Genomic DNA, 56,998 nt, shown 5'->3' with positions numbered 1-56,998 from the left:
CGGAAGCGCGTGAACGTTCGGCGGAAGCGGAGGCCCGCGCCACCCAAATGGTCTCTTCCGCTATCGCCTCCGGGGATATTCAGGCGATTAACTACTTCGTTGCGCAGAAATATACCGACGCGCTGCAGCAGATTGGCGCATCAAATAACAGCAAAGTCGTGCTGATGCCGCTCGACGCGACCAGCCTGATGGGCTCTATCGCCGGAATTAGCGAACTGCTTAAAGAAGGCGCCGGCGAACGGAAAAAACTATGATTGCGATGATACTGGTTCATCCGCACCTCTTCTGGCTGAGCCTCGGCGGGCTGCTGCTGGCGGCGGAGATGCTAGGCGGCAACGGTTATCTGCTGTGGAGCGGCGTTGCCGGGGTGATCACCGGCGCCCTGACCTGGATGCTGCCGCTGGACTGGGAGTGGCAGGGCGCGCTGTTTGCCGCGCTGACCCTGCTGGCGGCCTGGCTATGGTCGCGCTGGCTGCGCGGCCAGCTGAAGCGGCAGAAGCCGGCCGACGCCCGGCTTAACCAGCGCGGAAATCAGCTGATCGGCCGCGTCTTCTCGCTGGAAACGGCGCTGGTCAACGGCCGCGGCCACGTGCGCGTTGGCGATAGCTCATGGCCGGTAGTCGCCGACGAGGACCTCGCCGCCGGCAGTAAGGTCGAAGTGCTGGCCGTTGAGGGCATCACGCTGCGGATCAGGCTCGCCCCTCCCCACCGCTAAACCTGCGCCTTGCGATGGCAGCAGCCGGAGAGATTGTCGATAATCGGGCAGTCCGCGCCGTCATCGCCGGGACAGGACTCCGCCAGCGCCAGCAGGTGGCTACGCATGCTCTGCAGCTCGCTGATATGGCGCTCAATATCAGCGACTTTATCCAGCGTTCTGCGTTTTACGTCGGCGCTATGCCGCGACGGGTCGTTAAACAGACCGACCAGTTCGCGGCACTCCTCCAGATTAAAACCGACCTGGCGCGCCTGGCGCAGCAGGGTCAGCTCGTCCAGATGCCGCTGGCTGTAGCTGCGGTAGCCATTTTCACTACGCAGCGGCGGCGTCACCAACCCCTTCTCTTCGTAGAAGCGAATCGCTTTACTGGTTAAGCCGGTCCTTTTTGCCACATCGCTGATATTCATCGCCTCTGCACCTCGCTGCCTCTCGCACTGCTCCTATTGTAGGACCATTCGCGCAATAACCAACCCTATGTGGAGAGGAAAAATATAAGCCATATTTTTTCTCAGGTTAACCGCGCCTGTGCTTTCCCATAATGTGATGAATCTCACAAAAAAGTATTTACGCACCGTTCGAAATTGACCCACATCAAAGGTGCATTCCATTTACCCCTTAGCGTCTGGACGTTCACTTTAGAAACAAATATAAATGCGAATGATATTAGTTATCATTATAATAAAGGTTACTCTAATGGTGAAAAGGACAAACCGGGGGAGCATGCTACTCTCCAGCCTGTCGTTGTTTGTTGCCGCTAACGTTTCTGCGGCAACCCCGGCCAGCACAGCCAAAACGGCCGACGAAGAGACGCTGATCGTCACGGCTAATCGTACCGAATCGAGCCTCTGGGAAAGCCCGGCGACCGTTCAGGTTATCGACCGGGAAACGCTAAATAACTCAACCAGCGTCTCTATCGCCGACGATCTGCGGGATATCCCCGGCGTTGAAGTGACCGATAACTCTCTGGCCGGACGTAAGCAAATCCGCATCCGCGGCGAGGCCTCCTCGCGCGTGCTGATTTTGATTGACGGTCAGGTAGTCAGCTATCAGCGCGCCGGGCAGAACTACGGCGTCGGGCTGCTGATCGATGAATCCGCGCTGGAGCGGATCGAGGTGGTAAAAGGCCCCTACTCGGTACTGTACGGATCGCAGGCCATCGGGGGCGTGGTTAACTTTATCACTAAAAAAGGCGGGGATAAGCCCGTCGCCGGGACGGTGAAGGCCGTTTATAACTCGGCGACCGCGGGCTGGGAAGAGTCCGCTGCGGCCTGGGGCAGCATCGGCCAGTTCGACTATCGGATCAACGGCAGCTACTCCGACCAGGGCAACCGCGATACGCCGGACGGCAGATTGCAGAACACCAACTTCCGCAACAACAGCCAGGGCGTCTGGCTTGGCTACAATCTCGATCGCCATAAATTCGGCCTGTCGCTCGACCGCTACAAAACCTCCACGCAAACCTGGTTTGACGATCCGGACGGCCAATATGAAGACTTCAGCGTTCGTATTCCGAAGCTGGAACGCGAAAAAGTCGGCGTGTTCTATGATTACGACGCCGACGGCGATTACCTGAAAAAAATTCACTTCGACGCCTACAGCCAGACCATTGAGCGTAAATTTGAAAACCGGATTAAGACCACCCAGCCGATCCCCAGCCCGGCGATCCAGGCGCTGACGGTCAGTAACCAGACCAATACCAACGATAAGCAATATACCCAGGGCGTAACGCTGCAGGGCAACTTCTCCCTGCCGGCAAACAATGAGCTGGTTATCGGCACCCAGTATCAGCATGACAAAGTGAAGCAGGATACCAGCAGCAGCACGCGCCAGACGGCGGCGACCGGCGCATTCGATATCCAGACCCATACGCTGTCGCATACTGAAGCGGAACAAAGCAACGCCTCGGTGTTTGCCCAAAACGACTGGCGCTTCGCCGATGACTGGACCTGGACCGTTGGCGCGCGTCAGTACTGGCTCTCCTCTGAGCTTAACCGCAACGACAGCCAGAGCGGCACGGTCAGCCAGTCAATGGGCGGAAAATCAGCGCATGACGATAAGCTGGTCACCTCGACCAGCCTGCGCTATTCCGGCTTTAAAGACATTGAACTGCGCGCGGCGTACGCCCAGGGCTACGTCTTCCCGACGCTGACCCAGCTGTTTATGCAGACCTCGGCCGGCGGCGGCATCACCTATGGCAACACCGGCCTGAAAGCGGAACACTCCAACAACTATGAGCTGGGCGCCCGTTACAAAGGCAATATGTGGCTGGTTGACGGCGCGATTTACTACTCCGAAGCCAAAGACTATATCGCCAGCCTCGCCTGTTCGGGTCAGACGATTTGCAACGGCAACAGCACCTCTTCACGCGGCGAGTACTTCTATTACGACAATATCGATCGCGCCAAAACCTGGGGGATGGAGCTGACGGCGGAGTACAACGGCTGGGCCGTTTCGCCCTATCTGAGCGGCAATCTTATCCGCCGGCAGTATGAAGGCGAAGCCATTAAAACCTGGGATACCGGCGAACCTACCGTGACGGGAAGGGCTGGCCTTAAGCACACGCTGCTTCTGAATAGCGCCAACGTGACCTCCGATCTCTTCGTGCGCGCCGCCTCCAGCGCCAACGATAAAACCGGCACCAGGGAGATTCGCTATCCGGGCTGGGCAACGCTTAACCTCGCGTTCAATACCGAGTTTGGCCCGCAGGAGCAGTATCAGGTCAACCTGGCGCTCAATAACCTGACCAACAAACGCTATCAAACCGCCCATGAAACCATTCCGGCGGCCGGATTTAACGCAGCGGTCGGTTTTGCGTGGAACTTCTGATGATGAAAAAACTGTTGTTCGCCCTGCTGACGCTTTGTGCCGCCTGCGCAACCTATGCCAGCGAACGTATCGTCGTTGCCGGAGGCTCGCTTAGCGAACTGATCTACGCGCTTGAAGCCGGAAATCAGGTGGTCGGCGTCGATGAAACCACCTCCTGGCCGCCGGAAACGGCCAGGCTGCCGCATATCGGCTACTGGAAGCAGCTCAGCAGCGAAGGCATTTTATCCCTCAGGCCGGACGTTTTTATCACCTGGCGGGATGCCGGGCCGCAGATCGTTCTGGATCAGCTGCGGACGCAAAAAGTTAACGTTGTCACCCTGCCGCGCGTGCCGGCCACGGTTGAACAGATGTACGCCAACATTCGCCAGCTGGCGAAGACGCTGCGGGTTCCCGAACGAGGAGATGCGCTGGTAAACCAGATTCATCAGCGTCTGGAGCGCGTTCAGCACAGCGTTGCGGCGCAAAAGGCGCCGGTCAGGGCGATGTTTATTCTCTCCGCGGGCAGCAGCGCGCCGCAGGTGGCCGGTAAGGGCAGCGTTGCCGACGCCATTCTGACCCTCGCGGGCGCACGGAATGTGGCTTCGCACGAGCAATATAAAAGCTACAGCGCGGAATCGCTGATTGCGGCAAACCCGGAGGTTATTGTCGTGACCTCGCAAATGGTGGACGGCGATATTAACCGGCTGCGCGCCGTCGCCGGCATAACCCACACCGCCGCATGGAAAAATCAGCGCATTGTTACCGTCGATCAGGCGCTGATCCTCGGTATGGGCCCCCGGGTTGCCGACGCGGTTGAGTCCCTGCACCAGCAGTTTTGGCCCCAATAACTGGATTTGATGTTGACGCTATGAAGACTAACAACGCCCTGGATCTCTCTGCGCATTTCGCGCTGGAGGGAAACCAGCCATTTAAAGATCGTCGGGCCACCATGCCGTGGCGCGGCGCGATCCCGGTGGCAAAAGAGCAGCTGGAGCAAACCTGGCAGGAGGTCATCAGCCGCAGCGCGCCGCCGCGTAAAAGACTGCTGTACCTGCATATTCCCTTTTGCGCAACCCACTGTACTTTTTGCGGTTTTTATCAGAACCGTTACGAAGATGACCACTGCGCCCGCTATACCGACGCGCTGCTGCGCGAAATCGAGATGGAGGCCGATAGCGTCCTGCACCAGTCGGCGCCGATCCACGCGGTTTACTTTGGCGGCGGTACGCCTTCCGCGCTGGCGGCGCAGGATCTGGCGCGAATTATCACCACCCTGCGGGAAAAGCTGCCCCTCGCGCCGGACTGCGAAATCACCATCGAAGGACGGGTGCTTAACTTTGATGACAACCGCATCGACGCCTGCCTGGATGCCGGAGCCAATCGCTTCTCCATCGGCATTCAGTCCTTCAACAGCAAGGTGCGCAAGAAAATGGCCCGCACCTCTGACGGCCCCACCGCCGCCGCCTTTATGCAGGGGCTGGTGCGGCGGGATCGCGCGGCCGTGGTGTGCGATCTGCTGTTCGGCCTCCCCGGCCAGGACGCAAAGCTGTGGGAGGAAGATCTCAAAATCGCCCGCGATATCGGGCTCGACGGCGTCGATCTCTACGCGCTTAATCTGCTCCCCAACACGCCGCTGGGTAAAGCCGTGGAAAACGGTCGCACCGCCGTCCCCACTCCGGCAGAGCGACGCGATCTCTACCTTCAGGGCTGCGACTTCATGGACGACGCGGGCTGGCGCTGTATCAGCAACAGCCACTGGGCCCGCACAACCCGCGAACGCAACCTCTACAACCTGCTGATTAAACAGGGGGCCGACTGCCTGGCCCTGGGCTCCGGCGCGGGCGGCTCGGTCAACGGCTATTCGTGGATGGTGGAACGTAACCTGACGACCTGGCACGAATCGATCGCCGCCGGGAAAAAGCCGATGATGATGATGATGCGCGCCGCCGAGCGCGGTTTTCAGTGGCGGCATACGCTGCAGGCGGGCGTGGAAACAGCGCGCGTGCCGCTGGATGAACTGACCCCGCGCGCCGGGGAGCTGACCCCTCTACTGACCCAGTGGCATCGCGCGGGGCTCACCCGCGACGCCTCAACCTGTCTGCGCCTGACCAATGAAGGACGCTTCTGGGCCAGCAACATTTTGCAGTCTCTTGATGAGCTGATTCAACAACTTAACGCGCCGCACATTGCGGTAGAGCAACCCTAACAGGAGTGATTTATGAGCCATGTTTCTTTAGCGGATTTTTTGCTAACCGAGCCGGACGGCACCCTGGAAGCGATCGCCGATCGCTACCAAACTTCCCTTCTGGAGGTGGTGCAAAACCTTCCCTCGCCGACGGTCGTGTCGGGTGAAAGGTTTGACGCCATCTGGGAAACCGTCAGCGAATGGGGCAAAGTCACGACGCTGGTCCATACCGCCGACGTTATCCTCGAGTTTACCGGCGAGCTTCCTTCCGGATTCCATCGCCACGGCTATTTCAATCTGCGTGGTAAAAAGGGCATGACGGGCCATATCAAAGCGGAAAACTGCAGCCATATCGCGCTGATTGAACGTAAATTTATGGGCATGGACACCGCGTCGATTATCTTCTTTAACAAAGCAGGTAGCGCGATGTTTAAGATTTTCCTCGGTCGCGATGAGCATCGCCAGCTGCTCGCTGAGCAGGTTAGCGCCTTCCAGGCCCTGGCCGCTTCCCTCAAGGAAACCGCCTGATGACGCCGTGGTTAATCTTTGGCGCCGGCGGCAGCGGCACGGGCGCAAAGGTGCTTGAACTGGCGCTGGCGGAGCAGCGTCCGGTGCTGGCGGTGGTGCGCAACCCGCAATCCGTAGCCGCCCTTGAGGCTAAAGGCGTGCGGGTTTTCGCCGGCGACGCCTGCGATGCCGCCGCGGTGGCTGACGCCTGTCATGCTGCCGGTCCGGATGCGCTGATCGTCTCCTCTATGGGCGGCTCCCAGGACTACCTGGCGCACAGGACCGTTATTGATGCGGCAGAAAAAGCGGGCATCGGGCGGATGATTCTGGTGACCTCGCTGGGCTGCGGCGATAGCTGGCCCTTTTTATCCCCCCGAGCCAAAGCCGCGTTTGGTCAGGCCGTGCGCGAAAAAACGCTGGCGGAAAGCTGGCTGCAAACCAGCGGCCTCGATTATGCCATCCTGCGCCCCGGCGGCCTGCTCAACGGTGAGGCCACCGGTAAAGCGCAACGGTTGCAGAATCAGGAGTGCCACGGTTTCGTGAGGCGTGCGGACGTCGCCGCGCACATTCACGATCTGGCCGCTGCGCCGGCGCTCAACAATCAGGTCTACAGCCTGATTGAGCCGGATCTGAAGCCGGCGTAATCCCCTGCAGCGCGGCATATCCGCGCCGCAAAGACGTTATGGAGTTTTGCGTGCTCAAGGATTCACTCTCTTCCGTCAGCGTACTGACGGGCCTTTCACTGCTGCTGGCCGCGCTGGTGCTGGTTGGCGCCAGCCAGGGTGCGCTGAACATCAGCTTCAGCGCGCTGTTTGACGAGGAATACCGTGATATCTGGCTGAACATTCGCCTGCCCCGCGTTCTGCTGGCGGTACTGGTGGGCTCGGCGCTGGCGACGGCGGGGGTCATTATGCAGGGCCTGTTTCGTAACCCGATGGCCGACCCCGGCCTGCTTGGCGTCAGCAGCGGCTCCGCGCTGATGGTGGGGGTGGCGATTGTTCTGCCCTTCTCATTTCCGGTGGTACTGGCGCTGTACGAGCAGATGATTTTTGCCGTCGCGGGCAGTATGGCGGTCTGCGCGGTGATTTTTCTCATCAGCCGGCGCCACGCTCACGGCGGCATGATGCAGCTCCTGTTAGCCGGAATCGCCATCAACGCGCTGTGCGGAGCGGCGATCGGCGTGCTGAGCTACGTCGGCGACGAGCAGCAGCTGCGCCAGCTCACGCTGTGGATGATGGGCAATCTTGGCCAGGCGCAGTGGCCTACGCTGCTGGTCGCCAGCTCGTTTGTCCTGCCGGCGATTGTCGCCACGCTGTTTCTTGCCGGGACGCTCAACCTGCTGCAGCTGGGAGATGAAGAGGCGCACTATCTCGGCGTTAACGTTAAGCGTAAACGTCAGCAGCTGCTGTTGCTCAGCTCGCTGCTGGTCGGCGCGGCCGTTTCGGTGAGCGGCGTTATCGGCTTTATTGGCCTGGTGATCCCGCACCTGATCCGCATGACCACCGGGGCCGATCATCGCTGGCTTATCCCCTGCTCGACGCTGGCCGGAGCCTGCCTGCTGCTGGTGGCCGATACCCTGGCCCGCACGCTGGTGCAGCCGGCAGAAATGCCCGTCGGCCTGCTGACCAGCCTGATCGGCGGCCCCTATTTTCTGTGGCTGATCCTGCGCAGCCGGAGGTCAGCATGATTCTGGCCGAAAATCTGGTTTATACCCTGCAGGGACGTCGCCTGACCGATAATGTCTCCCTGGCGCTGCCCGGCGGGGAGATCGTCGCCATTCTGGGTCCGAACGGCGCCGGGAAATCCACGCTGCTGCGCCAGCTCACGGGCTATCTGCGGCCGCACGGCGGGCGATGTTCCCTGCTGGGTACGCCGCTGGAGGAGTGGTCGATAGCCGAGCTGGCGAAAACCCGCGCCGTGATGCGGCAGAACGGCCATATGGCGTTTCCGTTCAGCGTACAGGAAGTGATCCGCATGGGAAGACATCCCTGGCGGACATGCAGCTCGCGTGATGAAACGGATCGCATCATGGCGCTGTGCGACTGCCGCGAGCTGACCGCCCGCGACTACCGGCAGCTCTCCGGCGGCGAACAGCAGCGGGTACAGCTGGCGCGCCTGCTGGTGCAGCTCTGGGAGCCCATCCCCTCCCCCAAATGGCTGTTTCTGGATGAGCCCACTTCCGCCCTCGATATTCACCACCAGCAGCATCTTTTTCGCCTGCTGCGCCGGCTGGTGCGCGAGCGGCAGTTCAACGTCTGCTGCGTCCTGCACGACCTTAATCTTGCCGCGCGCTATGCCGATCGCGTGGTGCTGATGGATAAAGGGCGCGTCGTCGATAGCGGCAGCCCGCAGGATGTTCTGCAGCAGCGGGCGCTAAAGACGCTCTATCGGGCCGACATTACGGTCATTAAAGAGTCTGAAAATCAAACGCCGCTGATCGTTCTTGATTATTAAGCTCAGGGTTCCCCGGTCGAAGCGCCCCCGTAGCCGGCGTCTTTTTGCCGCATTGACGAAAACCGCCTTGACCTTCCCCTTGCTGGAAGGTTTAACCTTTATCACAGTCAGCTCATCCACGTAATAAAGGAGTTTGTTATGTCACAAACCATCGACCTGACGCTCGATGGCCTCACCTGCGGCCACTGCGTCAAACGCGTAAAAGAGAGCCTGGAGCAGCGTCCTGACGTTGAACTGGCGGACGTCACCACTACCGAAGCGCATGTCACCGGTAGCGCCAGCGCCGAAGCGCTAATCGATACGATTCAGAAAGCCGGATACGGTGCGGAGCTCAGCCACCCAAAGGCTAAACCGCTGGCGGAATCAATACTCCCGTCGGAAGCACTGACAGCGGCCCCTCCTGAGCTTCCGGCAGCCCATGACACCGATGACAGTCAACAGCTACTGATCAACGGCATGAGCTGTGCCAGCTGCGTTTCCCGGGTACAGAAGGCGCTTGCCGCGGTACCGGGCGTCGCGCAGGCGCGGGTGAATCTGGCGGAACGCACTGCGCTGGTCATGGGCAGCGCGTCCGCCGCAGAATTAGTGCAGGCGGTGGAAAAAGCGGGCTATGGCGCAGAAGCTATCGAAGACGATCTGAAACGCCGCGAGCGCCAGCAGGAAACCGCCATCGCCACCATGAAACGCTTCCGCTGGCAGGCGATCGTCGCCCTGCTGGTGGGCGTTCCGGTGATGGTGTGGGGAATGTTCGGTGACAACATGATGGTCACCGACGACAACCGCTCGCTGTGGCTGGCTATCGGGCTTGTCACCCTGGCGGTAATGGTCTTTGCCGGCGGCCACTTCTATCGCAGCGCCTGGAAAAGCCTGAGAAACGGCACCGCCACTATGGATACGCTGGTGGCGCTGGGCACCGGGGTCGCCTGGCTCTACTCAATGAGCGTCAACCTGTGGCCGCAGTGGTTCCCGATGGAAGCCCGCCACCTCTATTATGAAGCCAGCGCCATGATTATCGGTCTGATTAACCTCGGCCATATGCTGGAAGCCCGCGCCCGGCAGCGATCTTCGCGGGCGCTGGAAAAACTGCTCGATTTGACGCCGCCGTCGGCACGCGTGGTCACTCCTGAGGGTGAAAAAAGCGTACCGCTGGCGCAAGTTCTGCCTGGCATGACCCTGCGTCTGACCACCGGCGACCGGGTGCCGGTTGACGGCACCATCACCCAGGGCGAGGCCTGGCTTGATGAAGCCATGCTGACCGGCGAACCGATCCCGCAGCAGAAAAGCGGCGGAGATCCCCTGCATGCCGGTACGGTGGTGCAGGATGGCAGCGTCCTGTTTACCGCCAGCGCCGTGGGGAGTCAGACGACGCTGGCGCGAATTATCCGCATGGTGCGCCAGGCGCAGAGCAGTAAACCAGAAATCGGCCAGCTGGCGGATAAAATTTCCGCCGTCTTCGTCCCGACGGTCGTGGTCATTGCGCTGTTCAGCGCGGCAATCTGGTACTTCTTCGGCCCGGCGCCGCAAATCGTCTATACCCTGATCATCGCCACCACGGTGCTGATTATCGCCTGCCCATGTGCGCTGGGCCTGGCAACGCCGATGTCGATTATTTCCGGCGTCGGCCGGGCGGCGGAGTACGGCGTGCTGGTTCGCGACGCCGATGCGCTGCAGCGCGCCAACCAGCTGGATACCGTCGTATTCGATAAAACCGGTACCCTGACCGAAGGGAAACCACAGGTTGTGGCGGTGAAAACCTTTACAGCTATCGATGAGGCGACCGCTTTACGCCTGGCCGCCGCGCTGGAACAGGGCTCCAGCCACCCTCTGGCGCGGGCGATCCTCGACAAAGCGGCGGATAGCGCGCTGCCGGAGGTTGGGAACTTCCGTACCCTTCGCGGGCTGGGCGTGAGCGGTGAAGCCGACGGCCATCGTCTCCTGCTCGGTAATCAGGCGCTGCTCAACGAGCAGAATATTGCCACCGACGCGGCGGAAAGTGACCTCAACGCTCAGGCCTCGCAGGGCGCCACGCCGGTGCTGCTGGCGGTAGACGGCGAGGTTGCCGCGCTGATCGCCATTCGCGATCCGCTGCGCAGCGACAGCGTGGCGGCGCTGGCCCGCCTGCATCGCCAGGGCTACCGTCTGGTGATGCTCACCGGGGATAACCCGGTTACGGCCAACGCTATCGCCAAAGAAGCGGGTATCGACGAGGTGATTGCCGGCGTCCTGCCGGACGGTAAAGCCGATGCCATCAAGCGCCTGCAAAGCCAGGGGCATCAGGTCGCGATGGTCGGCGATGGCATTAACGACGCCCCGGCGCTGGCGCAGGCCGATGTCGGCATTGCGATGGGCGGCGGCAGCGACGTAGCCATTGAAACGGCGGCGATTACCCTGATGCGCCATAGCCTGAACGGCGTGGCCGACGCGCTGGCCATTGCAAAAGCCACGCTGCGTAATATGAAGCAGAACCTGCTGGGCGCCTTTGTCTATAACTCGCTGGGCATTCCGATTGCCGCCGGGATCCTCTGGCCGCTCACCGGTACGCTGCTCAACCCGGTGGTTGCCGGGGCGGCGATGGCGCTCTCCTCGATAACCGTGGTGAGCAACGCCAACCGGCTGCTGCGTTTTAAACCAAAAGAGTAGACTCTCACGCGGGCCCGAACCTGGAGCCTTCCCGGATAGCGGCATCACGCCCTGTCCGGGCTACCGCACGCTTATCCCCCGCCCACGCTTGCGCCTCCCGGCCGCGCGCGCTAGCATGAGTTCTTCACATTGCGGAGCGCGTATGGGCCTGTTAAACCGAATAAAAATGCTGTGGCGAGCCGCCTTTGGCTCGTCTTATTCCTGGCCGGCGCTGGATATTACCCTTCCCGGCGGACGCTACCTGCACCTCGTCGGCAGCATTCACATGGGCACCCGGGATATGTCGCCGCCGCCGGCCAGGCTGCTGAAAAAAATTCGCCAGGCCGATGCGCTGATTGTCGAAGCCGACATTACCGGTAACGAGACGCCCTTCAGCAACCTCCCCTCTTATCCGCCGCTGGCCGAGCGCCTGAGCGCTGAACAGATCCTTGAGCTGGAAGCCCGCGCCGCGGAGCTGGGGCTGGCAACCGCCATTTTCGACAGCCAGCCGCTATGGCAGGTTGCCATGGCGCTGCAGGCTACTCAGGCGCAAAAGCTGGGGCTTCGTCCGGATTACGGGATAGATTATCAGCTGCTGATGGCGGCACGCGAAAGCCGCGTGCGGGTGATGGAGCTGGAGGGAACCGATAGCCAGATAGCGCTGCTGCGCGATTTGCCCGATGGCGGGCTGGCGCTGCTGGAAGACACACTGACCCACTGGCGAACCAACGCCCGTCTTCTGCAGGTGATGATCGGCTGGTGGCTGGAGCAGCCGCCGGCAAAAGGGGCCACCTCGCTACCCACGACCTTTAGCCAGTCGCTGTACGATGTTTTGATGCATCAACGCAACCTCGCCTGGCGCGAGGTACTGCTGGCTCTGCCTCCGGGGCGCTATGTTGTCGCCGTGGGCGCGCTGCATTTATACGGTGAAGGGAACCTGCCTGATATGCTGACGTAAAAAAATGGCCAATATTTCTATTGGCCCGTCAAAGAGGAATTTCATCATTATTATTATCCCGAGATTCGCACCTCGGATCGTTCGATTGTCGCTCAAAGTGACCATCACTGCCAATACTATTGCGCAAGATGGTACTATTTTTTACACAATCATCAGGCGTATGCTTAACGTACATTAGATCGGTTGGTAAGAAGGATAACGATGACTCCCGCCGTTAAGTTACTCGAAAAAAACAAAATTGCTTTTACGATCCACAGCTACGATCACGATCCTGGCGAAACCAATTTCGGCGACGAAGTGGTGCGCAAACTCGGCCTGAACGCCGATCGGGTTTATAAAACGCTGCTGGTGGCGCTCAACGGGGATATGAAGCATCTGGCCGTGGCGGTCACCCCGGTTGCTGGTCAGCTGGATTTGAAAAAAGTGGCCAAAGCGCTGGGCGCGAAGAAAGTGGATATGGCCGACCCGATGGTGGCGCAGCGGGTAACCGGCTATCTGGTCGGCGGCATCAGCCCGCTTGGACAGAAAAAACGCCTGCCGACGGTGATTGACGCCCCGGCACAGGAGTTTGCCACCATGTATATCTCAGGCGGCAAGCGCGGGCTGGATATCGAGCTGGCGGCCAGCGACCTGGCGAAAATCCTGGATGCGAAGTTCGCCGATATCGCCCGCCGCGATTAATCCTCGCAGCCGGATCGCGCTGCGCTTCGCCGGGCTAAACTGACGACCCGGCGAGCGGCGCGGCTCCGTTACTGCCAGCTCACCTCGCCTTTCGGTTCAAACGCCGCCGCGTCCAGCGGGGAGTTCTTCTGGATATACTCCTTCAGCACTTCGGCGTCGATGAAGCCGGTATTGACGTAGCCTGGCTTAGCGTCGATATGCGGATAACCGTCGCCGCCGGTGCCGTTAAAGCTCAGGGTCGCCATGCGGTAGGTTTTCGTCGGATCGACCGGCTGGCCTTTGATTTTCAAATCATTCAGCTTGCCGTCTTTCGCCACAAAGCTGACGTTGGCGAACTGCGGATAGGCCCCGGAATCCGGTTTCATCTGCGCCACGGCGGTGAGATATTCCGTCACCTCCTGGCCGTTCATATCGACGTACACCAGCACGTTGCCGAACGGCTGCACCTTCATCACGTCTTTATAGGTAATATCTCCGGCTTCGATGGAGTCGCGAATACCGCCGCCGCTCATCACCGCAAAGTCGGCGCCGCTGCGCGCCATCTGCGCCGCCAGCAGAAGCTGCCCCATGTTGGTCTGCACGAAGCGCACCTTGCTGCGATCGCCCTCAAGATGAGCGTTGACGCTGCCGATTTTCACCTGCAGCTGCGCTTTGCCCTTATTCTGGAACGGCGTCAGCAGCGATAGCATCTGCGCGTTTTCCGCGATCTGCGGCGTATAGAGCACGCGTTCGCTCTGGCCGTTGTCGTAGGTCACTTTTTTCTTCAGGTTGACCGGGATCAGCTGATAGTGCACCAGCTTCATTTCGCCGTTGCGGAATTCAAAATCCGCGCGGCCCACGTATTTACCCCATTCATGCGCCTGGACGATCCAGATGCCGTTTTGCTTGTCCGGCGCGCACGGCGTACCGGGAACATAATCCACCTGCTTTTTATTCTCCGCCGCCATGCATACCGGGTCCTGCGAATGACCGCCGACAATCATCGCCAGCGCTCCGGCAGGCAGGCTGCGCGCCATCTCCACGTCGCCCGGCGCATTCGAACCGTGCTCGCCGTTGTCATAATGGCCCATATGGGTCGTGGCCAGAATCACGTCCGGCTTTTCATTCTGCTGCAGCTCCTGAATAACCAGCTTCGCTTCTTCCGCCGGCTTGCGGAATTCAATATCGGTGAAGTACTCCGGGTTACCAATTTTGGCGGTGTCGTCCGTCGTCAGGCCAATCACCGCGATATTCAGTCCGCCGCGCTTAAATAAGGCCCAGGGCTTAAACAGGCGCTCACCGGTGCTTTTCTGGTAAATATTGGCCGAAAGGAACGGGAATTTAGCCCACTTCTCCTGCTGGCGCAGCACGCTGAGGGGATTATCAAACTCATGATTGCCCACCGCCATAGCGTCGTAGCCAACCAGGTTCATGCCGCGAAAATCGGGTTCCGCATCCTGCAAGTCAGACTCCGGAACCCCGGTATTAATATCGCCGCCGGATAGCAGCAGTACGCTGCCGCCCTCGGCGGCAACCTCTTTACGAATACCGTCCACCAGCGTTTTTTGCGCCGAGAGACCATATTCGCCGTAATCGCTACGCCAGAAATGCCCGTGATGATCGTTGGTATGCAGGATGGTGATTTTGTAGGTTTTATCCTGCTCATAGGCCTGCGCTGACAGACTTCCCAGCGATAGCGCCGCGAATAGCGCCAGCGCCACCCCGCGTTTCACAAATTGCATGCTTCTCTCCCTGATTTAATAACAAGTGCCGAAAGTATAGCGAGTTACGCGATTAGACAAATATGTTTTCAGAATTGCGACTTCCTTCAAACCTTAGGCGCAGGTATGTTAGTCAGATAATAATTCCACCTGCATCCTCTAATAAGAACCTTTAAGTGAATCTATGGCAATGAATCAGACCGCTCAACCCTTATCCGGCTCCGCTGCGCCGCCGCAAAAAGCCCGCACCTCGTTTCGCATTCTGGGGGCCATCAGCCTTTCCCACCTGCTGAACGATATGATCCAGTCGCTGATCCTCGCGATCTACCCGCTGCTACAGTCGGAGTTCTCCCTCTCCTTTGTGCAGATCGGCATGATCACCCTCACTTTCCAGCTCGCCTCTTCGCTCCTGCAGCCGGTGGTGGGCTATATAACCGACAAGCACCCGATGCCGTGGTCGCTGCCCGTCGGAATGTGCTTTACCCTCTGCGGGCTGGTGCTGCTGGCGCTGGCGGGAAGCTTTGGCACAGTGCTGCTGGCCGCCGCGCTGGTCGGTACCGGCTCTTCGGTCTTCCATCCGGAATCCTCTCGCGTGGCGCGCATGGCCTCCGGCGGGCGCCACGGCCTGGCCCAGTCGCTGTTCCAGGTTGGCGGAAACTTTGGCAGCTCTCTGGGCCCGCTGCTGGCGGCAGTCATCATTGCCCCTTACGGTAAAGGCAACGTCGCCTGGTTCGTGCTGGCCGCGCTGCTGGCGATCGTCGTGCTGTCGCAAATTAGCCGCTGGTACGCGGCGCAGCATCGGATGAACAAAGGTAAACCTAAGGCTGTCATCGCCAATCCGCTGCCCAAAAATAAAGTTATTCTGGCGGTAAGCATCCTGCTGATGCTTATTTTCTCGAAATACTTCTATATGGCGAGCATTAGCAGCTATTACACCTTTTATCTGATGGATAAGTTTGGCTTATCGGTGCAAAACGCGCAGATACACCTGTTTATCTTCCTGTTCGCGGTTGCCGCAGGAACGGTGATTGGTGGGCCTGTAGGCGATAAAATTGGGCGGAAATACGTGATTTGGGGCTCAATCCTCGGCGTAGCGCCGTTTACCCTTATTTTACCGTATGCAACCCTCGAATGGACGGGGATTTTGACCATGATAATTGGTTTTATCCTCGCATCGGCGTTTTCTGCCATTCTGGTTTACGCTCAGGAGCTATTACCGGGTCGAATTGGCATGGTTTCCGGCCTGTTCTTCGGTTTTGCATTCGGGATGGGTGGCCTGGGAGCCGCGGTGCTGGGGCTGTTGGCCGATCATACCAGCATCGAACTGGTCTATAAAATCTGTGCTTTCCTGCCTCTGCTGGGTATATTGACGATATTCCTCCCTAACAATCACCAAAAAGCGTGATTATACGGCAGCCAAAGTGAAACTTTGGCTGCCGTAATCCCTTACCCCATCAGGATCGCTCCTGCATTACCTGCCCCTGTTTTCCGATCTGTGCTTTTTTGCGGGCTAATTCCAGTTTTCGGAAGAATTCAATAATTATTCATAAACAAAACAGCTAAAAGTGTCATAAACTATTACTCGGTTTTTTAGGTTTATGCACAATATCATTCGGGTTGCATCAAGCCGGCGAGTGGACGACACCCCTGGAGCATAGATAACTATGTGGTCGGGGCGAACGCGCGAAGCTAACGCAGAGGCAGCCTGAAGAAGGACGTGTTTAATACCGAAAATGGATTGGCTCACCACATGCAAGGAGACGGAATGCACCACGCAACACCGCTTATCACCACCATTGTCGGCGGGCTGGTCCTCGCTTTTATTTTTGGCATGATTGCCAATAAGTTACGTATTTCTCCACTGGTGGGCTATTTATTAGCGGGCGTACTCTCTGGCCCCTTTACCCCGGGTTTTGTTGCTGATACCAAACTGGCGCCAGAGCTGGCCGAGCTTGGGGTCATTTTGCTGATGTTCGGCGTCGGTCTGCATTTCTCTTTAAAAGATTTAATGGCGGTAAAGTCGATCGCCATTCCCGGCGCGATTGCCCAGATAGGCGTGGCAACGCTGCTAGGTATGGCGCTTTCAGCGATGTTGGGCTGGTCGCTGATGACCGGTATCGTTTTTGGTCTGTGTCTTTCTACCGCCAGTACCGTGGTGCTGCTGCGCGCGTTAGAAGAACGCCAGCTTATTGATAGTCAGCGAGGGCAAATCGCCATCGGCTGGCTAATCGTCGAAGATTTAGTGATGGTGCTGACGCTGGTCCTGCTGCCCGCCGTCGCCGGAATGACGGAAAAAGGCAACGTCGGCCTGGCGTCGCTGGCCGTTGATATGGGCATCACTATCGGTAAAGTCGTCGCCTTTATCGCCATTATGATGCTGGTTGGCCGCCGCCTGGTGCCGTGGATTATGTCGCGCAGCGCCGCGACCGGCTCACGGGAACTGTTTACGCTTTCGGTGCTGGCGCTGGCGCTCGGGATTGCCTTCGGCGCGGTTGAGCTGTTCGACGTCTCCTTTGCCCTCGGCGCATTTTTCGCCGGCATGGTGCTGAACGAATCCGAACTCAGCCACCGCGCCGCCCACGATACGCTGCCGCTTCGCGACGCGTTCGCGGTGCTGTTCTTTGTTTCCGTCGGCATGCTGTTCGACCCGATGATCCTGCTGGAGCAGCCGCTGGCGGTACTGGCAACCCTGGCGATTATCATCTTCGGTAAGTCGGTGGTGGCCTTCTTCCTCGTGCGGATGTTCGGCCACTCCCCGCGTACCGCGCTGACCATCGCCGCCAGCCTGGCGCAGATCGGTGAGTTCGCCTTTATCCTCGCCGGCCTCGGTATGGCGCTGGATCTGCTGCCGCAGGCCGGGCAAAACCTGGTGCTTGCCGGGGCGATCATCTCCATTATGCTCAACCCTGTGCTGTTCGCGCTGCTGGAAAAATACCTCGATAAAACCGAAACCCTCGACGAGCAAACCCTCGAAGAGGTGCTGGAAGAAGAGAAGCAAATTCCGGTCGATATCTGCAATCACGCGCTGCTGGTTGGCTTTGGCCGCGTCGGCAGCCTGCTCGGCGAGAAGCTGATGGCGCAGGGTATTCCGCTGGTGGTTATCGAAACGTCGCGCACCCGCGTGGACGAGCTGCGCGAGCGCGGCATCCGCGCGGTGCTGGGCAATGCGGCAAACGAAGAGATTATGAATCTGGCGCATCTGGACTGCGCCCGCTGGCTGCTTCTGACCATCCCTAACGGCTACGAGGCGGGAGAAATCGTTGCCTCTGCGCGTGAGAAATGCCCGAATATCGAGATTATCGCCCGCGCGCACTATGATGACGAAGTGGACTATATTGTCGAACGCGGCGCGAATCAGGTGGTGATGGGCGAGCGGGAAATCGCCCGCGCTATGCTGCTGCTGCTGGAAACGCCGCCGGCGGGTGAAGTGGTCACCGGCTAAGCTCTGCCGCCCTCTCGCATCGGCAGAGGGCGCGATCCGGTCAAACGTCTCCCTCCCCCTGCGGCGAGGGAAACGCGCTTAGCGCTCCCAGTACGCCTCTTCCAGGCTATCTTCACGCTCCGGCAGCCCACGGGTTAAACGCGGCGAGTGCTGATTCAGTACCTGATAGCTGACGCGGTTAGCGTATTTGCACACCTGCGCCAGCGATGAGTAGGTCAGCCACTTGCACTTGTGCTTGCTGGAGTTGGGGACGTTATGACGGTGGTAGTTATTCGCCGTAATATCGTGCAGCAGCGCCGCCAGCGCGCCGTCGCCGGCACCGTTGGTATTCATGATTTTCTCAGGCCCGCCCATGTACGGGGCGATATGCGAGTAGATACGCAGCGGGTTTTGACAATCCTGATGGCGCATCGCGCGGCTGAACTCGTACTGATTAAATTCGGCAATGGCCCCCGGCAGCAGCGGGTGCTGGGTTTTGCGCTTAACTTCGTCTTCGGTGAAGCTGGCCATATACAGGCCCGCAGGTCCGGCGGTACATAGCACCAGATCCACCCACTCCAGCGCCTTATCTGAGGCCAGCAGCGGATCGGCAAGCCCGGTCAGCGCCTCGGCCTCTTCTTCATTCATGGCCAGAATCGAAACATTTTCCTTCAGGAAGGTCTGCCACCACTGCGGGTTGTCGGCAATGACGTATTTGGTTCCCAGCGTCAGCACTACCGGCACGTCGTGTTTTTTCGCGTACTCTATCGCTTTCATCGTGGCGTCCGGCATCGGTTCGCCGGGCTTGCAGCGCACCAGATAAGAGGTCAGTACCAGCGCTGAAGCGCCGGCAATCACCTCTTCCGGAATACTTTCCGGACGCAGCTTGTTCATGTGCCCTGGGCTGATGGCGAAGGTACGTTCGCCGGAGTCGCCGATCAGGGTGAAGCAGCGGCCGATCGCCCCGTCCACGCCCTGAAGATAGTTAAGATCGGTACGGCTGGAGGTATTACAAAGATAACGATAGGCGTAGCCGCCGATTTCGATATTGCTGCACATCACGCCGAGCAGCACCGACCGGTCATCCGCCAGCACCGAATAGTTGTGCATGGTATTGCCGATGGTCCCACCGGCAAACTGGTGGGTGATCAGATTGTTGCGCAGCAGATCCTGATAAAGCGCCTCGGCGATATCATCTTCAATCACCAGCGAATGTCCGGCGCTCAGGCCGTAGCGCACAATAAACGCCTCATCCACTTTCGCTTCGATATCCACCAGAGTCTGATCGATGCCGACCACCCAGGAAATATTAGATTCATTTTCCGGCTGAATTTGTTGCAGCAGCGGATCGCGGGCATTTACGGGAAAGTAGTGTTTAGATTTGCGTTTACCGGGAAATTTCATAGTGGTGATTTAGTGGCAGTGGACAGGCGGGGAATAGTAGCATATTCCCCGCGCCGCACGCGATTAGCGATACGCTGCCGTCAGGTTAACCATCATCTCAATATGCGCCGCGTCCGCGTTGAGAGCAGGAATATATTCATATTTCTGCCCGCCGGCCTCGAGGAAGAACTCGCGGTTCTGCACGGCAATTTCCTCCAGCGTCTCCAGGCAATCGGCGGAAAATCCAGGACAGAGAACCTGGACGTGCTTCACGCCCTGTTCGCCCAGCATTTTCAGCGTCTCGTCGGTATACGGAGTCAGCCACGGTTCGCGGCCAAAGCGCGACTGATAGGTCATCATCACCCGATCGGGAGAGAGATCCAGCGCGGAGACCAGCTCCCGGGTGGTGTCGCGGCAGCGCTGCGGGTAGTCGTCCCCTTCGCGGGCGTAGCGCTGCGGAATACCGTGATAAGAGAGCAGCAGCACGTCCGGCTCGCCGTGTTCGGCAAACGAAGCGCGAACGCTGGCGGCGAGCGCCGCAATATAGCCCGCGTCGTCGGCGTAATCACGGATAAAGGAGATCCCGGGGATCGCCCGCTTTTTGCCGAGGATCCGCGCCAGCTCGTCCCATACCGCCGCAACGGTGGAGCAGGAGTACTGGGGATACAGCGGCAGCACGATGATATGGTCAACGCCCTGGCCCAGCAGTTCATCCACCGCGCTTTCAAGCGCAGGCGAACCGTAGCTCATCCCCAGCGCCACCGGCGTGTCGGGCAGTCGGGCGGCCAGCGCCTGCTGCTGCTGACGGCTGTATACCATCAGCGGCGAGCCCTCTTCCATCCATACCGACTGGTAAAGCTTCGCCACCCTCGGGGAACGCAGAGGGAGGATCACGCCGCGCAGCAGCGGCCACCACAGCAGACGAGGCGTATCAACGACCCGTTTGTCGCTCAGAAATTGTCGCAGATAGCGCTTCACCGCGTCGGGCGTGGGCGCATCGGGAGTGCCTAAATTGGCTAGCAAGATACCTGTTTTCGTCTGATGCATTACCGCCTCTTAACCATTTGAATCGCAGACAATTGTAGCTTAAATGGCGCTAAACGGAACCAATCATAGAAAAAGGTAGAATGAGAGGTGTTCTCATCCCGTCACCACGGGATGAGAACGGACTGGATTAACCGAGGATTTTTTCCAGTTCAACGCGAACTTCAGCCACGGCTTTGGTGCCGTCGACTTTGGCGTATTGGGTGTTGCCCGCCTGCGCTTCTTTCTGGTAGTAGCCGATCAGCGGAGCCGTCATCTGATGGTATTCCACCAGACGTTTACGCACGGTCTCTTCCTGATCGTCTTTACGGGTGCTCAGCTCTTCGCCGGTCACGTCGTCTTTGCCTTCAACCTTCGGCGGGTTGAATTTGATGTGGTAAACGCGGCCGGAAGCGGCGTGTACGCGACGACCGATGATACGATCGACGATCAGTTCGTCCGGCACGTCAAACTCAAGAACGTAATCAACGACGATGCCCGCTTCTTTCATGGCGTCAGCCTGCGGAATGGTGCGCGGGAAGCCGTCCAGCAGGAAACCGTTGCGGCAATCTTCCTGAGTAATACGCTCTTTAACCAGCGCAATAACCAGCTCATCGGTCACCAGCTTGCCGGCGTCCATAATGTCTTTAGCTTGCTTACCCAGCTCAGAGCCAGATTTCACAGCCGCGCGCAGCATATCACCGGTAGAGATTTGCGGAATACCGTATTTCTCCATGATGAACTGAGCCTGAGTTCCTTTACCCGCGCCCGGAGCGCCAAGCAGAATAATACGCATTACGAAAATCCCCTCAAAAGTCGATTCTATTTTTCAAAAACGCTAAACCATACCACCAGAACGCAGATGGCTCAAGGAAGGCAGAGCGGCTGAAACGGTTAATGGTCAGTTTATTTTGGCTGAAGAGGGTATTTCAGAAGGTCTGGGGTAAATCCCCTCCCCCGTTTCGGGAGAGGAGATTAGGGGCAGGAATTACGATGCCAGCAGCTGGTTCATGCGACGGATAAACTGGTTAGGATCTTCCAGCGTACCGCGCTCGGCCAGCAGCGCCTGATCGAGCAGCAGCTCAACCCATTCGCCAAACTGAGCATCATCCAGGGTATCCGCAGCGCGTTTAACCAGCTGATGAGCCGGGTTCAGCTCAAAAATGTACTTCACTTCCGGCGCCGCCTGGCCCGCAGCGGCGAACAATTTCGCCATCTGGGTGCTCATTTCATCCGCATCGGTGGTGACGATGGCCGGCGTATCGGTCAGACGATGGGTCAGGCGGACCTCTTTCACCCGCTCGCCCAGCAGCGTTTTCACGCGGTCAACGAACGGCTCCAGCGCCTTTTCGGCCTCTTTGGTGCTTTCATCGACTTCATCCGCCAGCTTATCCAGCGACTCGTCGGTTTTGGCCACCGACTGGAACGCCTTGCCGTCGAACTCGGTCAGATAGCTCATCATCCACTCGTCGATGCGGTCAGAGAGCAGCAGCACTTCGATGCCTTTCTTACGCAGCAGCTCGAGGTGCGGGCTGCTCTTCGCGGCGGCATAGCTGTCGGCGGTGATGTAGTAAATCTTCTCCTGCCCTTCTTTCATACGGGAGACGTACTCTTCCAGCGACACGGTCTGCGCCGCGGAGTCGGTATGCGTACTGGCGAAGCGCAGCAGCTTAGCGATGGTCTGCTGGTTCGCGGCGTCTTCCGCCGGGCCCTCTTTCAGCGCCAGGCCGAACTGCTGCCAGAAGGTCTGATATTTTTCGCCATCGTCTTTCGCCAGTTTTTCCAGCATCTGCAGCACGCGCTTGCTCAGCGCGCTGCGCAGGTTGCGGGTGACGCTGCTGTCCTGCAGGATTTCGCGCGATACGTTCAGCGGCAGGTCGTTGGAATCAACGAGGCCGCGGACGAAGCGCAGATAGTTAGGCATGAACTGCTCGGCGTCGTCCATGATGAAGACGCGCTGAACGTACAGCTTCAGGCCATGTTTATGATCGCGGTTCCACATGTCCCACGGCGCCTGGGACGGGATGTACAGCAGGCTGGTGTACTCCTGCTTGCCTTCAACCCGGTTGTGGCTCCAGGTCAGCGGATCGCTATAGTCGTGGGCAATATGCTTATAGAATTCGTGGTATTCGTCGTCTTTAATTTCCGACTTATTGCGGGTCCACAGCGCCTGCGCCTTGTTGATTTTCTCCCAGGAGATAACGGTTTCGCCGTCAACTTCTTCCTGTTTTTCAATCTCTACCGGCAGCGCGATATGGTCAGAGTATTTGCTGATGATTGAGCGCACGCGCCAGTCGTTGAGGAAATCATCCTCGCCTTCGCGCAGATGCAGGGTAATCTCCGTCCCGCGATCGGCTTTGGTGATATCGGCAACGGTGTAATCGCCTTCGCCGGCAGACTCCCAGAACACGCCGTTGTCAGCGCTATCGCCCGCGGCGCGCGTCCGTACCGTCACCTTATCGGCAACGATAAACGCGGAGTAGAAGCCGACGCCAAACTGACCAATCAGCTGGCTATCTTTGGCCTGATCGGAGCCCATCGATTCGAGGAACGATTTGGTGCCGGATTTAGCAATCGTCCCAAGATGATCGATAACCTCGTCACGATTCATCCCGATGCCGTTATCGGCGATGGTCAGGGTGCGGTTGTCTTTGTTAAAAGAGACCCGCACGCGCAGCTCACCGTCGCCCTCGTACAGATCCGGCTGCGACAGCGCGCGAAAGCGCAGCTTGTCGGCCGCATCGGAGGCGTTGGAAATAAGCTCGCGCAGGAAGATTTCTTTATTGGAATAGAGAGAATGGATCATCAGGTGCAGAAGCTGTTTTACTTCTGACTGAAAACCGCGAGTTTCTTGTCCTTTCATCTAGCTTAACCTCAACAATGCCATGTTTAATGGTAAAAAAACCGTTGAGTGTGAGATGGGGACGACGGGAAAATTTTTCAAGCAACAGCCGCGAAAAATGCCCTGATACTCTAAATAATTCAGGCTGCAGGCGGCTCGCGCGCCCGCAGCCTGAATGTCGGGCTAAAGCCGAATCTTATGCCGCCCGGCGAGGGAGTGCGACAGCGTGGTGCCGTCAACCATTTCCAGCTCGCCGCCGACCGGCACGCCGTGGGCGATGCGGCTGGCTTCCACGCCGTACTGCGCGCAGAGTTCGGCAATGTAGTTCGCGGTCGCCTCGCCTTCCACCGTTGGGTTGGTGGCGAGGATCACTTCCTGCATCGATTCGTCACGCAGCCGCTGCTCCAGGCGATCAAGCCCGATGTCATCCGGTCCGATGCCGTCAAGCGGCGACAGGTGGCCCATCAGGACGAAGTAGCGGCCGGAAAATTGCCCGGTCTGCTCAATGGCGTAGATGTCCGCTGGACTCTCCACCACGCAGATCTGCCCGTTTTCCCGGCGGCGCGGATTGCTGCAAATATTGCACACCTCCTGCTCGGTGAAGGTGCGGCAATCGGCACAGTGGCCGATTTCCGACATGGCGCGCGTCAATGACTGCGCCAGACGCATCCCGCCGCTACGATCGCGCTGAAGTAGCGTAAACGCCATACGCTGCGCCGACTTCGGGCCCACGCCCGGCAGGCAGCGCAGTGCTTCCATAAGCTGAGTTAACAGCGGGCTGGTTTGCATCAGAACGGCATCTTAAAGCCAGGCGGCAGCTGCATACCGGAAGAGACGGAAGCCATCTTCTCTTTCTGGGTCTCTTCAATGCGGCGCGCCGCGTCGTTGAAGGCCGCAGCCACGAGGTCTTCCAGCATATCTTTGTCATCTTCCAGCAGGCTTGGGTCAATCTCCACGCGACGGCAGTTGTGCGCACCGTTGATGGTGACTTTAACCAGCCCTGCGCCGGATTCACCGGTCACTTCCAGCCTGGCAATTTCTTCCTGCATCTGCTGCATTTTGTCCTGCATCTGCTGGGCCTGCTTCATCAGGTTACCCAGGCCGCCTTTTCCACCAAACATAGGCTTCTCTCTCAGTAAGTCATCGTTAAGGATGATGATGGCAAGTCGAACTTGTCATCAAATGGGGCGAATACTCTCTTCATCCAGGTCTGCATCAAAGAACCGGCGCAGCGTCTGAATGTTGTTATCCGCAATAATCGCTTCACGCGCTTGCGCGAGCTTCTCTTCATAAATTGCCTGCCGCCACTCCAGCGGCGTGCGCATTGCAGGATTATCGTCTTCCACGATGGTCAGTTCAACCGGCGCGCCGTATAAAACACCGAGCGCTTCCGCCAGCTTTTGCTGCGCGCCAGCGGAATTGAGATGCCGCTGGCTCGGACGCAGATGCAGGCAGATACGGTTACCGTCCTGCTCTTTCCACGCGTTAAGCGCCACCTGTTCAACCAGTTTCGGCACCGCAAGCTGATTAACCTCCGACGCCCAGCTATCGCGTTCGACCGCTTCAACGGCGAGTTTCGCCGCCAGCTCCGGGGTTTTTTCATGCTCCAGCGCTTTCTTCAGCGCCTTCGGCGTGGCGACTTCTTCTTTCACCGTTTCGACGACGTTCGTCGATTTCCAGCGATAGGCTTCTTTCTTCGCCGGGGCCTGCTCCAGCGCCGCTGCAGCAGGACGTGCCTGCACGCGCTCGGTAATCGAACTCAGACGCTCCAGCGCAGAGTTATTCACCGGCCGCGCGCGGGATGCGGCTGCCGGCTCACTCTTTTTTGGGCTGGGTGCTCCCTGATTACGCTGCAGATGGCTCCGCGCCGCCAGTACCTGACTGGTGTTCTGCGGCAAATTCTGCGGCGGCGGCGGCGGCGGCTGAACCGGCGGCACCGCTGCGGCCTGCGCCGGAGCGGCGGCTATCGCCTGCACGGGCTGGACCTCCGGCTCGGGCAGCGGCTTACGCGGATGGAAAGCCAGCGCGCGCAGCAGGGTCATCTCGACGCCCATGCGCCTGTCCGGGGCATAGGGCAGCTCTTTACGACCAATCAGCAGCGTCTGATAGTATAGCTGTACATCGGCAGGCGGGACGGTGCGCGCAAGCTCGCGCATCCGCTGCTCTATCGCGGCCATATCGGCACCGAGCGCCGAGGGCGACAGCTGCACCATCGCTATACGGTGCAGCAGGCTCTGCATCTCGACCAGCAGCGCCTCCCACTCAACGCCGCGCGACGCGGCCTCGTTAACGCCGGCCATCACCCGCTCGCCGTCGGCCGCCACCAGCGCCTCAATTAAAGAGAGCGCCTGGTCGTCATCCAGAGTGCCAAGCATCGCGCTGACCGACTCCGTCGTCAGACGACCGTCGCCGCTGGCAATGGCCTGATCGGTCAGGCTCAGGGCATCACGCAGGCTACCGTCCGCCGCACGCGACAGCAGCTGCAGCGCGCGGGATTCAAAGGCAATCTGCTCTTCGCCGAGGATATGCTCAAGCTGATGGCGGATTTGCTCGACGTCCAGCGCCTTCAGATGGAACTGAAGGCAGCGCGACAGGATCGTCACCGGCAGCTTTTGCGGATCGGTGGTGGCCAGCAGGAATTTGACGTGCGCGGGCGGCTCCTCCAGCGTTTTTAACAACGCGTTGAAGCTGTGGCGCGACAGCATGTGGACTTCATCAATCAGGTAGACTTTGAAGCGGCCACGGGCCGGCGCGTACTGAACGTTGTCCAGTAGATCGCGGGTATCTTCGACTTTCGTCCGCGAGGCGGCATCGATCTCTATCAGATCGACGAAGCGCCCCTGCTCTATTTCACGGCAGTTGTCGCACACGCCGCACGGCGTTGCGGTAATGCCGGTTTCACAGTTCAACCCTTTTGCCAGCAGGCGCGCGATGGAGGTTTTACCTACCCCGCGGGTGCCGGAAAAGAGATAAGCGTGATGGATGCGCCCTAACGACAAGCCGTTCGCCAGTGCGGTCAGCACATGTTCCTGGCCGACGACGTCAGCAAAGGTTTGTGGGCGCCATTTACGGGCTAAGACCTGATAACTCATGGGCTGGCTCTGAAACGCTGGAAGGTGAAATCACGAAGGGGCCATGCTATCACAGCCCCGCCGGATCGGCGAGGCTATGTATCGGGAAATGCTTAGTGACCCGGGAACGGAACCAGGCTATAGCTGTTGATGCCCAGCTTATCCAGGCGCTGCTCGCCGCCCAGGTCGAACAGGTTGATGACAAAAGCGGCATCCTGTACTTCGCCACCCAGACGACGGATCAGCTTCACGGTCGCATCGATGGTGCCGCCGGTCGCCAGCAGATCGTCAACCACCAGCACCTTGTCGCCTTCTTTGATGGCGTCAACGTGGATTTCTAAGCTGTCGGTGCCGTACTCAAGCTCGTAGCTCTCCGAGATGGTTTCACGCGGCAACTTACCCGGTTTGCGCACCGGAACAAAGCCAACACCCAGCGCCAGCGCAACCGGTGCGCCAAACAGGAAACCGCGCGCTTCGGTACCCACCACCTTGGTGATGCCGGCATTTTTATAACGCTCGGTCAGCAGCTCGATGCTCAGAGCATAGGCCTGCGGGTCTTCCAGCAAGCTGGTGACATCACGGAAAAGAATACCCGGTTTCGGATAGTCCTGAATGCTTTGGATGCTGTTCTTCAGATATTCAAGCTGCTGTGCAGTTGCGGTCATAAGTTTATGCCTGATCAAAACGGTGTTACTCACGGACACGCCAAACGGGCCAAGGAAACATTTGATTAACCTTTGACCAGGCGTATCCGCGCTCGAAAACGCTCGAATTTACTGGCTGTCAGCGACAATTGCAACAGGCATTATGGTGCATCAGTGCTTTTGTTGCTTTGCATCAACCACCGGAATACGCCACATAAATAGCAGCAGGCAGGCCAGAATCACCAGCAGCATGATGCGTACCCACGTAAGCTTAACCAGCCACAGGGAAATGGCAAAGGTCAGTATAATCATCCCTATCGCCCGCGGCTTTGCGCAGGGCGGCATGGCGCGATACTGCTGCCAATGGCGCAAATAGCCGCCAAACCACGAGCGATACAGCAGCCAGCGGTGAAAACGCGGCGACGAGCGGGCAAAGCACCAGGCTGCCAGCAGAATAAACGGCGTCGTCGGCAATAAAGGCAGGACGACGCCGAGCGTTCCCAGAACTACGGCCAGCCAGCCAATGATGATTAAAATAATACGTGGCATAATGCGAATCGTTATCAAGCAGAGATGGCTACTGTAGCACAGTTGCTTATCAGGGTATGGAGGAGTTATTTGAAAACAACCCGGCTTTTACACTCGCTGGAAGAGCAGCTGGCCCGGCTGGCCGAACAGGTCGCGCCGCTGGCCAACCATGCGACGCTGAGCGCCCGTTTCGATCGCCAGCTGTTCCGTACCCGCAGCACGCTGATGCAGGCCTACCTGGATGAAGCACAGGGTAATTTCGCCAAATTACAGCAGGCCGTCGCGCACCAGCAGCTGCCGCAGGTTGCCTGGCTGGCGGAACGCCTGACCGCGCAAATTGCCGCCATCAGCCGCGAGACGGCAACCTGGTCGCTGCGCAGCTGGGACAGCGCGTCATCGGGGCCTGGCCGCTGGCAGCGGCGTCGGCTGAAGCACCAGGAATATGAGCGCCGCCTGCTGGCCATGCGCAACGATCGCCAGCGGCAATGGCTGCAGGCGACGACGCTGGATGAACAGCAGCGCCTGGCAAAAGAGGTTGATGCCTATGCCGGACGGCTGGCCCGCTGCCGCGATGCGCTGGAAAAAATAGAAAGCGTGCTGGCACGCCTGACGCGCTAACAGAGGAATGAGAATGTCGTTAGAAAACGCCCCGGATGAAGTCAAACTGGCCGTTGATTTAATCATGCTGCTTGAAGAAAACCAGGTCTCAGCGCAAACCGTGCTCGGCGCGCTGGAAATCATTCGCCGTGATTATGAAAACAAGCTAAAGAACGCGCCGGGATCGGCGCAAAACGAGGAACGGTAGCGCGCTGCGGGGCGGCACATCGGCCGCCCCGACCGGCTGTCAGCCGAGCGCCGGGGAAGGATCGTCCCCTTTGACCTCACGCTTCAGCTCCGTCACTTCATCACCCTTTTCATTACGCAGATGAACTTCCAGCTGGTTGAAGGCGATGTTGATATTGTTCTCCCGGCACAGGCGATCGATGGTGCGGTTCAGCTCGTCCACCGTGTAGCTGCGATCGCGCAGTTCGCGAACGTAGAGACGCAGTTCGTGATCCAGCGTGCTGGCGCCAAAGGTCGTGAAGAATACCGACGGCGCAGGTTCAGGCATCACCTTCGGATGCTCATGCGCGGCCTGCAGCAGGACCTCCTTCACCTTATCCAGATCCGAGCCGTACGCCACGCCGAGGCGGATGACGACGCGGGTAACGGTGTCGGACAGCGACCAGTTGATCAAACGCTCCGTTACGAACGCTTTGTTCGGAATGATCACCTCTTTGCGGTCAAAGTCGGTAATCGTGGTCGCGCGGATGCGGATCTTGCTGACGGTGCCGGAGAAGGTCCCGATGGTGACCGTATCGCCGATGCGTACCGGGCGTTCAAACAGGATAATCAGGCCGGAAACGAAGTTACCGAAAATTTCCTGCAGGCCAAAGCCCAGACCCACCGACAGCGCGGCCGCCAGCCACTGCAGTTTGTCCCACGATACGCCCAGCGAGCCGAACACCGTCATCGCGCCAATCGCGATAATGGCGTAGTTCAGAATCGAGGTGATCGCATACGACGTCCCCTGGCGCATGTTGAGCCGTGAAAGGATCAGCACTTCCAGCAGACCCGGCAGGTTGCGGATTAGCGCCCAGGCCACCATCGAGGCAACTATCGCAAACAGCAGGCTGCCCATCGTGACGCTTTTTACCACGTTGACGCCCGCTTCGGTGCCGTTGTAGTGCCACAGGGTGATGCTGTCGAGATAGGCAAATACGGTGATCAGATCCGACCAAATCGCCCAGAACAGGATGCCGAACAGCGCGATCATCACCAGCATGGTGATGCGCAGCGTTTGCTGGTTGACCTGCTCCAGCGCAATCGTCGGCTCCTCCTGCGGCTCAGCGCCCTCGGCGCCCTCTTTGACCAGGTGCTGGCGGCGAGCCAGCGCGCGACGCCAGGCGATACGGCGGGCCGCCACGCTCAGGCCGCGCAGAACGGTCTGATACAGCAGATTCCACAGCATCACCAGATAGACGGTTTCAATCCAGCGGCCGGCCAGGCGCAGCGTGGTATAGAAGTAGCCGGTCGCCGTGAGCGCCATCAGCGCAATGGGGACGATCGACAGCACGGTGACGGTCACCAGGCGCAGGCTGTGCGACTCCTTATCACGCCAGCTTTCGCGGCACATCGGCCACACCAGCACCGCGATAAGCAGCAGGTTCATAAAGATCACGAACTGCCCCAGCACATCGTCCATCAGATGCAGCGGAGAGAGTTCGGAGATAACCGACCACAAATTCAGCGGCAGCAGCGCCAGGCTGACGCGGACAATCTGCCGACGCCAGTGGCTGGTCAGCTGCGGCGGCATATTAAAGTGGCTCACCGCCACGCCGTCTTTTTCCAGTACCTTCCAGCACAGGCCAAACACCAGCCAGAACAGCGCCAGTTTCTTGCTGTACGCCCACAGCAGATCGCTGATATTGAGCTGCATCGTCAGCAGAATCAGGCCTACGGCCAGAATCAGCAAAACCACCGGCAGAGCTCTTATCAGATCGATCAAAATCGCTTTAGGCGTATGCAGCTGGGTATCGTTACGCAGCTGCCCGACCTGCGACGCCAGCTTTGCCTGGTAGCTGCGCAGCCACTGCAGGCGCCAGCGGATAAGGCCGGCAATAAGCAGCAGCGGCAGGCCGGCGAGGAACGCCACGAACACGGCGGGCCAGGCTTTTTCCCAGTTTACGGTGATTTTCATCGCCTTAAACTGCCCTTTCAGCGCTTCAGGGAAGGATTTTATCCACTCCCAGTCCATAGGCTTGTTGCTGTTAACCCAGAAAATTTGCTGCGTCAGGATGGCTTTCAGGGTGCTGGAGACGCTCATCAGCTGCTGCTGGTTAATCTGCAGGTTAATCGCCATCATCAGCTGATTACCCAGCTGTTTGTTGAACTGATCGAGCAGCTCGCGGCGCATATCCACGACGTCCAGCAGGGCGTCGTGCACTTCCGGATTCACGTCGCTGCTGTGCCCTTCCTCCAGTTTTGCGACGTAGGCATCGCTCTGGAACAGGGCGTCGCGCTGCTGGTTCACCTCAAATTGTTCGAGGCGCAGGTCGGCGATGCGGTTGGTCATATCCTCCAGCTCGTCGGCAGACGGCAGCGTCTGCTGCTGCTGGTAGAGGATACGCGACAGCAGCAGGCTGCCCTTCAGGACCGATATCTGTTCTTTAATATCGCGTTCCGACTGCAGCGCGCGATCGAGCCAGTTTTTGACCTTAATATTGCGCTGCACCAGCTGGTTGCCGTTTTCAGTCGCCGAAATCAGCCTCTGGCTAAGCTGGTGGTTAATCTCCAGTTCCTGCTGCACCAGCGGATTGGCCTGAATGCGCGCGGTTTCATCGGGAGTCACCGCTTCCTGCGCGGTTTTTTCCGTCAGCGTCAGCCGCTTGCTGTTAACGGCTTCCTGCAGCAGCTGCAGCTGATGCTCCAGGCGGTTGCTGTTGGCGCTGACGTAATCCCGCTGCTTCTGCAGCGTATCCTGCAGGACGGTATTACCTTCCAGGCTTTTACGCTGCTGGTCGATCTGCGCGTTCAGCAGCGACTGCTGCGTTAGCAGGAGCCCCTGCTGAGTTGGCCGCAGGGTCTCTTCACTCACCGAGGTGCCGTTCAGGCGGTTACGGATCTGCTGCAGCTGCTGGGACGCCGTGTACATGGCGTTCTGCACGCGCTCCGGCTGCGTTTGCAAAGCAACCAGCTGGCTGTTGTACGTCGCCAGGTCGTTCTGGGCATTTTGCAATTCGTCGAGGGTCTGGGTGACGCGGGCTTCCAGCTGACGGAGCGACAGCGAGCCTAGCGTTTTACGCGTGGCCTCATCATCCGGCACATCGCCGAGCGCATTCAGGCCATCGACCGCCTGGCGCATTTTCGCCGGGGCCTGATCGACCTGCTGACGCAGCTGAGCCGCCTCCGACTTGATGCGCTCAATTTTATCGAGCGTTTCGAGAGTTTGCGTCAGGTCCTGCTGAACCAGCTTGTCCTGGGGGGTGAGTTCCTTCTGCTTATTCAGCGTATTGAGCTGGCTCTGAACTTCAGAGCGTTCGGGCAAATCAGCCGCAAAGGCCTGAGTCGCGCAAAGGCTGCCAACGAAAAACATCAGTACAATTACAAAAGCGGAAATGGCGTTTCGCCAACGAATAGTATGCAGCATAGTGTTAACATGAATGATTGCAAAAGCCGGAGAATACCGGGGGTCGTCGCAGCGCGCAGAATAGCACTTCTACCTGCGCGCGAATAGCGGCGGATCGCGGCATTTTTTCGCGCTGATCCGGGCCGGAAATTTGGGCCAGGCGCTAAAGCGCGGCCTCGGATGGAGCCCGCAGCGAAGGGCAAAACTGATACATTTCCAGAAGCGTCTCGACAAATTCGCGCGCGTCTTTTTGCAGATCGAAAGAATCCGGCGCAAACAGCCAGTTTTCCATCAGGCCGGAAAGATAGCTGCGCATTAAAATCGCCGCCCGCCGGGTTAATAAATTGGCCGGCAGCATCTTCGCCGCAATACATTCGTTGAGGGTGTGCTCAATGCGATCGTAGCTCTCGAGACAGAGGCTGCGCTGCGCTTCCTGGACCACCGCCATCTCGCCAACAAACTCACATTTATGGAAGATGATTTCCATCATCAGCCGCCGACGCTCTTCTGTCACCGTTGCTTCAAGAATATAGACTAAGATCTCACGGACAACTGACAGTGGATCGTTGGGGAATTTTGCCCGATACTCAACTTCGAGGTCACTAATACTGGCCTCCGAAAGCACCCATATTTCATTAAATAAATCTGATTTATTCTTGAAATGCCAGTAGATAGCCCCCCTCGTCACCCCTGCAGCTTTTGCAATTGCTGCCAACGAGGTAGATGATACGCCTTGCTGCGAAAACAAACGCAGAGCAACGTCCAGAATGTGTTGCCGGGTTTCAAGTGCCTGTTGTTTGGTTTTTCGTGCCATAGGTCGATGAGTTTACAGAGGTTACGTTTACATACATTTGTGAATGTATGTACCATAGCATGACCATAATAGAAACACAGTAGTGGGTTTGTGGTCGTTTGAGCCACTGAACAATTTGAAATTGGACACTCGAGGTTTACATATGAACAAAAACAGAGGGTTAACGCCTCTGGCGGTCGTTCTGATGCTCTCAGGCAGCTTAGCGCTAACAGGATGTGACGACAAACCGGCTCAACAAGGGGCCCAGCAAATGCCGGAAGTCGGCGTTGTGACGCTCAAATCCGCACCTCTACAAATCACCACCGAGCTGCCTGGCCGCACCAGTGCATACCGCGTTGCTGAAGTCCGCCCTCAGGTTAGTGGCATTATTCTGAAACGTAACTTCACTGAAGGTAGCGATATCCAGGCAGGCGTGTCCCTTTATCAGATCGATCCGGCAACCTATCAGGCCAGCTACGAAAGCGCGAAAGGCGACTTAGCCAAAGCGCAGGCGGCGGCAAACATCGCTCAGCTGACGGTCAAGCGCTACCAGAAACTGTTAGGCACCAAATACATCAGTCAACAAGACTACGACACCGCAGTTGCTGACGCTCAGCAGAACAACGCTGCCGTCGTGGCGGCAAAAGCTGCCGTGGAAACCGCGCGAATTAACCTCGCGTACACCAAAGTGACTTCGCCTATCAGCGGTCGTATTGGTAAATCAGCAGTGACGGAAGGTGCGCTGGTGCAGAATGCCCAGACCACCGCGCTGGCAACCGTTCAGCAGCTGGATCCGATCTATGTTGACGTTACCCAGTCGAGCAACGATTTCCTGCGTCTGAAACAGGAGCTGGCAAACGGTAAGCTGAAACAGGAAAACGGCAAAGCCAAGGTCGAGCTGGTCACCAGCGATGGTCTGAAGTATCCGCAGGGCGGGACGCTGGAGTTTTCCGACGTGACCGTTGATCAGACCACCGGTTCTATCACTTTGCGCGCTATCTTCCCGAACCCGGATAACTCCCTGCTGCCAGGTATGTTCGTCCGCGCGCGTCTGGAAGAAGGCACCAACCCTGACGCACTGCTGGTTCCACAGCAGGGTGTAACCCGCACTCCGCGCGGTGATGCCAGCGTAATGGTGGTGGGCGAAGGCGATAAAGTCGAAGTTCGTCAGGTCACTGCAACGCAGGCGATTGGCGATAAATGGCTGGTCACTACCGGGGTGAAATCGGGCGATCGCGTCATCGTCACCGGACTGCAAAAAGTAAAACCAGGCGTGCAGGTGAAAGCGCAGGAAGTAGCCTCTGACGACAAGCAGCAAGCTGCAAGCAACGCTCAGTCAGAGTAAACCAGGTCTTAACTTAAACAGGAGCCGTTAAGACATGCCTAATTTCTTTATCGATCGCCCAATATTCGCATGGGTGATCGCCATAATAATCATGCTAGCTGGGGGACTTGCGATCCTGAAGCTGCCTGTCGCGCAATATCCAACGATTGCGCCGCCGGCAGTGTCGATCTCCGCAACCTACCCTGGTGCTGATGCGAAAACGGTGCAGGATACCGTCACGCAGGTTATCGAACAGAACATGAACGGTATCGATAACCTGATGTACATGTCCTCCAACAGTGACTCAACCGGTACGGTACAGATCACCCTGACCTTCCAGTCCGGTACCGACGCGGATATCGCGCAGGTGCAGGTGCAGAACAAACTGCAGCTCGCTATGCCGCTGCTGCCGCAGGAAGTACAGCAACAGGGCGTGAGCGTGGAGAAATCCTCCAGCAGCTTCCTGATGGTTGTCGGCGTTATCAACACCAACGGCACCATGACGCAGGAGGATATTTCCGACTACGTTGGCGCCAACATGAAAGATGCGATCAGCCGTACGTCAGGCGTGGGCGACGTTCAGCTGTTTGGTTCCCAGTACGCGATGCGTATCTGGATGGATCCGAACAAACTGAACAACTTCCAGCTGACGCCGGTGGATGTCATTAGCGCCATTAAAGCGCAGAACGCCCAGGTTGCAGCCGGTCAGCTAGGCGGTACGCCGCCGGTGAAAGGCCAGCAGCTGAACGCCTCGATCATTGCGCAAACGCGTCTGAAATCTGCGGACGAATTTAGCAATATCCTGCTGAAAGTGAACCAGGACGGTTCGCAGGTTCGCCTGCGCGATGTGGCGAAAGTAGAGCTCGGTGGCGAAAACTACGACATCATCGCTAAGTTTAACAACCAGCCGGCTTCCGGTCTGGGCATCAAACTGGCGACCGGCGCTAACGCGCTGGATACCGCAAACGCCATTCGCGCTGAACTGGCGAAAATGGAGCCGTACTTCCCGTCGGGCCTGAAAATTGTTTACCCGTATGACACCACGCCGTTCGTGAAAATCTCAATTCATGAAGTGGTCAAAACGCTGGCTGAAGCAATTATCCTGGTCTTCCTGGTCATGTACCTGTTCCTGCAGAACTTCCGCGCCACGCTGATCCCAACCATCGCGGTTCCGGTGGTCCTGCTAGGGACATTCGCCATCCTTGCCATCTTTGGCTTCTCGATAAACACCTTAACCATGTTTGGTATGGTGCTGGCGATAGGCCTGTTGGTGGATGACGCCATCGTGGTGGTAGAAAACGTCGAGCGCGTCATGGCCGAGGAGGGGCTCCCGCCGAAGGAAGCAACCCGTAAATCAATGGGCCAGATTCAGGGCGCGCTGGTCGGTATCGCGATGGTGCTGTCGGCGGTATTCATCCCGATGGCCTTCTTCGGCGGCTCAACCGGCGCAATTTATCGTCAGTTCTCCATCACTATCGTTTCGGCGATGGCGCTGTCGGTACTGGTTGCGTTGATTCTGACTCCGGCGCTGTGCGCCACGATGCTGAAACCTATCGCTAAAGGCGGTCACGGCGAGCACAAAGGCTTCTTTGGCTGGTTTAACCGCATGTTCGATAAGAGCACCCACCACTACACCGATAGCGTAGGCAACATCCTGCGCAGTACCGGTCGTTATCTGGTGCTGTATCTGATCATCGTCGTCGGAATGGCATTCCTGTTCGTTCGTCTGCCGAGCTCGTTCCTGCCGGATGAAGACCAGGGCGTGTTCCTGAGCATGGCGCAGCTACCTGCTGGCGCCACCCAGGAACGCACGCAGAAAGTGCTGGATGAGATGACGGACTACTACCTCACGAAAGAGAAAGACAACGTAGAATCCGTGTTCGCCGTTAACGGCTTTGGCTTCGCGGGTCGTGGTCAGAACACCGGTATTGCGTTCGTTTCTCTGAAAGACTGGAGCGAACGTCCGGGCAGCGAGAACAAGGTTGAAGCGATTACCGGTCGTGCGATGGCGCGTTTCTCGCAGATTAAAGATGCGATGGTCTTCGCCTTTAACCTGCCGGCTATCGTTGAGCTGGGTACCGCAACCGGCTTTGACTTCCAGCTGATCGACCAGGGCGGCTTAGGTCACGAAAAACTGACCCAGGCGCGTAACCAGCTGTTTGGCGAAGTTGCGAAGCACCCTGACCTGCTGGTCGGCGTTCGTCCGAACGGCCTGGAAGATACTCCGCAGTTCAAGGTTGATATCGATCAGGAGAAAGCGCAGGCGCTGGGCGTATCCATCAGTGACATCAATACCACGCTGGGCGCAGCCTGGGGCGGTAGCTACGTCAACGACTTTATCGACCGCGGTCGCGTGAAGAAAGTATACGTCATGTCCGAAGCGAAATACCGCATGCTGCCAGAAGACATTGGCAACTGGTACGTTCGCGGTAGCGACGGCCAGATGGTACCGTTCTCGGCCTTCTCAACGTCGCACTGGGAGTACGGTTCACCGCGTCTGGAACGCTATAACGGTCTGCCGTCGATGGAAATCCTCGGTCAGGCGGCGCCGGGTAGAAGTACCGGTGAAGCCATGAACCTGATGGAAGAACTGGCGGGCAAGCTGCCGGCTGGCGTTGGCTATGACTGGACCGGTATGTCCTATCAGGAACGTCTGTCCGGTAACCAGGCTCCGGCACTGTATGCCATCTCGCTGATTGTGGTATTCCTGTGTCTGGCAGCGCTGTATGAAAGCTGGTCGATTCCGTTCTCGGTTATGCTGGTTGTGCCGCTCGGGGTCATCGGCGCGCTGTTGGCCGCAACCTTCCGCGGGCTGACTAACGACGTCTACTTCCAGGTAGGTCTGCTGACCACCATCGGCCTGTCGGCGAAGAACGCGATACTTATCGTAGAATTCGCCAAAGACCTGATGGATAAAGAAGGCAAAGGTCTGATTGAAGCGACGCTGGAGGCGGTACGTATGCGTCTGCGCCCAATCCTGATGACCTCACTGGCTTTTATCCTCGGGGTTATGCCGCTGGTTATCAGCTCTGGCGCAGGCTCCGGCGCGCAGAACGCCGTAGGTACCGGCGTAATGGGCGGGATGGTAACCGCGACGGTTCTGGCAATCTTCTTTGTGCCGGTATTCTTCGTGGTCGTGCGCCGCCGTTTCAGTAAAAAAACGGAAGATATTGAGCACAGTCATCCGACCGGGCATCATTAATCTCTGAACTCAGGGCCGCATTTGCGGCCCTTTTTTTATCGATGAAAACGCACACAATGTCATTGTTTAGCGGATGTTCTGATATATAATCAGCGAAGATGTAAGGTAGCCTATTTTTACCAGATTATTCTTCACGGTTTAACCCTTCGGCCTCACTCAGAATATTCTTAATACCTGTGTTATCCGTGGCTGCCGACAGGCGCATGACAAAATAACCGGCTAAACCAATGATCCATAAGGTGTGCTTTCCCATAGTCATCACCTTGATATGCTGCGGTATAATAGAGTCCGCTGCTTTAAGATAAATTAACGGTGATAATTGTAATTTTTCGTAATAGCACGGTGAAATCTGTTTAAGAGTGGATTATAGTTAAATCAACAGGATTACAATGTATGTGCCAGGTCTGTTAGTCGTGTTCATCCCACAACGGTGCTTGTTAGTCGTCGTTTAAACCACTCAAAAGGGGATGTGTTATGGACGAATACTCGCCAAAAAGACATGATATCGCACAGCTTCGATTTCTCTGCGAAACCCTGTATCATGATTGCCTTGCAAACCTGGAAGAAAGCAACCACGGGTGGGTTAATGACCCGACGTCGGCTGTCAATCTTCAGCTTAATGAACTGATCGATCACATTGCTACCTTCGCGCTTAATTATAAAATTAAGTACGCTGAGGATAATAAACTGATTGCTCAGCTCGATGAATACCTTGATGACACTTTCATGTTGTTTAGCAGCTACGGCATTAACAGCGTAGACCTGCAGAAATGGCGTAAATCGGGAAATCGGTTATTCCGTTGTTTTGTTAACGCCAGCCGGGAAAATCCGGCAAGTCTTTCTTGTTAGTATTATTACAATTTAAAGGTGAATTTATGTCTGGTGAACCATTAACCAAAACAGACTATTTGATGCGCTTACGCCGCTGTCAGACAATTGATACGCTGGAACGCGTAATTGAAAAAAATAAATACGAACTTCCGGACAACGAACTGGCTGTATTTTACTCAGCGGCCGATCACCGTCTTGCCGAATTGACCATGAATAAGCTATACGACAAAATCCCTACTTCGGTATGGAAATTCATTCGCTAACTCATTTCAGGTAACTACCAGGCGATAATCGGCCCCTCCCCTCACTTTAGGTATATTTGTGATATTACTCGCATAAATAGCCAAACGGCGTATCTGAAACCGGTTTCTTTTTTATACTGTGGCCCACCCGCTATTTGAGGAAAGCCCCATGAGTGAAGAGAAGCTTAAGATGATCGCCGGAGAGTTGTATCAGCCCGGAGATGCTACGCTACGAGCGGACCGCCTGCATGCCAGGCAGGAGCTGCATCGCTACAACCATTCGGCGCCGGACGAACGTGAGCTACGCAAAAACTGTCTGACAGCGTTATTTGGTCAGGCGGGCGATGCCTATATTGAGCCAACCTTCCGCTGTGATTATGGTTACAATATTTATCTCGGCAGTAATTTCTACGCTAATTTTGACTGCGTCATGCTCGACGTCTGCCCGATACGGATCGGCGATAACTGCATGTTGGCACCCGGCGTACATATCTATACCGCCACTCACCCTCTGGATGCGGTCGAACGCAACAGCGGTAGGGAGTATGGCAAACCGGTAACCATCGGTAATAACGTCTGGATTGGCGGCCGCGCCGTGATTAACCCAGGCGTGAAGATTGGCGACAACGCCGTCATTGCCTCCGGGGCCGTGGTAGTAAAAGACGTTCCGCCGAATGCGGTGGTTGGCGGCAATCCCGCGCAAATCATCCGGATGCTGGCGGCGGAAAAAGAGTAACTGTTATGCTTTTCCGCAACTGATCTGTTACTTTTCCATCTGATTCCCGCAACATAAAATAGCCTTCAGGCTGGGCCTTAGTAGAATTCGGGGACAAAATGACAGAAATACAGCAACTGCTGACCAACACCATTGATGAGCTCAATGTGAAAGAGAAGCGCGACAACCGTCCGCGCTTCAGCATCAGTTTTATTCGCAATCATCCGTGGCTGTTCGTCGCGATGTACGCCGCCTTTGCTGCGACCTTCGTCGTCATGTTCACCTCAGAGACGCTGGTGGATTCCGTGTGGCTGCTGGTGGTGCTGTTTGTCCTGCTGAACGGCTTCTTTTTCTTTGACGTCTATCCGCGCTACCGCTACGAAGATATCGACGTCCTGGACTTTCGCGTCTGCTACAACGGCGAATGGTACAACACCCGCTTCGTACCGCCTCAGCTGATCGAGCGGATCCTGCAGTCGCCGCGCGTAGCGGGCGAGCAGAAAACGCAGCTGCAAAAAATGATTGCTACCAAAGGGGAGCTGTCGTTCTACGATGTCTTCAGCCTGACCCGCGTCGGTACTGCCGGATAAGGCGATTTAACGTCCGCAGCGCAGGGCCAAAATGCGAAGCGGACGTATTGCCATACCCCAGCACCAGCCCGCTTCGCGCGCGCTGCGCATCCAGATAGAAGCGGCTTAATGCCGCAGGGGCCTGCTGAAACCGGCGGGCCTGCTCAACCACCGCCTCATCATCAATACCCTCAATGGCGACCGTCAGATGCAGCCCGCCCTCGCCGCCGAGGATGTCACAAGGCTGCGTCAGCTCCCTGACCAAGGCTTCGCGCAGCTGCAGCCGGCGCTTTCGATACAAACGGCGCATTGCGGCCAGATGACGGGCATAGTGACCCTCTTCGATGAATAGCGCCAGCGCCCGCTGTTCAGCGCGATGGCCGCCCCGCAGCAGCGCGCCAACCACGCCCTGGGCCGCAGCAGCCAGCGCCGGCGGCATGACGACAAAGCCAATGCGCAGCGCCGGGAACAGCGTTTTGCTGAACGTCCCGAGATAGACTACCGGCGCGTTTTTTATCATCCCCAGCATCGCCGGGATCGGCTCACCGCTGTAGCGAAACTCGCTATCGTAATCATCTTCCACGATCCAGGCATTATGCTGGCGCGCATACTCCAGCAGCGCCAGACGTCGCCCGGCGCTCATCACCGCTCCGCACGGATACTGGTGCGAAGGCGAAGTGAAAATCAGCCTCGGCGTTTCGCCCTCACCCACCTCAGGACGCATTCCTTCGCTATCGACCGCCATCCCCTTCACCCGCAGCCCGGCCTTGAGAAACACGCTTTTTGCGCCTAAATACCCCGGCTCCTCCACCCAGGCGGTATCGCCGGCAACGCTCAGCAGGTGGGTACACAAATTCACGCCCTCAAGCGCGCCTTCGGTAATGACAATCTGCCGGGCATCGCAGCGAATCCCGCGCGACAGGGCCAGATGGCGAACGATAGCCTGCCGCAGCGCCAGCTCCCCGGCCGCATCGCCGTAGCCCAACAGCGTACTGCCCTCCTCGCGCAGGACGCGATCGAGCAGACGTCGCCAGATGGAGAGAGGGAAGTAGTTAATCGCCGGCGTGCCGGGAGTAAAGGCCAGCGCCGGAGAATCGCGCCGGGTGCCAGCCGGGAGCGCCAGCAGCCGCTCCGGCAGAGCTATCGCGGGTACCGCGGCTTCGCTCTCCTGAGACGATCTCAGAGTCGCGACGTGCGTCCCCTGCCGGCTACGTAGCAAATAGCCCTCCATCGCCAGCTGTTCCAGCGCCGCGTTAATCGTATTGCGCGAGAGATTGAGCCATGTGGCGATAGCCCGTGAACCCGGCAGACGGCTGCCTCCAGCCAGAGTCCCCTGCAAAATGGCGCCACGCAGCGCGTGATACAGCGTCCGCTGCAGCGTCTCATCTCCCCTGTCGCGCAGGGCGTGTTCAAGTAAAGTGAAAAAGGCATCGTCAGGGATATTCATTCCGGCTCCTCGTGGCACCATGAAAATATAATTCAATGGCACTTTTTATGGAACCAGCAAGACCTTAGTCTCAGCGTATCTGTCCATACAAGGAAAGCTTAATGAACCAGCACAACCACTTCGGTCAACCCGTTGGCGATGCCCTGCCCGACTGGCAGCCACGCCCCTATCCGCAGCGGCAAACCCTGCAAGGGCGCCTGTGTTATCTGGAGCCGTTGGCCGGGAAACACGCGGAGGCGTTGTTCGCTGCCCATCAGCTGGCGCCGGATACGCGCAGCTGGACCTGGCTGCTGCGCGAGCCTGATAGCAGCGTCGAAGAGTTTAGCGCATGGGTAGCCGGCCTGACCGGGCTTAGCGACCCAATTCATTTTGCGGTGATCGATCGCCAGACCCGGCAGCCGGTCGGCTCACTGGCGCTGATGAGAATTGATGCAAACAACGGCGTTGTCGAGGTGGGTCACGTGCATTTTTCGCCGCTGCTTAGCCGAACGGCAATGGCCACCGAAGCGCACTGGCTGCTGATGCGCTACGTGTTTGATACCCTCGGCTATCGCCGCTACGAATGGAAATGCAACAGTCTGAACGAACCTTCGCGTCGGGCGGCGCAGCGGCTAGGTTTTCATTATGAGGGGCGCTTTCGCCAGGCGCTGGTGATAAAGGGCCACAACCGGGATACCGACTGGTTTTCCATTATCGATGCCGAGTGGCCGCAGATTGATAGCGCCATGCAGAAATGGCTGGCCAGCGACAATTTCAGCGCCGATGGCCAGCAGATCCGTACGCTGGAGAGCCTTCGCCCCGAGGTACGCTAGCGTCTTTTTTTGCGCCCCTGCACGGCCTTAAAGCGGGGGTTGCTTTTGCAGATGACGTACAGCCGACCTTTGCGTTTGACTATCTGGCAATCCGGATGGCGCTGTTTAGCGCTGCGTAATGAATTAAGCACCTGCATTATTCGCTCCTTTTCGCATCAATAAAGCTGCCGAAACGCTTGCGGAAACGGGCGGTGCTCCCCTCATTGGAGAAGGTTTTCTGCTTACCGGTGTAATACGGATGCGATTTGGAGGAAACCTCAATCGCCACGTAGGGATAGGTCACCCCTTCCAGATCAATCTCGCGCTCGGTTTTTATCGTCGAACCCACTTTAAAATATTCATTAGCGCTGGTGTCGTGAAACACAACGGTGCGGTAATGAGGATGAATATTAGCTTTCATGATAACCTCATCAGATATGTTATAACATAACGATAAGGTTACGCCGCTAAAGAACAAAGATCAACCATGAACAGAAAAGGGATTTAGGCGGCGGGCTGCAGCGCCCGTCCGCCGGCTATCAGGGATTCAGCTGATGGGCAAGCGCGCGCAGCTGCTCGGCGATGGCCTGCAGGTCCTTCCCCTGCTCTATTTTGGGCCCGGTAGAGTGACGCACAACCAGCCGCGCCGGGAGGATGGAAGAGGTGTGCAGCTTTTCGCTATCGCCGCTGTCCAGAATGCGGCGCACGGCCTCTTTTCCCTGTAAATCGAGATCCAATGAAACCGTCGTCAGCGCCGGATAGAAGAAGGAGCTTTCATAGGTATCGTCATAGCCAATGACCGACTTCTCACCGGGAATCGGCACCTGATGCTGATGGAAAGCGCTCAATACTCCCAGCGCCATCTGGTCGTTGCCGACCAGCACCGCGCTAAATTTCGGCGTCTCGCGCAGCATCTGTAAAGCCCCGGCGTAGCCGCTTTGCGCATCCCAGTTGCCGCGGATCACCGTTACCGGCTGCAGACCATAGCCCTCCAGGGTTTCAAGCCAGCTTTTCAGCCGCAGTTTGGCCGATACGGAGCTTTCCGGGCCGGCCAGCAGCGCAATCTCACGGTGGCCCATCTCATAGAGATACTTCACGCTCGCCCGGGTGCCGTCGGCCGGATTAAACGAAACGTTAAACACGGAGCTATAGGGGTCGACATCTAAAAACAAACACACGATATCGTCATTGTCAGCGGCGATTTTCTGCGCCTGTTCGGTCTCCAGAGGGACGTTAATAATCACCTTGTTTACCAGCTGAGACTTCAGCTCGTTGATCGAATCCTGGATACTTTGGTTGACGCTCTCATCAATCATTGAGATGAGCACCTGATATCCTTCAACATTAGCGTAGCGTTTTACCGCCGCCGCCACCTGCGAAGGCGCATGTAGCGCGAGCGAAATCGTCACCAGACCCACGGTCCGACTTTGCTTACCCACCAGCTGCTGAGCAAGGCGATTTGGCACATAGCGCAGCAGCTCAATGGATTTCTCCACCTTATGGCGCGTGGCTTCGGATACATTGGCAGATTTATTCAGTACCCTGGACACCGTCTGATAAGAGACCCCCGCATGGCGAGCGACATCTTCTAAGGTTGCACTTTTAGACTTCATGGTCCGGTTCCTTATGTTGTTATCCCTGGATTGTAACAGGGGCTATTTGAAAAAACGCTCCCCGCAACGTTTCCTGGCGAAAAACCACTTATAAAAGTATTACGCTCACAATACATCAAATTGTGAATGGACTCACCGACCGTAACAAAATACGCGGTTTTATTTGCAGTTAGTCACACTATCGCGATCATTGATTTGCCTGAAATTACGTTTAGGCATTTTATGACATCGTTAATGTGAACGTAATACAAAACAATAAGAGGATAGACATGAACACTACGCTGCGCACCGTCTCTGCTGCGTTAACCGCCGCGCTAATTTCACCTTCCGTAATGGCGGCCTCCGCTACGGTTCCGGGTATCGATTTTCATGGTTACATGCGCGCCGGAGTTGGGGTCTCCGGTGATGGAAGTCTCGCCGAATGGCAAAAAAATAAAATCGGCCGCCTGGGTAACGAATCCGATACCTACGGCGAGCTGGAGCTCGGCTCGGAAGTCTATAAAAAGGACGACGTCAGCTTCTACCTTGATAGCATGGTCAGCATGGTGTCAGACGGTTCCAACGACAGCGAAACCACGCTTAACGATGATGCGCAGTTTGGCCTGCGTCAGCTAAATCTGCAGATTAAAGGTCTGGTCCCGGGCGACCCGAACGCGGTGATATGGGGTGGTAAACGCTATTACCAGCGCCACGATCTGCACATCATTGATACCAAATACTGGAATATTTCCGGCTCCGGCGCCGGACTCGAAAACTACACCCTGGGCCCAGGCGCGGTCTCATTTGCGTGGATCCGCGGCGACGCTAACGACGTCGACTACCGCGTCGATGGCGACAGCAACGTCAATATTAACTACCTCGATCTGCGCTACGCCGGCTGGAAGCCGTGGTCCGGCTCGTGGACCGAATTCGGTATCGACTATGCCATGCCGAACACCACCAAGAAGCAGGACAGCTACGGCGGCCTGTACGATGCTGAAAACGGCGTCATGCTGACCGGTGAGATAAGCCAGGATATGCTGGGCGGTTATAACAAACTGGTGCTGCAGTACGCCAATAAAGGGCTGGCGCAAAATATGGTCTCCCAGGGCGGCGGCTGGTACGACATGTGGAACTACGTCAACGACGCCAGCGGCTATCGCGTCATCAATACCGGCCTGATCCCGATTACCGAGAAGTTCTCCATTAACCACGTTCTGACCTGGGGCTCCGCCGACGACATTACCGACTACACCAATAAAACGCGGCTGCTTTCCCTCGTGGCCCGCGGACAGTATCAGTTTACTGAATACGTACGGCTGATCGGCGAGGTGGGCGGCTTCTACCAGAAAGATAGCTACAAGAACAATACCGATTACAAGCAGGCGGGTGAGAAATACACCATTGCGCTAGGCCTTGCCGACGGTCCTGACTTTATGTCGCGCCCGGAACTGCGTATTTTTGCCTCCTACCTGAATGATTCAGAGCACGGTAAGCCGTTTGAAGATCAGACTGCCAGCAATACGTGGAACTTCGGTGTCCAGGTCGAAGCCTGGTGGTAATAAATATCGCGTAATATCGTTTTATCTCCAGCTGTAAGGTTGTTAATTACCCTCCGGTAATGATTATTGCCATTGCTATTTTTATATCCTGAATACTTCGGGTTGCGGCACGGCGGCAGGCGCAAGAGAGTTTTAAATAGCGAATGCAGCCACTCACCTACGGCCTGAAATATGATGCGTATATTAGGGATAACTCACTATTGAGCTATCCCTTTTTTATTTACCGACGGGTGGTGAAATGGCCATCTAATAATTGACGCAGGGTATCCGACTGCTTACCAAAAATAGCATGCACCTGCTGTCCAAGAATAATAACGCCTAACGCTCCAAGCTGCTGTAAAGCCTGAGAGTCAACGACCGCCAGATTATTTACCGTGACCCGTAAGCGGGTAATACAGGCGTCAACGTTAACAATATTCTCCTCACCGCCAAAGGCGGAAATGAGGGACTGAACCTGCTGCTTTTCCATATCGCTCAGAGGAACCGTCGGACGGGGCTGGGAGAAATAGTGCAGGAAGGATTTTAAACTCACCATAATACGCTCCTGATAATAACCAGATAAAAAAAAGCCTGCTCACGGGAGCAGGCATGGGCAGAGAGGAATCAGGCTTTACGGCTGAGGATACGGCAATCCCAGGCGCTAAGGCTGAGCGGAGCGTCAGCCGCGGCGCCAGAGAGGCAGTCCCGGTAGCCCTGCGGGAGCGTCACGCTATGCTGTTGGGCGCTGTAGTTTTGCAGGAAAACGAACGTCGTTTCGCCGTCGGTACGCGCCGTTGCCACCACGCCCGGCGGGAAATCAGCGTCTACGGCCCGCGGCAGCGCCAGCTCTTTGCCGATCGAGGCGAAGAAATCGCGCTGGAAGGCCAGGTCGTTGCGCGATGCCACGTGCCAGGCCTTGCCTTTCCCAAAGCGGTTAACGGTCACCGCCGGCCGCCCGGCGTAGAAATCATCGCGATAGGTCGCCAGCGGCTGCGCGCCTTCAGCATGAATCAGTTCGCACAGATGACGCACCTGATAAGGCCCCTGCAGCCCGCTCTCATTGCCCGCCAGCCCCTGAATCAGATTACGCTCGCCGTCATTCAGGCAATCAATCTCCTCCGCCCAAATTCCCAGCAGGTTGCGCAGCGGGCCGGGGAAGCCGCCGAGGTGGCAAAGATCGCTCTCGTTGACAATCCCGGTCCAGTAGGTAGTCACCAGCTGACCGCCGCCGGCAACGAACGCTTCGGCGCGCCCGGCAAAGCCGTCGCGAACCATGTAGAGCATCGGCGCAATCACCAGTTGATAAGGGCTTAAATCGACGTCGGCATCAATGATATCCACGGCAATGCCCTGCTCCCAGAACGGCCGGTAGTGCTCGTTAACGGTATTTTCATACTCCATACCCATATTGCGCGGCCCCTGCGCATCGTCCAGCGCCCAGCGGTTTTGCTGATCGAAGATAATCGCGACTTTGGCATCGGTGCGGCAGCCCGCCACGTCCGGCAGTTGACTCAGCATCTCACCAAGCCGGGTCACTTCCCGGCCGACGCGGGTATCGAGGTGGCCGACGTGATCGATAATCGCTCCGTGGAATTTCTCCACCGAACCTCGGCTCTTGCGCCACTGGAAGTACTGCACCGAATCCGCGCCGTGGGCCACCGCCTGCAGGGAGGAGAGAATATGCATGCCCGGCTTTTTCAGCTTGCTGGTCGGCTGCCAGTTGGTTGCGCTCGGCGTCGATTCCATCAGCACAAACGGTTTGCCGCCCTTCAGGCTGCGCATCATGTCGTGATACATCGCGGTGTAGCAGGCCAGGGTCGTCTCATCTTTGTCGCGATGCCACATCGGATAGCTATCCCAGGAGATGAAATCCAGGTTTTTTGCCAGCTGCCAGTAGTCGTAATCGTAGAAATATTCCATAAAGTTAGTGGTCACTGGCAGGTCGGCATTTGCCGCTTTCAGCGGGGCAATTTCATGGCGACAAAAATCGCTAACCTGAGCGGTGTTAAACCGATGCCAGTCGAGATTGAGACCGTGGATGGACACCTCCCCTTGCGGAGCCGGAGAGGCAATCTGCGACCAGTCGCTATAGGTGTGGCTCCAGAAGGTGCTCCACCAGGCATGGTTCAGATTATCCAGAGTTTCATAACGCGCCTTCAGCCAGTCGCGGAACCGCTCCTGGCAGATGTCGCAGTGGCACTCCCCGCCATATTCGTTGGATATATGCCAGCCCAGTACCGCCGGATGCTGTGAATAGCGCTCTGCCAGCAGGCTGTTTATTTTGAACGTTTTTTCCCGATATACCGGCGAGCTCATGCAGTGATTGTGCCGCCCGCCGTGCAGCGCCGGCACGCGATCGCGCCCCACGCGCAGCACCTGCGGATAGGCCTGCGACATCCAGGCCGGCCGCGCCCCGCTCGGAGTGGCAAGAAACACGTGAATACCGGCGGCGTAGAGTTTATCCAGAATGTTATCCAGCCAGCCAAACTCAAATACGCCTTCCCGAGGTTCAAGTTTGGCCCAGCTGAAAATACCCACCGACATCACATTGCAGTTTGCCTGCTGCATCATGGCAATATCCTGGTCAATAATATCGGGATAATTTTCCCACTGTTCCGGGTTGTAGTCCGCACCATGCAATAGCGCATTAACCTTCGGACTCAAAGGCGCAAATTTTTTCATAATAAACATCCTGAAGTTTAACATTCATATATTCCCTGAATAATTTGAGCATCAAAAGGCGGACAATTAAGACCATGCCGGGAAGCCAAATTCCGCCAGCGCGTCCGAAGCTCAACACCTCTCAGGGATATTAATTAAAGACTTTCACCGACGGTAATACTTTGCCCTGGCAATCAAACAGCGCCTGGTTTTCCCGGGCGTTCCCCTGCTTCCACTCATCATGGATATATTTCATTCCCGCCGGCGTGGCCCAGGTATTTCCCGGTACGGCAATCCACGTCGGCTCCCAATAAAATATGCCCTTGCCGCGATGCCCGGGAACATCGGCGACGGCCTGCATTAAATCGTGAACATAATTATATTGTCCCTGCACCGTTGCCGGATAACCGCCGTCTTTTTCCTCTTTAGCCTGGAAACTATTTTCGGCATTATCGCAATTATCCAGCGTGTAGGCGTAAGCGGCCTCCACCACGATAACGTCTTTGTTATAGCGCCTGCTGATATCGTCCATATTGGCTTTCAGCGCGCTAATCGGGCCATTCCAGTAGGTGTACATCGACAGGCCAATGATGTCGTACGGCACGTTGCGTTTGCTGATTTCATCGAACCACCAGCGGAAGGTCTCATTTTTGGTGCCTTCAGCCAGATGGAGCATGATTTTGACCGGCTCGCCGCCCTTCAGGTTCTCCTTCAGGCCGTCGATGGCGGCGTTCAGCAGGCCGGCCAGTCGGTCAAACTCACCGCCGCCCTGCCCCCAGCTTTTGCCTTCCGGCCACAGCATGCCGCCGTTAATTTCATTACCAATCTGCACCATATCCGGCAGCACGCCCTCCTGCTTAAAGCGGGCGATGGTATCGCGGGTATAGTCGTGGATAGCCGTTTTCAGCTGCGGATAATCCATCTTTTCCCAGGCTTTTGGCTTGAACTGCTTCCCCGGGTCGGTCCAGAAATCGCTGTAATGGAAGTCGAGCAGCAGCTTCATACCCTGCGCTTTTGCCCGCTTCGCCAGCGCCAGCGTTGCCGCCAGATCGTTATCACCGCCGCCATAGCCCTGCCCCTGCGCATCTTTAGGATCGACCCACAGGCGCAGGCGCACGTAGTTAACGCCGTCGGCTTTGAGGATCGCGATGGGGTCCTGCAGCTGGTTGCTGTGGTTATAAAACTTTGCGCCGTGCTTTTCGGCATCCAGCAGGGTGGAAATATCTGCGCCTTTAATAAAGTCGGCGGGCATATTGTTAAAGGACCGCGTTTGCAGCGTATCCGCGGCATGCAAACTGGCGGAAAAACTGCATGCCAGACAAACAGCAAGCAGCGCGGGCGTTAATCTTTTCATGGGGTTATCCTTTTGTACTGCCAGAGGTCAGGCCGGAAACAAAGTATTTTTGTAATGCCAGATAGAGAATCGCTACCGGTACCGCAATCAGCACCGCGCCCGCCGCATAGGTGGTGTAGCTGGCGCCCATTTTCTGCGCCACCAGGTTATACAGGCCGATCGGCAGCGTGTATTTGTCCGGCGTGCGCAGGATGGTGCTCGATAAAATAAAGTCCCCCAGCGGGCCGGTGAACGAAAACAGCGCGACCACCGCCAGAATCGGCTTCGACAGCGGCATGATGATTTCGAAAAAGATCCGCAGGCTGCTGGCGCCGTCCATTCGTGCGGACTCGTCCAGATCTTTGGGGATCGCGTCGAGGTAGCCCTTCATCAGCCAGGTGTTCATCGGGATCATGCCGCCAACGTAGATCAGCACCAGCGCCAGATGGCTGTTGATCAGGCCCAGCAGCTGCGAGAGAACAAAGATCGCAATCAGCGCCGAAAACTGCGGGATCATCTGCAGCAGCAGGAACAGCATCAGCCCGTTCTGACGCCCTTTAAAACGGAAGCGGGAGAAGGCGTAGGCGGTGAAGCTGACGCTGATGAGGGTCAGCGCCATAGTCATGAAACTGATCTTCATCGAGTTCCAGTACCAGGTCAGATAGTTCACGTTACCGTTGAACAGATCGGCGTAGTGCTGGAACGACAGGTTCTCCGGAATAATCGAGGTGCTGAGCAGGCTGTTGCCAGCGTTCAGCGACGCCCCTACCGTCCAGACCAGCGGATAGATGATGATCGCCGACACCGCGGCGATAACCAGCCAGGTGAGCGACAGGCGAATCCACTTTTCGCGTTTAATACTGGGTGATTTAGCCATGTTGCTTCCCTTACGCCATCTCGTCATTTTTAAAGGATTTAGTGGCGCGGAACTGCCACAGCGCCAGGCCGACGACAAAAATCGACAGCAGGATGGTAATGGTCGCCGCAATGGCATATTGCGAAGACGACATCGTCAGCTTGTAGATCCACGACACCAGGATATCCGTCCCGCCGGCGTTCGAGCCCGCCACCGCAGGCCCGCCGTTGTTGAACAGGTAGATAATGTTGAAGTTGTTAAAGTTGAAGGTGTACTGGGTGATGATGATCGGCGCAATCGAGTACAGCACCAGCGGCAGCGTAATCGTCCGCAGCCGGGTCCAGGCGCTGGCGCCATCCATCGTCGCCGCCTCATACAGATCGTCGGGGATCGCCTGCAGCACGCCGGTAGTCATAGCGAAAACGAACGGGAAGCCCAGCCAGGTCTGCATCATAATCAGCGCGGTTTTAGTCCAGAACGGATCGGTCAGCCACGCCTTCGGGCTGATGCCAAAGAAGGAGAGGATCGCGTTGTTAATCACGCCGAACGAGTCGTTAAACATTCCCGCAAACACCAGAATGGTGACGAAACCCGGCACCGCCCACGGCAGGATGAAAATGGTGCGGATCATCGGCTTAAAGCGCAGGTCTTTCTGGTTCACGAGGATTGCCAGCAGAACGCCAACGGTACACTGCAGCGTGGTCGCCAGCAGGGTCCAGACCACCGTCCACTGCAGGACGTCAAAGAACGTCGAGCGCCAGATAGACAGGGTAAAGATATTAATAAAGTTCTTTAACCCCACCCAGTCCACCAGCTTCGCCGGCGGCGTGTGGTAGAGGTTGTAGTTGGTAAACGCAATCGCGAAACCAAACAAAATCGGGAAGATCACGACAAACACCAGCAGAATAAAGCCGGGAGTAATCATCAGATACGGGAAGCCGTCTTTGAGCAGCATCTGGTACTGCTTGCGAACGCTGTTTAGCGCCACGCCCTCATCGCGCTTTTTGCCGTTAACCCAGGCATCGCGCAGCGAGAGAGAGTAGACCAGCACGCCAAAAGCGACGATCAGTACGCTGATTATCCCTTCCGCCAGCAGGAAAATAGAGTTATCTCTCGGTACCTCTTCGCCCAGGGTGTACAGCCCCCACAGACCTTGATGCAGGAAGTCGTAAAAAACGCTCATAAAACTGCTCAGCAGCACGAGGAAAACCAGCCCCTTCAGCCACTGACGATGATAAAACTGGCCAAAACCCGGCACCACAGCCAGCAGCAGGCCGCACCACGCATGGCGTCCCGCGCCGCGCGCTGCGGCAATATTTTCGCTGGGATTGATAATCACACACGACTCCTTCTGAAAACGGGAGGTTCCCCGCCCGCTCTGTTACAGCGATGCCCTGAATCATTCGCGCTGCAGCACAGCGCGAATCCACGTCGCCAGCCTACGTGTCGCCTGCAGAGTGGCGAACATCGCAATTACTGGTTGCTGGCCTGCATCGCTTCAATTTGCATTTTGATCTGTTTTTCCGCGTTATCGAGCGCCGCCTGCGGCGCCTGCTTACCGGTCAGACTCAGCTCCAGCGCGGCGTTAGCCGGCCCCCAGACTTCACCCATTTCCGGGATCCCCGGCATCGCCGTGGCGCGCGCCGACTGCACCGCCACCGCGCTGGCCTTCTCATCATTTTTGATTAGCGGATCGTCAATCATCGCCTTCAGCGCCGGGATTTCACCGGTGGCGACGTAGCGGGCCTTGGCGTACTGCGGCTGGTTGATGAACTCAATAAACTGCTGCGCCAGCGCTTTGTCTTTGCTCCAGGTCGAAACCACATAGCCTTTAACGCCGAGGAAAGAGCTCATTGGCTTACCATCCGGCAGCGTCGGCAGCGGCACGACGCCGTAGTTGATCCCCGCCGCTTCGTACGGCTGGAAGGCCCACGGGCCGTTGATCACCGCCGCCGCTTTTTTCTCGGTAAACAGCGAGTCGATCGCGTTCAGGCCGTTATCGCCAAGGATCCCCGCCGGGAAGACGCTATCGCTGTAGAATTTTTTCAGAAAGGTTACCGCCTCGACGGCTCCCGGTTTATTCAAACCGACGTCCTGCGGGTTAAAGCCGCCGTTGGCGTTTTTGCCGAAGATATAGCCGCCCATCGGGCCAATCGCCCCCCAGCTGTAGTAAATCTGATCAAACTTAGCCAGCAGGCCATATTTGTTCTGCGCCCGCTGCGCCTTCGAGAAGTCATACCACGCCTGCAGGCTATCCAGCGGCTTGTCGATCAGGTCTTTGTTATAGATCAGCACCAGGGTTTCTACGGCTTTCGGTACGCCGTAGAGGACATTATCGAGGCGGAAGGCGTTAATTGATGCCGGCGTAAACACCTCTTGTTTCGCCTGATCCAGCTTCAGCGGCGACAGCAGCCCCTGAACCACGGCGCCGCCAAGCTGGTCGTTGGGGATCACCAGTACGTCAGGGCCGATACCCGCCGGACCATCGAGACGGAGCTTTTCCAGCTGCTGCGCGTAGGGCATTTCCTGCACGCTGACCTTAACGTTGTACTGTTTTTCAAAGTCGCTCACCGCGGCTTTGATGCCGTCGGATTTTTTGATGTCTTCCCAGACGTTCAGCTGTCCGGCGGCCTGCGCCTGCAGGCTAACCAGCTGCCCGGCGGCCAGCGTCGTGAGGATAAGTGCGGCAAGAGTATTCTTTTTCATTATCAACCTCATGTGAAGGTATAACAATTTATTGGTTTTTATTAATCATACTGACGTTAGTCGATGTTTACATCAGCCATTTTGTGGTGATTTATAACGGTAAAATCCGATTTTCATGATTTGTTATACGCTACGCTTTGGAGACGGATAAAACCATATAAAGCTGCCAGTTGTGTGATCGTGATTGCAGAAATGAAACATCGGTGTAGGGCTCAAAAATACTGGAAGTTATAGTCATAGCATGATTTCAGTGCTGTTGATCATCGTTCAGACGAGTTGTTACACGTAATACAAAAACCCGCTGCAACCCTAATCCCAACGGCAAATAACGACTACTAACCCCGGGGAACGTTGATGTCCAATATACGACTGAGGAATGTCACCAAACGGTTTGGCAGTACCGTGACGCTGCATCAGGTCAATCTTGATATTGAAGATGGTGAATTTGCGGTTTTCGTTGGGCCTTCCGGCTGCGGAAAATCAACCTTGCTGCGGATGATTGCCGGTCTTGAAGAGGTCAGCGATGGTGAGGTGCTGATTGGCGATGAGGTGATGAATGATGTTGTTCCCGCCCATCGCGGCGTGGCGATGGTATTCCAGTCCTATGCGCTCTATCCGCATATGACGGTAGCGGAAAACATGGGCTACGGCCTGAAGGTCAATAAGGTGCCGAAAGACGAGATTCGTCGTCAGGTTGAAATGGTGGCGAAAACCCTGCAGCTCTCGCATCTGCTGGACCGCAAACCCAAACAGCTCTCCGGCGGCCAGCGCCAGCGCGTGGCGATCGGTCGCGCCATCGTGCGCAATCCGCGGGTGTTCATGTTCGATGAACCGCTCTCTAACCTCGACGCCGAGCTGCGCGTCGAGATGCGTCTGCATATCGCCAAACTGCACCATGAGCTCAAAACTACGATGGTGTATGTCACCCACGATCAGGTTGAGGCCATGACTCTTGCCGATAAGATCGTAGTGATGAACTACGGCAAGGTTGAGCAGATGGGCTCGCCGATGTCGCTGTACTATAACCCGGTCAATAAATTCGTGGCCGGGTTTATCGGCTCGCCGAAGATGAACTTCCTGCCCGCGACGGTAACCGCATGGCAGCCGGGGCAGCTCAGCGTGAAGATGGCGCAGGACCATAACCTGACGCTGAATATCACCACCTCCCCGCTACGGCCCGGCGATAGCGTCACGTTAGGGATCCGTCCTGAGCATCTGTCGACCGATATTCACAGCGGAACGGTCGTCAGCTTCCAGTGCGAAGTCGTTGAACGGCTGGGGAACAACACCTATCTGTTTGGTCAGTGCTACGGTCACGATAATGTCAAAATCCTGCTCCCCGGCGACGTGCACTTTCGCCCGTGGCAGAAAATCGACGTCGCCTTCGACGACGGCTTCTGTATGGTCTTTGATGAAAATGACCTGCGCATCAGCGCCGATATTGCCGCCCCGGACGCCCACTAGACCTTCATGATGAGCAACATCTCGCTGTCACGATCGTCGATTAAGCTGTTACGGAATGCTTAACGCTAGCGCGGAAGGCATTCCAGCCCTCGTTTTTTCCGCGCGTTCAACGTGTTGAACGCTGCGGATCGTCCATCTTAGCCCGATATCGGCGGCATCTTCCGGTTCGGGCATTTTTTACATCCAATAATAATTCACCTCCGCCGTAACCTTTTTACGCTATCGGGTATACTCATCGAACCCCCTCTGACATAAGGATATTCTCATGACGACCCGACATCTGGTGAGTCTGGTTACGGGGGTGCTGATTCTCGCCATTATTTTACCCACCGGGCTGAGCATCTGGCTGGCAACGAGTCAGGCAAAAACGCAGTTTTATAGCGAACTGGATAACTACTCCAAACGCGTTTTAATGCGGGTTCAGCAGGTTGCCGATCGGGCGAAAGAGGCCCTGCAGGAAGCAGAGGCCATTCCCTACGCCTCGTGCAGCCCGCAGCATTTACAGGCGATGCGGCGTATTGCTTATACCCATCGCTACGTGCAGGAAGTGCTGTGGCTGCATAATTCAGTCCCGCAGTGCTCTTCTCTTGAAGACCACAGCGCCCCGGTCAAATTTCCCGAGCCCGATAGCATCACCTCCGACGGCTATCGCGCCTGGCTGACATCCCTCAACGATCTGGGCATGCAGCGCCGGATGACGGCGCTGGGCAGCGATAATCATATGGTGATGATAGATCCCGCGTCGTTTATCGACGTCGTCCAGCTTAGTCCGGATAAGATCCACACCGTTTTATTTGGCACCCGGCGCGAACAGGCGATCGTCAGTAGCGAAAAGATCGATCCGCTAATCTGGGAGAAAATCAAAAACCAGAATGCCAAAACGCTGGCCCTCGACAATACCGTTTTCCGCATTCACCGCATACCGGAGCTGGGCCTGGGGATCGCGACCTGGTCTTCAACCCTGCCGCTGCAGGAGCGATGGCGGCATCTGCTGCTGCTGTGGGTGCCCATCGGCCTGTTCACCAGCCTGCTGGCCTCGTTTTTAATTCTGCGGCTGCTGCGTCGGCTGCGCTCGCCGCGCTATGGGATGCTGGATGCCCTGAACTCCAGCGCCATCCAGGTCTACTATCAGCCGATTGTCTCGCTGCAGACGGGAAAAATCACCGGAGCTGAAGCGCTGGCGCGCTGGAGGCAGCCCGACGGCAGCTTTCTGTCGCCGGATATTTTTATCCCGCTCGCCGAGCAAACGGGGCTTATTACCCGCTTAACTGAGGATATCGTCCGAACAATATTTGCTGACCTCGGCCCCTGGCTGCGACAGCGCCCGGAGGTCCATATTTCGATTAATCTGTCAGTTGATGATTTGCGCTCGCCAAAGCTGCCGATGCTTCTGCGCGAACAGCTTGAGCACTGGAATATCGCCGCACAGCAGATCATTTTGGAAATTACCGAGCGCGGTTTCGTTGACCCGCAAACCACTCTCCCGGTGATCGCGAGCTACCGTCGGGAGGGGCACCGCATCTCCATTGATGATTTCGGCACCGGCTACTCCAGCCTGAGCTACCTGCAGCAGCTGGACGTCGATACCCTGAAAATCGATAAATCGTTCGTTGATACTCTGGAGTATAAACCGCTGACGCCGCATATCATCGAGATGGCAAAAGCGCTAAATCTGGCGACCGTCGCGGAGGGCGTGGAAACCGAACGCCAGCGCGACTGGCTGCGCGATCACGGTGTGATGTACGCCCAGGGCTGGCTATACAGCAAAGCGCTGGCGAAAGAGGAATTTATTCTGTGGGCGGAAAACAACCTCAAGGCATCCTGAGCGCCGCCCGGATCGCGTCGGTACGGCGCCAAGGGCTGACGGCTACTTCAGATAGGATTTAATCACCTGCATCACCACTTCAAGATCGGCCTCGCGCTGCAGCTCTTCCGGCTCTTTGACCACATGATCGGTCAGATGCCCCTGAATCACCTGCAGCATCATGCCGTTCACCGCCCCGCGGATTGCCGCCAGCTGCTGCAGCACTTCCCCGCACTCATGCTCGCGATTAAGCATCTTTTCCAGGGCGCTGCTTTGCCCCTGAATTTTCTTCAGCCGGGTTAATAACATCTTCTTATGTCGAACCGTGTGTGACATGAGGCAATCCACCGTTTAAGTCTGTCTGCTGCGGCGCCAGGGGCCGGCATTCGTAATGCGACCAGCATAGCACGCCCTTCCCTTTGAGCGTATTTATCTACTGGGGGGTAGTATTAGTATACATGGGGGGAGTAGTATGCGATCACTTTCAACGAGGATCGCGACATGAACGATTTCAGCTCTCTTCTGCACCAGGGCAACGCCTGGCTCTTTATTCCCAGCGCGATTCTGCTGGGCGCTCTGCACGGCCTCGAGCCGGGGCATTCTAAAACGATGATGGCCGCCTTTATCGTGGCGGTGCGCGGTACGCTAAAGCAGGCGATCCTGCTGGGGCTGGCGGCAACGGTGTCGCACACGGCGGTGGTCTGGCTGGTGGCGATGGCCGGGCTTTGGTTTGGTCGCGGCTGGGATGCGCGGACCTCGGAGCCCTGGTTTCAGCTGATCTCCGGGATCGTTATTGTGCTCATCGCCTGCTGGATGCTGCGGCGCACCTGGCATGAATCGCGGGCGCATCGCGATAGCGACCATCATGACCATCATGACCATCAGCACGAACACGAGCATCATCATGCGCATAGCCACGACGATCGCCATCACCACCATCAGCTGGTGGACAGCGGCTGGCAGGATGCCCACCAGCAGGCGCACGCGCTGGAGATCAATCGTCGCTTTGACGGCCAGCGGGTAACAACCGGGCAGATCGTTATCTTTGGCCTGACCGGCGGGCTTATCCCGTGTCCGGCATCAATAACCGTGCTGCTAATTTGCCTGCAGCTGAAGCAGTTTTCGCTGGGGGCCACGCTGGTACTGGGCTTTAGCGTTGGGCTGGCGCTGACGCTGGTCATATCCGGCGCTATCGCGGCGCTCAGCCTGAAGCATGTTACCCAGCGCTGGCCCGCTCTCAACGATCTGTCGCGCAAGGCTCCGTGGATCTCCGGCGCGCTGATTATCGCGGTGGGGCTGTATATGATGCTGCACGGCTGGAGCAGCCTGTAGCCCGGCTACCGCCATCCCCTGCACCGGGGGGCGGCGGGGATGGGGATGCTGGCAGATTATTCATCGAGAAGCGGCGCAAAGCCGCCGAAGA

Annotated in this window: 54 protein-coding genes and 1 other annotated feature (2 of these 55 running past the window's edge); of the genes, 27 read left to right on the top strand and 27 right to left on the bottom strand. The window is 57.3% G+C overall.

Translation table 11 applies throughout. From position 1 onward, the window contains the following. Positions 1-254, top strand: partial view of an SPFH domain-containing protein gene (locus NWP14_RS09045; protein WP_045854276.1) — the end only. It extends 664 nt beyond the left edge of the window; 254 of the gene's 918 nt are visible here — the last part of the coding sequence; its start codon lies beyond the left edge, outside the window; the stop codon is at positions 252-254. After that, positions 251-715 (top strand): NfeD family protein, encoded by a 465-nt coding sequence (locus tag NWP14_RS09040; protein WP_375215203.1) that lies wholly within the window; start codon positions 251-253, stop codon positions 713-715. Before NWP14_RS09045 ends, NWP14_RS09040 begins: the two co-directional genes overlap by 4 nt. Here NWP14_RS09040 and cueR read toward each other — a convergent pair. Next, positions 712-1,122: a Cu(I)-responsive transcriptional regulator gene (gene cueR / locus NWP14_RS09035; protein ID WP_095094530.1), complete on the bottom strand. Its 411-nt coding sequence runs from the start codon at positions 1,120-1,122 to the stop codon at positions 712-714. The genes NWP14_RS09040 and cueR overlap by 4 nt on opposite strands. Positions 1,123-1,408: 286 nt before the next feature. Here cueR and NWP14_RS09030 point away from each other — a divergent pair, with 286 nt between their 5' ends. The 10 genes from NWP14_RS09030 to ybaK all read left to right on the top strand — a co-directional run bounded on the left by NWP14_RS09030 (position 1,409) and on the right by ybaK (position 12,924). Next, positions 1,409-3,541, top strand: coding sequence for a TonB-dependent receptor plug domain-containing protein (locus NWP14_RS09030; protein WP_375215202.1), 2,133 nt, complete (start codon positions 1,409-1,411; stop codon positions 3,539-3,541). Positions 3,542-3,543: 2 nt separating this feature from the next. After that, on the top strand, positions 3,544-4,368 hold the full coding sequence (locus NWP14_RS09025; protein ID WP_331834205.1) for a hemin ABC transporter substrate-binding protein: 825 nt from the start codon (positions 3,544-3,546) through the stop codon (positions 4,366-4,368). 20 nt (positions 4,369-4,388) lie between these two features. Further along, on the top strand, positions 4,389-5,726 hold the full coding sequence (gene hutW, locus NWP14_RS09020; RefSeq protein ID WP_375215201.1) for a heme anaerobic degradation radical SAM methyltransferase ChuW/HutW: 1,338 nt from the start codon (positions 4,389-4,391) through the stop codon (positions 5,724-5,726). Positions 5,727-5,738: 12 nt separating this feature from the next. Then, on the top strand, positions 5,739-6,233 hold the full coding sequence (gene hutX / locus NWP14_RS09015; RefSeq protein ID WP_375215200.1) for a heme utilization cystosolic carrier protein HutX: 495 nt from the start codon (positions 5,739-5,741) through the stop codon (positions 6,231-6,233). Then, entirely contained in the window at positions 6,233-6,856 is a 624-nt protein-coding gene (chuY, locus tag NWP14_RS09010) for an anaerobilin reductase (protein ID WP_375215199.1), read from the top strand. The genes hutX and chuY overlap by 1 nt, the downstream gene beginning before the upstream one ends. Before the next feature lie 50 nt (positions 6,857-6,906). After that, positions 6,907-7,899, top strand: coding sequence for an iron ABC transporter permease (locus NWP14_RS09005; protein ID WP_095097933.1), 993 nt, complete (start codon positions 6,907-6,909; stop codon positions 7,897-7,899). Then, positions 7,896-8,666, top strand: coding sequence for a heme ABC transporter ATP-binding protein (locus NWP14_RS09000; RefSeq protein WP_375215198.1), 771 nt, complete (start codon positions 7,896-7,898; stop codon positions 8,664-8,666). Before NWP14_RS09005 ends, NWP14_RS09000 begins: the two co-directional genes overlap by 4 nt. A 138-nt stretch (positions 8,667-8,804) precedes the next feature. Continuing rightward, the gene (gene copA / locus NWP14_RS08995) at positions 8,805-11,306 is read left to right on the top strand and encodes a copper-exporting P-type ATPase CopA (protein WP_375215197.1); all 2,502 of its coding nucleotides are present in this window, start codon (positions 8,805-8,807) and stop codon (positions 11,304-11,306) included. Between the two features lie 142 nt (positions 11,307-11,448). After that, positions 11,449-12,243: a TraB/GumN family protein gene (locus NWP14_RS08990; protein ID WP_095094515.1), complete on the top strand. Its 795-nt coding sequence runs from the start codon at positions 11,449-11,451 to the stop codon at positions 12,241-12,243. A 201-nt stretch (positions 12,244-12,444) separates the two neighbouring features. After that, positions 12,445-12,924: a Cys-tRNA(Pro)/Cys-tRNA(Cys) deacylase YbaK gene (ybaK, locus tag NWP14_RS08985; protein WP_095094513.1), complete on the top strand. Its 480-nt coding sequence runs from the start codon at positions 12,445-12,447 to the stop codon at positions 12,922-12,924. A gap of 68 nt (positions 12,925-12,992) precedes the next feature. Here ybaK and ushA read toward each other — a convergent pair whose 3' ends face one another. After that, positions 12,993-14,645, bottom strand: coding sequence for a bifunctional UDP-sugar hydrolase/5'-nucleotidase UshA (gene ushA, locus NWP14_RS08980; RefSeq protein ID WP_375215196.1), 1,653 nt, complete (start codon positions 14,643-14,645; stop codon positions 12,993-12,995). A 163-nt stretch (positions 14,646-14,808) separates the two neighbouring features. On the opposite strand from ushA, the gene NWP14_RS08975 reads away from it, so the two are divergent. Both NWP14_RS08975 and ybaL read left to right on the top strand, forming a co-directional pair. Next, a complete protein-coding gene (locus NWP14_RS08975; protein WP_095094509.1) occupies positions 14,809-16,029 on the top strand; it encodes an MFS transporter in 1,221 nt (406 codons plus the stop codon). 360 nt (positions 16,030-16,389) lie between these two features. Beyond that, entirely contained in the window at positions 16,390-18,066 is a 1,677-nt protein-coding gene (gene ybaL, locus NWP14_RS08970; protein WP_095094507.1) for a YbaL family putative K(+) efflux transporter, read from the top strand. Positions 18,067-18,144: 78 nt separating this feature from the next. On the opposite strand, the gene NWP14_RS08965 is transcribed toward ybaL, so the two are convergent. The 9 genes from NWP14_RS08965 to NWP14_RS08925 all read right to left on the bottom strand — a co-directional run bounded on the left by NWP14_RS08965 (position 18,145) and on the right by NWP14_RS08925 (position 27,557). Further along, entirely contained in the window at positions 18,145-19,449 is a 1,305-nt protein-coding gene (locus NWP14_RS08965) for an inosine/guanosine kinase (RefSeq protein ID WP_095094505.1), read from the bottom strand. Positions 19,450-19,512: 63 nt separating this feature from the next. Next, on the bottom strand, positions 19,513-20,475 hold the full coding sequence (gene hemH / locus NWP14_RS08960; RefSeq protein WP_095094503.1) for a ferrochelatase: 963 nt from the start codon (positions 20,473-20,475) through the stop codon (positions 19,513-19,515). A 127-nt stretch (positions 20,476-20,602) separates the two neighbouring features. Next, a complete protein-coding gene (gene adk / locus NWP14_RS08955; protein ID WP_095094501.1) occupies positions 20,603-21,247 on the bottom strand; it encodes an adenylate kinase in 645 nt (214 codons plus the stop codon). A gap of 192 nt (positions 21,248-21,439) precedes the next feature. Then, entirely contained in the window at positions 21,440-23,314 is a 1,875-nt protein-coding gene (gene htpG, locus NWP14_RS08950; protein ID WP_095094499.1) for a molecular chaperone HtpG, read from the bottom strand. A gap of 162 nt (positions 23,315-23,476) precedes the next feature. Next, positions 23,477-24,082, bottom strand: a complete 606-nt coding sequence (gene recR, locus NWP14_RS08945) for a recombination mediator RecR (RefSeq protein WP_041144365.1) — start codon at positions 24,080-24,082, stop codon at positions 23,477-23,479. Continuing rightward, on the bottom strand, positions 24,082-24,414 hold the full coding sequence (locus NWP14_RS08940) for a YbaB/EbfC family nucleoid-associated protein (protein WP_041144364.1): 333 nt from the start codon (positions 24,412-24,414) through the stop codon (positions 24,082-24,084). Before NWP14_RS08940 ends, recR begins: the two co-directional genes overlap by 1 nt. Before the next feature lie 57 nt (positions 24,415-24,471). Continuing rightward, entirely contained in the window at positions 24,472-26,385 is a 1,914-nt protein-coding gene (gene dnaX, locus NWP14_RS08935; protein ID WP_375215195.1) for a DNA polymerase III subunit gamma/tau, read from the bottom strand. Continuing rightward, positions 25,075-25,139 (bottom strand) — a sequence feature (DnaX frameshifting element). Its footprint overlaps the gene before it by 65 nt. 92 nt (positions 26,386-26,477) lie before the next feature. Continuing rightward, positions 26,478-27,029 carry an adenine phosphoribosyltransferase gene (apt, locus tag NWP14_RS08930; RefSeq protein WP_095094496.1) on the bottom strand — a complete coding sequence of 184 codons (552 nt, stop codon included), beginning with the start codon at positions 27,027-27,029 and terminating at the stop codon, positions 26,478-26,480. 150 nt (positions 27,030-27,179) lie between these two features. Continuing rightward, complete coding sequence (locus NWP14_RS08925; RefSeq protein ID WP_375215194.1) at positions 27,180-27,557, bottom strand: DUF454 family protein; 378 nt, start codon at positions 27,555-27,557, stop codon at positions 27,180-27,182. A gap of 69 nt (positions 27,558-27,626) precedes the next feature. Between NWP14_RS08925 and priC the strand changes: the two genes are divergently transcribed. Continuing rightward, positions 27,627-28,154 carry a primosomal replication protein N'' gene (priC, locus tag NWP14_RS08920; protein ID WP_095094494.1) on the top strand — a complete coding sequence of 176 codons (528 nt, stop codon included), beginning with the start codon at positions 27,627-27,629 and terminating at the stop codon, positions 28,152-28,154. Between the two features lie 13 nt (positions 28,155-28,167). Next, positions 28,168-28,341 (top strand): pleiotropic regulatory protein RsmS, encoded by a 174-nt coding sequence (gene rsmS, locus NWP14_RS08915; RefSeq protein WP_095094492.1) that lies wholly within the window; start codon positions 28,168-28,170, stop codon positions 28,339-28,341. 39 nt (positions 28,342-28,380) lie between these two features. Here rsmS and mscK read toward each other — a convergent pair whose 3' ends face one another. After that, the gene (gene mscK, locus NWP14_RS08910; protein WP_331834180.1) at positions 28,381-31,725 is read right to left on the bottom strand and encodes a mechanosensitive channel MscK; all 3,345 of its coding nucleotides are present in this window, start codon (positions 31,723-31,725) and stop codon (positions 28,381-28,383) included. A 142-nt stretch (positions 31,726-31,867) separates the two neighbouring features. Then, positions 31,868-32,518, bottom strand: a complete 651-nt coding sequence (gene acrR, locus NWP14_RS08905; RefSeq protein ID WP_095094488.1) for a multidrug efflux transporter transcriptional repressor AcrR — start codon at positions 32,516-32,518, stop codon at positions 31,868-31,870. A gap of 142 nt (positions 32,519-32,660) precedes the next feature. Between acrR and acrA the strand changes: the two genes are divergently transcribed. Next, positions 32,661-33,842: a multidrug efflux RND transporter periplasmic adaptor subunit AcrA gene (acrA, locus tag NWP14_RS08900; RefSeq protein WP_095094486.1), complete on the top strand. Its 1,182-nt coding sequence runs from the start codon at positions 32,661-32,663 to the stop codon at positions 33,840-33,842. A gap of 34 nt (positions 33,843-33,876) precedes the next feature. Beyond that, positions 33,877-37,023, top strand: coding sequence for a multidrug efflux RND transporter permease subunit AcrB (acrB, locus tag NWP14_RS08895; RefSeq protein ID WP_095094484.1), 3,147 nt, complete (start codon positions 33,877-33,879; stop codon positions 37,021-37,023). Between the two features lie 124 nt (positions 37,024-37,147). Here the strand turns inward: acrB and NWP14_RS08890 are convergent, their stop codons facing one another. After that, positions 37,148-37,276: a hypothetical protein gene (locus NWP14_RS08890; protein WP_255430867.1), complete on the bottom strand. Its 129-nt coding sequence runs from the start codon at positions 37,274-37,276 to the stop codon at positions 37,148-37,150. Positions 37,277-37,497: 221 nt separating this feature from the next. On the opposite strand from NWP14_RS08890, the gene tomB reads away from it, so the two are divergent. The 3 genes from tomB (at position 37,498) to maa (ending at position 38,832) form a co-directional block, all read left to right on the top strand. Then, positions 37,498-37,872: an Hha toxicity modulator TomB gene (gene tomB, locus NWP14_RS08885; RefSeq protein WP_041144356.1), complete on the top strand. Its 375-nt coding sequence runs from the start codon at positions 37,498-37,500 to the stop codon at positions 37,870-37,872. Positions 37,873-37,898: 26 nt separating this feature from the next. Beyond that, a complete protein-coding gene (locus NWP14_RS08880) occupies positions 37,899-38,117 on the top strand; it encodes an HHA domain-containing protein (protein ID WP_041144355.1) in 219 nt (72 codons plus the stop codon). A gap of 148 nt (positions 38,118-38,265) precedes the next feature. Next, complete coding sequence (gene maa, locus NWP14_RS08875; protein ID WP_095094482.1) at positions 38,266-38,832, top strand: maltose O-acetyltransferase; 567 nt, start codon at positions 38,266-38,268, stop codon at positions 38,830-38,832. On the opposite strand, the gene NWP14_RS08870 is transcribed toward maa, so the two are convergent. Next, on the bottom strand, positions 38,801-38,941 hold the full coding sequence (locus NWP14_RS08870) for a hypothetical protein (protein ID WP_370525524.1): 141 nt from the start codon (positions 38,939-38,941) through the stop codon (positions 38,801-38,803). The genes maa and NWP14_RS08870 overlap by 32 nt on opposite strands. Here NWP14_RS08870 and NWP14_RS08865 point away from each other — a divergent pair. Then, positions 38,931-39,401: a YlaC family protein gene (locus NWP14_RS08865; protein ID WP_095094480.1), complete on the top strand. Its 471-nt coding sequence runs from the start codon at positions 38,931-38,933 to the stop codon at positions 39,399-39,401. The two genes, NWP14_RS08870 and NWP14_RS08865, sit on opposite strands and share 11 nt — an antisense overlap. Here NWP14_RS08865 and NWP14_RS08860 read toward each other — a convergent pair. Beyond that, a complete protein-coding gene (locus NWP14_RS08860; RefSeq protein WP_375215193.1) occupies positions 39,370-40,827 on the bottom strand; it encodes a PLP-dependent aminotransferase family protein in 1,458 nt (485 codons plus the stop codon). The two genes, NWP14_RS08865 and NWP14_RS08860, sit on opposite strands and share 32 nt — an antisense overlap. 101 nt (positions 40,828-40,928) lie before the next feature. On the opposite strand from NWP14_RS08860, the gene NWP14_RS08855 reads away from it, so the two are divergent. Then, on the top strand, positions 40,929-41,639 hold the full coding sequence (locus NWP14_RS08855; RefSeq protein ID WP_331834177.1) for a GNAT family protein: 711 nt from the start codon (positions 40,929-40,931) through the stop codon (positions 41,637-41,639). Here the strand turns inward: NWP14_RS08855 and ykgO are convergent. From ykgO to NWP14_RS08840, 3 genes are all read right to left on the bottom strand, one after another. Next, entirely contained in the window at positions 41,636-41,776 is a 141-nt protein-coding gene (gene ykgO, locus NWP14_RS08850) for a type B 50S ribosomal protein L36 (protein WP_003859006.1), read from the bottom strand. The two genes, NWP14_RS08855 and ykgO, sit on opposite strands and share 4 nt — an antisense overlap. Next, positions 41,776-42,039, bottom strand: a complete 264-nt coding sequence (locus NWP14_RS08845) for a type B 50S ribosomal protein L31 (protein ID WP_095094474.1) — start codon at positions 42,037-42,039, stop codon at positions 41,776-41,778. The genes ykgO and NWP14_RS08845 overlap by 1 nt, the downstream gene beginning before the upstream one ends. 118 nt (positions 42,040-42,157) lie before the next feature. Continuing rightward, positions 42,158-43,231 (bottom strand): LacI family DNA-binding transcriptional regulator, encoded by a 1,074-nt coding sequence (locus NWP14_RS08840; protein WP_331834176.1) that lies wholly within the window; start codon positions 43,229-43,231, stop codon positions 42,158-42,160. Between the two features lie 269 nt (positions 43,232-43,500). On the opposite strand from NWP14_RS08840, the gene NWP14_RS08835 reads away from it, so the two are divergent. Further along, complete coding sequence (locus NWP14_RS08835) at positions 43,501-44,772, top strand: maltoporin (protein ID WP_375215192.1); 1,272 nt, start codon at positions 43,501-43,503, stop codon at positions 44,770-44,772. Between the two features lie 220 nt (positions 44,773-44,992). Here the strand turns inward: NWP14_RS08835 and NWP14_RS08830 are convergent, their stop codons facing one another. The 6 genes from NWP14_RS08830 to NWP14_RS08805 all read right to left on the bottom strand — a co-directional run bounded on the left by NWP14_RS08830 (position 44,993) and on the right by NWP14_RS08805 (position 52,307). Then, positions 44,993-45,307: a glucose PTS transporter subunit EIIB gene (locus NWP14_RS08830; RefSeq protein WP_095094468.1), complete on the bottom strand. Its 315-nt coding sequence runs from the start codon at positions 45,305-45,307 to the stop codon at positions 44,993-44,995. 68 nt (positions 45,308-45,375) lie between these two features. Further along, the gene (locus NWP14_RS08825; RefSeq protein ID WP_375215191.1) at positions 45,376-47,433 is read right to left on the bottom strand and encodes a beta-galactosidase; all 2,058 of its coding nucleotides are present in this window, start codon (positions 47,431-47,433) and stop codon (positions 45,376-45,378) included. Between the two features lie 130 nt (positions 47,434-47,563). Further along, the gene (locus tag NWP14_RS08820; RefSeq protein WP_375215190.1) at positions 47,564-48,766 is read right to left on the bottom strand and encodes an arabinogalactan endo-beta-1,4-galactanase; all 1,203 of its coding nucleotides are present in this window, start codon (positions 48,764-48,766) and stop codon (positions 47,564-47,566) included. A gap of 4 nt (positions 48,767-48,770) precedes the next feature. Then, positions 48,771-49,622 (bottom strand): sugar ABC transporter permease, encoded by an 852-nt coding sequence (locus tag NWP14_RS08815; protein ID WP_041144345.1) that lies wholly within the window; start codon positions 49,620-49,622, stop codon positions 48,771-48,773. Between the two features lie 10 nt (positions 49,623-49,632). Beyond that, positions 49,633-50,940, bottom strand: coding sequence for a carbohydrate ABC transporter permease (locus NWP14_RS08810; RefSeq protein ID WP_045854241.1), 1,308 nt, complete (start codon positions 50,938-50,940; stop codon positions 49,633-49,635). Between the two features lie 134 nt (positions 50,941-51,074). Further along, positions 51,075-52,307 (bottom strand): extracellular solute-binding protein, encoded by a 1,233-nt coding sequence (locus tag NWP14_RS08805; protein WP_331834173.1) that lies wholly within the window; start codon positions 52,305-52,307, stop codon positions 51,075-51,077. A 354-nt stretch (positions 52,308-52,661) separates the two neighbouring features. Between NWP14_RS08805 and NWP14_RS08800 the strand changes: the two genes are divergently transcribed. Beyond that, a complete protein-coding gene (locus tag NWP14_RS08800; RefSeq protein ID WP_095094462.1) occupies positions 52,662-53,771 on the top strand; it encodes an ABC transporter ATP-binding protein in 1,110 nt (369 codons plus the stop codon). 265 nt (positions 53,772-54,036) lie between these two features. Next, positions 54,037-55,596 carry an EAL domain-containing protein gene (locus tag NWP14_RS08795; protein ID WP_331834171.1) on the top strand — a complete coding sequence of 520 codons (1,560 nt, stop codon included), beginning with the start codon at positions 54,037-54,039 and terminating at the stop codon, positions 55,594-55,596. Between the two features lie 42 nt (positions 55,597-55,638). Here NWP14_RS08795 and NWP14_RS08790 read toward each other — a convergent pair whose 3' ends face one another. After that, the gene (locus NWP14_RS08790; RefSeq protein ID WP_095094458.1) at positions 55,639-55,911 is read right to left on the bottom strand and encodes a metal-sensing transcriptional repressor; all 273 of its coding nucleotides are present in this window, start codon (positions 55,909-55,911) and stop codon (positions 55,639-55,641) included. A gap of 165 nt (positions 55,912-56,076) precedes the next feature. On the opposite strand from NWP14_RS08790, the gene NWP14_RS08785 reads away from it, so the two are divergent. Further along, entirely contained in the window at positions 56,077-56,907 is an 831-nt protein-coding gene (locus tag NWP14_RS08785) for a nickel/cobalt efflux protein RcnA (protein WP_375215189.1), read from the top strand. 56 nt (positions 56,908-56,963) lie between these two features. Here NWP14_RS08785 and NWP14_RS08780 read toward each other — a convergent pair whose 3' ends face one another. Beyond that, positions 56,964-56,998, bottom strand: the 3' end of a protein-coding gene (locus NWP14_RS08780; RefSeq protein WP_375215188.1) for a DUF1428 domain-containing protein. The gene runs 319 nt beyond the window's last position; only the last 35 of its 354 coding nucleotides appear in the window; its start codon lies off the right edge, out of view; its stop codon occupies positions 56,964-56,966.

The sequence above is a fragment of the Klebsiella sp. C349492 genome, from assembly GCF_042055345.1.
Classification (GTDB): domain Bacteria; phylum Pseudomonadota; class Gammaproteobacteria; order Enterobacterales; family Enterobacteriaceae; genus Klebsiella; species Klebsiella scottii.
The sequence above is the reverse complement of the archived record's forward strand: the minus strand, read 5'-3'. Positions and strand labels throughout refer to the sequence as shown.

Bases quoted from the DNA above. Each gene is read 5' to 3' on its own strand.
- NWP14_RS08890 (WP_255430867.1), bottom strand. From the start codon at position 37,276: ATGGGAAAGCACACCTTATGGATCATTGGTTTAGCCGGTTATTTTGTC.
- ushA (WP_375215196.1), bottom strand. From the start codon at position 14,645: ATGCAATTTGTGAAACGCGGGGTGGCGCTGGCGCTATTCGCGGCGCTA.
- NWP14_RS08965 (WP_095094505.1), bottom strand. From the start codon at position 19,449: ATGAAATTTCCCGGTAAACGCAAATCTAAACACTACTTTCCCGTAAAT.
- hemH (WP_095094503.1), bottom strand. From the start codon at position 20,475: ATGCATCAGACGAAAACAGGTATCTTGCTAGCCAATTTAGGCACTCCC.
- mscK (WP_331834180.1), bottom strand. From the start codon at position 31,725: ATGCTGCATACTATTCGTTGGCGAAACGCCATTTCCGCTTTTGTAATT.
- NWP14_RS08795 (WP_331834171.1), top strand. From the start codon at position 54,037: ATGACGACCCGACATCTGGTGAGTCTGGTTACGGGGGTGCTGATTCTC.
- adk (WP_095094501.1), bottom strand. From the start codon at position 21,247: ATGCGTATTATTCTGCTTGGCGCTCCGGGCGCGGGTAAAGGAACTCAG.
- NWP14_RS09025 (WP_331834205.1), top strand. From the start codon at position 3,544: ATGAAAAAACTGTTGTTCGCCCTGCTGACGCTTTGTGCCGCCTGCGCA.
- NWP14_RS09040 (WP_375215203.1), top strand. From the start codon at position 251: ATGATTGCGATGATACTGGTTCATCCGCACCTCTTCTGGCTGAGCCTC.
- NWP14_RS09030 (WP_375215202.1), top strand. From the start codon at position 1,409: ATGGTGAAAAGGACAAACCGGGGGAGCATGCTACTCTCCAGCCTGTCG.
- NWP14_RS08940 (WP_041144364.1), bottom strand. From the start codon at position 24,414: ATGTTTGGTGGAAAAGGCGGCCTGGGTAACCTGATGAAGCAGGCCCAG.
- NWP14_RS08990 (WP_095094515.1), top strand. From the start codon at position 11,449: ATGGGCCTGTTAAACCGAATAAAAATGCTGTGGCGAGCCGCCTTTGGC.
- NWP14_RS08790 (WP_095094458.1), bottom strand. From the start codon at position 55,911: ATGTCACACACGGTTCGACATAAGAAGATGTTATTAACCCGGCTGAAG.
- recR (WP_041144365.1), bottom strand. From the start codon at position 24,082: ATGCAAACCAGCCCGCTGTTAACTCAGCTTATGGAAGCACTGCGCTGC.
- maa (WP_095094482.1), top strand. From the start codon at position 38,266: ATGAGTGAAGAGAAGCTTAAGATGATCGCCGGAGAGTTGTATCAGCCC.
- NWP14_RS08805 (WP_331834173.1), bottom strand. From the start codon at position 52,307: ATGAAAAAGAATACTCTTGCCGCACTTATCCTCACGACGCTGGCCGCC.
- ybaK (WP_095094513.1), top strand. From the start codon at position 12,445: ATGACTCCCGCCGTTAAGTTACTCGAAAAAAACAAAATTGCTTTTACG.
- NWP14_RS08865 (WP_095094480.1), top strand. From the start codon at position 38,931: ATGACAGAAATACAGCAACTGCTGACCAACACCATTGATGAGCTCAAT.
- NWP14_RS09000 (WP_375215198.1), top strand. From the start codon at position 7,896: ATGATTCTGGCCGAAAATCTGGTTTATACCCTGCAGGGACGTCGCCTG.
- NWP14_RS08800 (WP_095094462.1), top strand. From the start codon at position 52,662: ATGTCCAATATACGACTGAGGAATGTCACCAAACGGTTTGGCAGTACC.
- tomB (WP_041144356.1), top strand. From the start codon at position 37,498: ATGGACGAATACTCGCCAAAAAGACATGATATCGCACAGCTTCGATTT.
- NWP14_RS08845 (WP_095094474.1), bottom strand. From the start codon at position 42,039: ATGAAAGCTAATATTCATCCTCATTACCGCACCGTTGTGTTTCACGAC.
- copA (WP_375215197.1), top strand. From the start codon at position 8,805: ATGTCACAAACCATCGACCTGACGCTCGATGGCCTCACCTGCGGCCAC.
- chuY (WP_375215199.1), top strand. From the start codon at position 6,233: ATGACGCCGTGGTTAATCTTTGGCGCCGGCGGCAGCGGCACGGGCGCA.
- rsmS (WP_095094492.1), top strand. From the start codon at position 28,168: ATGTCGTTAGAAAACGCCCCGGATGAAGTCAAACTGGCCGTTGATTTA.
- NWP14_RS08815 (WP_041144345.1), bottom strand. From the start codon at position 49,622: ATGGCTAAATCACCCAGTATTAAACGCGAAAAGTGGATTCGCCTGTCG.
- hutX (WP_375215200.1), top strand. From the start codon at position 5,739: ATGAGCCATGTTTCTTTAGCGGATTTTTTGCTAACCGAGCCGGACGGC.
- NWP14_RS08975 (WP_095094509.1), top strand. From the start codon at position 14,809: ATGGCAATGAATCAGACCGCTCAACCCTTATCCGGCTCCGCTGCGCCG.
- NWP14_RS08860 (WP_375215193.1), bottom strand. From the start codon at position 40,827: ATGAATATCCCTGACGATGCCTTTTTCACTTTACTTGAACACGCCCTG.
- NWP14_RS08925 (WP_375215194.1), bottom strand. From the start codon at position 27,557: ATGCCACGTATTATTTTAATCATCATTGGCTGGCTGGCCGTAGTTCTG.
- htpG (WP_095094499.1), bottom strand. From the start codon at position 23,314: ATGAAAGGACAAGAAACTCGCGGTTTTCAGTCAGAAGTAAAACAGCTT.
- NWP14_RS08785 (WP_375215189.1), top strand. From the start codon at position 56,077: ATGAACGATTTCAGCTCTCTTCTGCACCAGGGCAACGCCTGGCTCTTT.
- dnaX (WP_375215195.1), bottom strand. From the start codon at position 26,385: ATGAGTTATCAGGTCTTAGCCCGTAAATGGCGCCCACAAACCTTTGCT.
- NWP14_RS08880 (WP_041144355.1), top strand. From the start codon at position 37,899: ATGTCTGGTGAACCATTAACCAAAACAGACTATTTGATGCGCTTACGC.
- NWP14_RS08820 (WP_375215190.1), bottom strand. From the start codon at position 48,766: ATGAAAAGATTAACGCCCGCGCTGCTTGCTGTTTGTCTGGCATGCAGT.
- NWP14_RS08840 (WP_331834176.1), bottom strand. From the start codon at position 43,231: ATGAAGTCTAAAAGTGCAACCTTAGAAGATGTCGCTCGCCATGCGGGG.
- acrR (WP_095094488.1), bottom strand. From the start codon at position 32,518: ATGGCACGAAAAACCAAACAACAGGCACTTGAAACCCGGCAACACATT.
- acrB (WP_095094484.1), top strand. From the start codon at position 33,877: ATGCCTAATTTCTTTATCGATCGCCCAATATTCGCATGGGTGATCGCC.
- acrA (WP_095094486.1), top strand. From the start codon at position 32,661: ATGAACAAAAACAGAGGGTTAACGCCTCTGGCGGTCGTTCTGATGCTC.
- ybaL (WP_095094507.1), top strand. From the start codon at position 16,390: ATGCACCACGCAACACCGCTTATCACCACCATTGTCGGCGGGCTGGTC.
- NWP14_RS08825 (WP_375215191.1), bottom strand. From the start codon at position 47,433: ATGAAAAAATTTGCGCCTTTGAGTCCGAAGGTTAATGCGCTATTGCAT.
- NWP14_RS08855 (WP_331834177.1), top strand. From the start codon at position 40,929: ATGAACCAGCACAACCACTTCGGTCAACCCGTTGGCGATGCCCTGCCC.
- hutW (WP_375215201.1), top strand. From the start codon at position 4,389: ATGAAGACTAACAACGCCCTGGATCTCTCTGCGCATTTCGCGCTGGAG.
- NWP14_RS08835 (WP_375215192.1), top strand. From the start codon at position 43,501: ATGAACACTACGCTGCGCACCGTCTCTGCTGCGTTAACCGCCGCGCTA.
- apt (WP_095094496.1), bottom strand. From the start codon at position 27,029: ATGACCGCAACTGCACAGCAGCTTGAATATCTGAAGAACAGCATCCAA.
- cueR (WP_095094530.1), bottom strand. From the start codon at position 1,122: ATGAATATCAGCGATGTGGCAAAAAGGACCGGCTTAACCAGTAAAGCG.
- NWP14_RS08830 (WP_095094468.1), bottom strand. From the start codon at position 45,307: ATGGTGAGTTTAAAATCCTTCCTGCACTATTTCTCCCAGCCCCGTCCG.
- ykgO (WP_003859006.1), bottom strand. From the start codon at position 41,776: ATGCAGGTGCTTAATTCATTACGCAGCGCTAAACAGCGCCATCCGGAT.